This is a genomic window from Paenibacillus durus (genome assembly GCF_000756615.1).
GTDB lineage: Bacteria > Bacillota > Bacilli > Paenibacillales > Paenibacillaceae > Paenibacillus_AQ > Paenibacillus_AQ durus.
Genome location: NZ_CP009288.1, coordinates 5876193 through 5933863, shown reverse-complemented (window position 1 = coordinate 5933863; position 57671 = coordinate 5876193). Strand labels below are relative to the sequence as shown.

General features: G+C 45.8%; 51 protein-coding genes and 1 riboswitch (2 of these 52 cut by a window edge). Of the genes, 31 read left to right on the top strand and 20 right to left on the bottom strand.

All coding sequences use genetic code 11. The features are described from left to right. Both PDUR_RS26295 and PDUR_RS26290 read right to left on the bottom strand, forming a co-directional pair. Positions 1 to 700 carry the start of an amidase family protein gene (locus PDUR_RS26295; protein WP_052410418.1) on the bottom strand. 1580 nt of this gene lie to the left of the window's left edge, so the window shows 700 of its 2280 coding nt (coding positions 1-700); the start codon lies at positions 698 to 700; the stop codon falls past the left edge of the window. Positions 701 to 1071: 371 nt separating this feature from the next. Further along, a complete protein-coding gene (locus PDUR_RS26290) occupies positions 1072 to 1989 on the bottom strand; it encodes an AraC family transcriptional regulator (RefSeq protein WP_042208842.1) in 918 nt (305 codons plus the stop codon). Between PDUR_RS26290 and PDUR_RS29315 the strand changes: the two genes are divergently transcribed. From PDUR_RS29315 to PDUR_RS26280, 3 genes are all read left to right on the top strand, one after another. Further along, a complete protein-coding gene (locus tag PDUR_RS29315; RefSeq protein ID WP_169744877.1) occupies positions 1900 to 2130 on the top strand; it encodes a hypothetical protein in 231 nt (76 codons plus the stop codon). The genes PDUR_RS26290 and PDUR_RS29315 overlap by 90 nt on opposite strands. 57 nt (positions 2131 to 2187) lie before the next feature. Beyond that, complete coding sequence (locus PDUR_RS26285) at positions 2188 to 3066, top strand: MerR family transcriptional regulator (RefSeq protein ID WP_042208841.1); 879 nt, start codon at positions 2188 to 2190, stop codon at positions 3064 to 3066. A 300-nt stretch (positions 3067 to 3366) separates the two neighbouring features. Next, positions 3367 to 4920: a malate:quinone oxidoreductase gene (locus PDUR_RS26280; RefSeq protein WP_042208840.1), complete on the top strand. Its 1554-nt coding sequence runs from the start codon at positions 3367 to 3369 to the stop codon at positions 4918 to 4920. A 62-nt stretch (positions 4921 to 4982) separates the two neighbouring features. Here the strand turns inward: PDUR_RS26280 and PDUR_RS26275 are convergent, their stop codons facing one another. Both PDUR_RS26275 and PDUR_RS26270 read right to left on the bottom strand, forming a co-directional pair. Next, positions 4983 to 5747 (bottom strand): SDR family oxidoreductase, encoded by a 765-nt coding sequence (locus PDUR_RS26275; protein ID WP_042208839.1) that lies wholly within the window; start codon positions 5745 to 5747, stop codon positions 4983 to 4985. Between the two features lie 137 nt (positions 5748 to 5884). After that, complete coding sequence (locus PDUR_RS26270; RefSeq protein ID WP_042208838.1) at positions 5885 to 6712, bottom strand: MerR family transcriptional regulator; 828 nt, start codon at positions 6710 to 6712, stop codon at positions 5885 to 5887. Between the two features lie 131 nt (positions 6713 to 6843). On the opposite strand from PDUR_RS26270, the gene PDUR_RS26265 reads away from it, so the two are divergent. Then, positions 6844 to 7749, top strand: a complete 906-nt coding sequence (locus tag PDUR_RS26265) for an AraC family transcriptional regulator (protein WP_042208837.1) — start codon at positions 6844 to 6846, stop codon at positions 7747 to 7749. Between the two features lie 27 nt (positions 7750 to 7776). Further along, positions 7777 to 8748, top strand: coding sequence for a phosphotransferase enzyme family protein (locus PDUR_RS26260; RefSeq protein ID WP_042208836.1), 972 nt, complete (start codon positions 7777 to 7779; stop codon positions 8746 to 8748). A gap of 156 nt (positions 8749 to 8904) precedes the next feature. On the opposite strand, the gene PDUR_RS29310 is transcribed toward PDUR_RS26260, so the two are convergent. Beyond that, a complete protein-coding gene (locus PDUR_RS29310; RefSeq protein ID WP_052410417.1) occupies positions 8905 to 9966 on the bottom strand; it encodes a helix-turn-helix transcriptional regulator in 1062 nt (353 codons plus the stop codon). Between the two features lie 300 nt (positions 9967 to 10266). Here PDUR_RS29310 and PDUR_RS26250 point away from each other — a divergent pair, with 300 nt between their 5' ends. Beyond that, positions 10267 to 11256 carry a MerR family transcriptional regulator gene (locus PDUR_RS26250; protein WP_042208835.1) on the top strand — a complete coding sequence of 330 codons (990 nt, stop codon included), beginning with the start codon at positions 10267 to 10269 and terminating at the stop codon, positions 11254 to 11256. Between the two features lie 556 nt (positions 11257 to 11812). Here the strand turns inward: PDUR_RS26250 and PDUR_RS26245 are convergent. Then, positions 11813 to 15082 carry a DEAD/DEAH box helicase gene (locus tag PDUR_RS26245; RefSeq protein WP_042208834.1) on the bottom strand — a complete coding sequence of 1090 codons (3270 nt, stop codon included), beginning with the start codon at positions 15080 to 15082 and terminating at the stop codon, positions 11813 to 11815. Between the two features lie 150 nt (positions 15083 to 15232). Here PDUR_RS26245 and PDUR_RS26240 point away from each other — a divergent pair, with 150 nt between their 5' ends. After that, the gene (locus tag PDUR_RS26240) at positions 15233 to 15517 is read left to right on the top strand and encodes an alpha/beta-type small acid-soluble spore protein (RefSeq protein ID WP_042208833.1); all 285 of its coding nucleotides are present in this window, start codon (positions 15233 to 15235) and stop codon (positions 15515 to 15517) included. 36 nt (positions 15518 to 15553) lie between these two features. On the opposite strand, the gene infC is transcribed toward PDUR_RS26240, so the two are convergent. After that, positions 15554 to 16069, bottom strand: a complete 516-nt coding sequence (gene infC / locus PDUR_RS26235; protein ID WP_042208832.1) for a translation initiation factor IF-3 — start codon at positions 16067 to 16069, stop codon at positions 15554 to 15556. Between the two features lie 127 nt (positions 16070 to 16196). On the opposite strand from infC, the gene PDUR_RS26230 reads away from it, so the two are divergent. The 9 genes from PDUR_RS26230 (at position 16197) to PDUR_RS29565 (ending at position 25811) form a co-directional block, all read left to right on the top strand. Next, on the top strand, positions 16197 to 17435 hold the full coding sequence (locus tag PDUR_RS26230; protein ID WP_042208831.1) for an ATP-binding protein: 1239 nt from the start codon (positions 16197 to 16199) through the stop codon (positions 17433 to 17435). A 426-nt stretch (positions 17436 to 17861) separates the two neighbouring features. Continuing rightward, positions 17862 to 18830 (top strand): aminopeptidase, encoded by a 969-nt coding sequence (locus tag PDUR_RS26225; protein ID WP_042208830.1) that lies wholly within the window; start codon positions 17862 to 17864, stop codon positions 18828 to 18830. Further along, on the top strand, positions 18827 to 20353 hold the full coding sequence (locus PDUR_RS26220) for a class I adenylate-forming enzyme family protein (RefSeq protein WP_042208829.1): 1527 nt from the start codon (positions 18827 to 18829) through the stop codon (positions 20351 to 20353). The genes PDUR_RS26225 and PDUR_RS26220 overlap by 4 nt, the downstream gene beginning before the upstream one ends. A gap of 5 nt (positions 20354 to 20358) precedes the next feature. Next, positions 20359 to 21591, top strand: coding sequence for a pyridoxal phosphate-dependent aminotransferase (locus tag PDUR_RS26215; protein WP_156130644.1), 1233 nt, complete (start codon positions 20359 to 20361; stop codon positions 21589 to 21591). A 20-nt stretch (positions 21592 to 21611) separates the two neighbouring features. Further along, a complete protein-coding gene (locus PDUR_RS26210) occupies positions 21612 to 21863 on the top strand; it encodes an acyl carrier protein (RefSeq protein ID WP_042208827.1) in 252 nt (83 codons plus the stop codon). Between the two features lie 42 nt (positions 21864 to 21905). Further along, positions 21906 to 22955 carry a hypothetical protein gene (locus PDUR_RS26205; RefSeq protein WP_042208826.1) on the top strand — a complete coding sequence of 350 codons (1050 nt, stop codon included), beginning with the start codon at positions 21906 to 21908 and terminating at the stop codon, positions 22953 to 22955. A gap of 1 nt (position 22956) precedes the next feature. Next, complete coding sequence (locus PDUR_RS26200; RefSeq protein WP_081949706.1) at positions 22957 to 23925, top strand: polysaccharide deacetylase family protein; 969 nt, start codon at positions 22957 to 22959, stop codon at positions 23923 to 23925. 537 nt (positions 23926 to 24462) lie between these two features. Beyond that, positions 24463 to 25008, top strand: a complete 546-nt coding sequence (locus PDUR_RS29995; protein ID WP_233277443.1) for a hypothetical protein — start codon at positions 24463 to 24465, stop codon at positions 25006 to 25008. Between the two features lie 38 nt (positions 25009 to 25046). Further along, positions 25047 to 25811, top strand: a complete 765-nt coding sequence (locus PDUR_RS29565; protein ID WP_233277442.1) for a hypothetical protein — start codon at positions 25047 to 25049, stop codon at positions 25809 to 25811. A gap of 149 nt (positions 25812 to 25960) precedes the next feature. On the opposite strand, the gene PDUR_RS26190 is transcribed toward PDUR_RS29565, so the two are convergent. Next, the gene (locus PDUR_RS26190; protein ID WP_052410416.1) at positions 25961 to 27625 is read right to left on the bottom strand and encodes a histidine kinase N-terminal 7TM domain-containing diguanylate cyclase; all 1665 of its coding nucleotides are present in this window, start codon (positions 27623 to 27625) and stop codon (positions 25961 to 25963) included. Positions 27626 to 28425: 800 nt separating this feature from the next. Between PDUR_RS26190 and PDUR_RS26185 the strand changes: the two genes are divergently transcribed. Next, positions 28426 to 28752, top strand: a complete 327-nt coding sequence (locus PDUR_RS26185; RefSeq protein WP_042208825.1) for a helix-turn-helix domain-containing protein — start codon at positions 28426 to 28428, stop codon at positions 28750 to 28752. Further along, the gene (locus PDUR_RS26180) at positions 28742 to 30124 is read left to right on the top strand and encodes a Fic family protein (RefSeq protein WP_042208824.1); all 1383 of its coding nucleotides are present in this window, start codon (positions 28742 to 28744) and stop codon (positions 30122 to 30124) included. The genes PDUR_RS26185 and PDUR_RS26180 overlap by 11 nt, the downstream gene beginning before the upstream one ends. A gap of 512 nt (positions 30125 to 30636) precedes the next feature. Here the strand turns inward: PDUR_RS26180 and PDUR_RS26175 are convergent. From PDUR_RS26175 to PDUR_RS26160, 4 genes are all read right to left on the bottom strand, one after another. After that, entirely contained in the window at positions 30637 to 30981 is a 345-nt protein-coding gene (locus tag PDUR_RS26175) for a helix-turn-helix domain-containing protein (protein WP_042208823.1), read from the bottom strand. Positions 30982 to 31160: 179 nt separating this feature from the next. Beyond that, the gene (locus PDUR_RS26170; protein ID WP_042205200.1) at positions 31161 to 31961 is read right to left on the bottom strand and encodes an ExeA family protein; all 801 of its coding nucleotides are present in this window, start codon (positions 31959 to 31961) and stop codon (positions 31161 to 31163) included. Then, positions 31954 to 33306 (bottom strand): DDE-type integrase/transposase/recombinase, encoded by a 1353-nt coding sequence (locus tag PDUR_RS26165; protein WP_042205201.1) that lies wholly within the window; start codon positions 33304 to 33306, stop codon positions 31954 to 31956. The genes PDUR_RS26170 and PDUR_RS26165 overlap by 8 nt, the downstream gene beginning before the upstream one ends. A 40-nt stretch (positions 33307 to 33346) precedes the next feature. Beyond that, positions 33347 to 33883: a DUF6431 domain-containing protein gene (locus PDUR_RS26160; RefSeq protein ID WP_052410173.1), complete on the bottom strand. Its 537-nt coding sequence runs from the start codon at positions 33881 to 33883 to the stop codon at positions 33347 to 33349. 275 nt (positions 33884 to 34158) lie between these two features. Here PDUR_RS26160 and PDUR_RS26155 point away from each other — a divergent pair, with 275 nt between their 5' ends. Further along, positions 34159 to 34965 (top strand): DNA-binding protein, encoded by an 807-nt coding sequence (locus PDUR_RS26155; protein WP_156130642.1) that lies wholly within the window; start codon positions 34159 to 34161, stop codon positions 34963 to 34965. Positions 34966 to 35664: 699 nt separating this feature from the next. After that, entirely contained in the window at positions 35665 to 36561 is an 897-nt protein-coding gene (locus PDUR_RS26150) for a DUF2167 domain-containing protein (RefSeq protein WP_042208821.1), read from the top strand. 276 nt (positions 36562 to 36837) lie between these two features. On the opposite strand, the gene PDUR_RS26145 is transcribed toward PDUR_RS26150, so the two are convergent. Next, positions 36838 to 38412, bottom strand: a complete 1575-nt coding sequence (locus tag PDUR_RS26145) for an IS5 family transposase (protein ID WP_042208820.1) — start codon at positions 38410 to 38412, stop codon at positions 36838 to 36840. A gap of 241 nt (positions 38413 to 38653) precedes the next feature. Next, a riboswitch (cyclic di-GMP riboswitch) is annotated at positions 38654 to 38740 on the top strand. Positions 38741 to 38824: 84 nt separating this feature from the next. On the opposite strand from PDUR_RS26145, the gene PDUR_RS26140 reads away from it, so the two are divergent. Then, positions 38825 to 43702: a fibronectin type III domain-containing protein gene (locus PDUR_RS26140; protein ID WP_042208819.1), complete on the top strand. Its 4878-nt coding sequence runs from the start codon at positions 38825 to 38827 to the stop codon at positions 43700 to 43702. Between the two features lie 113 nt (positions 43703 to 43815). Here PDUR_RS26140 and PDUR_RS26135 read toward each other — a convergent pair whose 3' ends face one another. Next, positions 43816 to 44691, bottom strand: a complete 876-nt coding sequence (locus tag PDUR_RS26135; protein ID WP_042208817.1) for an SDR family oxidoreductase — start codon at positions 44689 to 44691, stop codon at positions 43816 to 43818. A gap of 64 nt (positions 44692 to 44755) precedes the next feature. Then, on the bottom strand, positions 44756 to 45583 hold the full coding sequence (locus tag PDUR_RS26130) for an SDR family oxidoreductase (protein ID WP_042208815.1): 828 nt from the start codon (positions 45581 to 45583) through the stop codon (positions 44756 to 44758). A 202-nt stretch (positions 45584 to 45785) separates the two neighbouring features. Here PDUR_RS26130 and PDUR_RS26125 point away from each other — a divergent pair, with 202 nt between their 5' ends. From PDUR_RS26125 to PDUR_RS26115, 3 genes are all read left to right on the top strand, one after another. Then, a complete protein-coding gene (locus PDUR_RS26125; RefSeq protein WP_042208814.1) occupies positions 45786 to 46634 on the top strand; it encodes a helix-turn-helix transcriptional regulator in 849 nt (282 codons plus the stop codon). An 82-nt stretch (positions 46635 to 46716) separates the two neighbouring features. Next, positions 46717 to 47055 carry a zinc ribbon domain-containing protein YjdM gene (locus PDUR_RS26120; RefSeq protein WP_042209740.1) on the top strand — a complete coding sequence of 113 codons (339 nt, stop codon included), beginning with the start codon at positions 46717 to 46719 and terminating at the stop codon, positions 47053 to 47055. Between the two features lie 30 nt (positions 47056 to 47085). Next, on the top strand, positions 47086 to 47526 hold the full coding sequence (locus PDUR_RS26115; protein ID WP_042208813.1) for a DUF6526 family protein: 441 nt from the start codon (positions 47086 to 47088) through the stop codon (positions 47524 to 47526). 81 nt (positions 47527 to 47607) lie between these two features. Here the strand turns inward: PDUR_RS26115 and PDUR_RS29560 are convergent, their stop codons facing one another. Then, positions 47608 to 47739 carry a type 1 glutamine amidotransferase domain-containing protein gene (locus PDUR_RS29560; protein WP_218918429.1) on the bottom strand — a complete coding sequence of 44 codons (132 nt, stop codon included), beginning with the start codon at positions 47737 to 47739 and terminating at the stop codon, positions 47608 to 47610. 61 nt (positions 47740 to 47800) lie between these two features. Between PDUR_RS29560 and PDUR_RS26110 the strand changes: the two genes are divergently transcribed. The 5 genes from PDUR_RS26110 to dpsA all read left to right on the top strand — a co-directional run bounded on the left by PDUR_RS26110 (position 47801) and on the right by dpsA (position 52173). Then, complete coding sequence (locus PDUR_RS26110) at positions 47801 to 48541, top strand: response regulator transcription factor (RefSeq protein ID WP_233277441.1); 741 nt, start codon at positions 47801 to 47803, stop codon at positions 48539 to 48541. 92 nt (positions 48542 to 48633) lie between these two features. Continuing rightward, a complete protein-coding gene (locus PDUR_RS26105; RefSeq protein WP_042208811.1) occupies positions 48634 to 49557 on the top strand; it encodes an ABC transporter ATP-binding protein in 924 nt (307 codons plus the stop codon). Beyond that, positions 49550 to 50347: an ABC transporter permease gene (locus tag PDUR_RS26100; protein ID WP_042208810.1), complete on the top strand. Its 798-nt coding sequence runs from the start codon at positions 49550 to 49552 to the stop codon at positions 50345 to 50347. The genes PDUR_RS26105 and PDUR_RS26100 overlap by 8 nt, the downstream gene beginning before the upstream one ends. 11 nt (positions 50348 to 50358) lie before the next feature. After that, positions 50359 to 51252: a sensor histidine kinase gene (locus PDUR_RS26095; protein ID WP_407944258.1), complete on the top strand. Its 894-nt coding sequence runs from the start codon at positions 50359 to 50361 to the stop codon at positions 51250 to 51252. A 39-nt stretch (positions 51253 to 51291) separates the two neighbouring features. Beyond that, the gene (gene dpsA, locus PDUR_RS26090) at positions 51292 to 52173 is read left to right on the top strand and encodes a dipicolinate synthase subunit DpsA (RefSeq protein ID WP_042208808.1); all 882 of its coding nucleotides are present in this window, start codon (positions 51292 to 51294) and stop codon (positions 52171 to 52173) included. Between the two features lie 82 nt (positions 52174 to 52255). On the opposite strand, the gene PDUR_RS28400 is transcribed toward dpsA, so the two are convergent. Beyond that, positions 52256 to 52945 carry an RNA polymerase sigma factor gene (locus PDUR_RS28400; protein ID WP_081949705.1) on the bottom strand — a complete coding sequence of 230 codons (690 nt, stop codon included), beginning with the start codon at positions 52943 to 52945 and terminating at the stop codon, positions 52256 to 52258. Positions 52946 to 53161: 216 nt separating this feature from the next. On the opposite strand from PDUR_RS28400, the gene PDUR_RS26075 reads away from it, so the two are divergent. Beyond that, on the top strand, positions 53162 to 54064 hold the full coding sequence (locus tag PDUR_RS26075; RefSeq protein ID WP_052410415.1) for an aldo/keto reductase: 903 nt from the start codon (positions 53162 to 53164) through the stop codon (positions 54062 to 54064). Between the two features lie 94 nt (positions 54065 to 54158). Here PDUR_RS26075 and PDUR_RS26070 read toward each other — a convergent pair whose 3' ends face one another. Next, positions 54159 to 55616 carry an alpha-L-fucosidase gene (locus tag PDUR_RS26070; protein ID WP_052410414.1) on the bottom strand — a complete coding sequence of 486 codons (1458 nt, stop codon included), beginning with the start codon at positions 55614 to 55616 and terminating at the stop codon, positions 54159 to 54161. Beyond that, positions 55609 to 56427: a MerR family transcriptional regulator gene (locus tag PDUR_RS26065; RefSeq protein ID WP_052410413.1), complete on the bottom strand. Its 819-nt coding sequence runs from the start codon at positions 56425 to 56427 to the stop codon at positions 55609 to 55611. The genes PDUR_RS26070 and PDUR_RS26065 overlap by 8 nt, the downstream gene beginning before the upstream one ends. Positions 56428 to 56554: 127 nt before the next feature. On the opposite strand from PDUR_RS26065, the gene PDUR_RS26060 reads away from it, so the two are divergent. Then, positions 56555 to 57262, top strand: a complete 708-nt coding sequence (locus PDUR_RS26060; protein WP_042208806.1) for a DUF421 domain-containing protein — start codon at positions 56555 to 56557, stop codon at positions 57260 to 57262. 273 nt (positions 57263 to 57535) lie between these two features. Here PDUR_RS26060 and PDUR_RS26055 read toward each other — a convergent pair whose 3' ends face one another. Next, on the bottom strand, positions 57536 to 57671 hold the 3' portion of the coding sequence (locus tag PDUR_RS26055; RefSeq protein WP_042208804.1) for an NAD(P)-dependent oxidoreductase. 485 nt of this gene lie beyond the right edge of the window; only the last 136 of its 621 coding nucleotides appear in the window; the start codon falls outside the window, past its right edge — the gene reads right to left on this strand; its stop codon occupies positions 57536 to 57538.

Below are 57671 nucleotides of genomic sequence, written 5' to 3'. Positions count from 1 at the left end.
TCGCCGCCAAGCTCGCGGCAACCGCGGCACCCGTGCCGCCGCTGGATCCGTTGATATTTTTCGCGAGGTCGTACGGATTATACGTCCGGCCGTGGACGGAGCTGGCGGTGTCCCAGAACATGGCGAACTCGGCCATATTCGTCTTCCCTAAGATGATTGCTCCTGCGTCTTTAAGCCGTTGGACAACAGTCGCATCCTCCAGCGGTTGGTAGGTGGCGAGAGCTTGATTGCCATGGCTGGTAGGCATATCGGCCGTATTAATGTTGTCCTTCACGAGAACAGGGATGCCGTGCAGCGGGCCGCGAACCTTGCCGCTCGTACGTTCGGCGTCAAGCTCGGCAGCTTGGGCGAGCGCATCTTCGTTGAGCGTCACGATGGTGCCCAAGCCTGGTTTGCCGTTGATCTCTTTGTCATATGCTTTGATCCGGTCCAGGTACTGCTGGACTGCTTCAACGCTGGTAATCTCCCCAGCCTCCAGTGCATCGGCCAGCCTGACGACACCGATATCGACGATATCGACATTGCTTGCCGCAAACGTAGTCATGGGCAGTAGGCCCGTAAAGAGGAGCGCGTTAATGATCGCCACAGGTACAAGCTGTCGGACGGCGGTTCGCACAATACGGGAAATGGACACGCCTTTGGACCGTTTTATGGCCCGATTCGACGATAGGTTCATATAGACTTTTAATTTTTTGAGCAAATGCAGAACCTCCTGTACGTTTATTTCAAAACATGATATAACACTATGAAAATATTAAACAGTTTGCATTTTGGCGTTTTTCACCTCGTAGGCAACAGAAGTTTTTCGATCCTTTATTCTTGGTATGGCTACTGAAACATAAGGTATTTTAAAAACAACATACAGTTAATTACATAAACACACTAAATTCTAGGGGGGAGTATTATATTTTGGGGGAGGAATCCGTCGCTTTTTATCAAATCAGCGGCGAATTCACAACTACAAGAAGTTAATTTCATTCTATGAGACAATAAAGAAGGCTTGAAGAGCAAAAAAGGACCGTAATCTCCATATCATGGGGAAACAGCCCTTTCTCTATTTACTATTTCAGCTTAAATCTTCTTTATAACGGGTACATAGATATCCATAACTGTATCTGGACGGAAATGGCAGCGTTCATCGTAGAATTCAAAATCCAATTTGGTCTCATCATACTCATACCCACTATCCTTGAACCATTCCTCAAAGATATACTTCCATGTTTTACTAATCGCGTTGGGGAAATCCTCCTGATTGGCTTTACCGTTTTTTCCTCCGATTGTCACATCCACAGGAGGAGTAGTGAATACGGCGTAGGTAGCTTCAGGCACTTCAAGAGTAATCATGTCTGGAGTCACTTTTTCAAAATCTTCAACAATGACTCCTAGCAAATAGATCAAGCTATCGCTTTCTCTAGACTCCGGTACACAGATCCCGACTTCACCATGTTTCGGTGGATTAAGCAGGTCATACATTTTACATTCCCATCCGTTAATATCGTAATTGTTCCAAAAAGCAGCAATATCTTTAGTAAAACTTCCATCTGCGATATTGGTTGTTATTCCATAACCGGCAACTTTAAATGACGGCTTTGAGATCATTGTAGGAACCATATAACAGCCTCCTAATTTCAAGGTATTTTTTTCTCCATTAAGATAGTTTTGGACACCTGCCATCCTTACTGCATATTGTGTCGGGTTATAGCCATACTCCTTACGAAAAGCTTTAGTGAATCCGCTCTGTGTTTCATAACCGTAATCAAGCGCAATATCGATGATTTTTCTGCCTTTATAGAGCTCTACTGATGCTAAGGACAACCGTCTCTTTCGAATATATTCCATGACAGGAACCCCCATACATACTTGAAAAACCCTGCAGAAATGATACAAAGAGTATCCGGCATGCCAAGAAACGATTTCTGGTGTCAGTTTTTCCTTAATGTTGGCCTCAATATATTCGATGCTGCGTTTGATATCAACGCTATAGTTCAAACCATCACCATTCCCTTTCCCCGTACGGTTGATTTCATTATAACAACAGCCGAAGTACCTGACTGTTCCAGCTTTGCTGCTTCTGGAATCTGTCAATGGAACGACGATGATATTGACGGAGAACAGAAAGATTCCCCTTGAAATTGTCGCAGCGTCAAGTGCTACTATAATATTGAGAGCTCGGAAAGGAGACTTTGGATGAACAGATCTGTTGCAATCAATCAGTTGTCGGAGCAGATGGGACTGACGAGTCGCACCTTGCGCCACTGGGAATCAGAAGGATTGTTTAAAAGTTCAAGAGATCCCTCTTCCGGATGGAGAATTTATGATGAAAATGCACTCTTATGTATCCGAATTACTGCAGTTCTTCGAAAAATGGATATCCCGATAAAAGATATAAAATCTGTTATTGCAAGCCAATCTCCTTCACGGCTTACCGCAATTATTGAACATAAAATCTCCACTTTAGAGTTGCAGAGAGCAGAAATCCTGCTCTTTGAACAGCAATTAGACCGGGTCTTGAAACTTTTTCATAAGAAAAATACAGATTCTCTCTCAAGTCTTGATGAGATTCTTACGGAGATGGAGGATTTATTAATGAGCAATGTGGAAGAAAACAACATAATCAAAATAGTCACCCTGCCTCCTATGAGGGTAGCCTATAATATTGCTGTAGGTGTCTCTCCGGAAGATGAGGCAATGGCGCCGGTGCTGGATTGGATTACGTCGTCCAATTTACTGGGTACGGCACGTTTTTTTGGTGGTAATGTGGAGCCGCTGCCAAGTCATCTCGGCACCCCATATGGATATGGTATGTGCGCTGCAATCCCGGATGGAGTGGATGTTTCATCACATTTGCAAGAAATGGTGCTGCCCGGCGGTCTGTACGCGATGTTGGAAAGCAGTGATGACATAGGCGGTTCATGGACAACGTTAATGCGTCACTTGTCAAAGCATAGTAAGTACAAATCCGACCCATCAAGACTATGCCTGGAAGAACATATTCGTAATGACAATCCGGACGGTTGCGGCAGCAAATATTATCTGAACTTGTTCGAACCGGTGGAAGTGAAATAATTCCGAGGCAGCATAGAAGCAGTCCATAGGGAAACGTTCGCTTAAAGAAAAAGGTCATCCGCATTGGATGGCCTTAAAGTTTGCCATTTCACAGCACCCATTGGCATCAATTAGTCAACACTAATCCAATAAAAAATTAGATAAATATTAAAATCTAATAACAATAGTGATACACTAAGGTTAGGTCAACATTGATCCAGAAAAAGGTGTGCGACCCGGTCGCGCGCTGGCTTGCTATGGCGCCTAAGCAGGAGCGCCTTACATCCTTCCTGCAAATTGTAGGGTAGAAGGACGGTAAAAATGAGCAACGGACAAACGAAAACCGACGTTATTTTAATTGGTGCCGGAATCATGAGTGCGACATTGGGTTCACTGCTGAAAGAATTAGCGCCGGACTGGAAAATCACCGTGTTTGAGCGGCGCGGGGGCGCAGGAGAGGAAAGCTCTAACGAATGGAATAATGCGGGGACGGGGCATTCTTCGCTATGCGAGCTGAACTACACTGCCGAACAACCGGACGGATCGGTCAATATTAGCAAAGCGATAACCGTGAATGAAGAGTATCAGGTTTCCAAGCAGTTTTGGTCTTATCTGGTGGACAGCCAGCGGATACGGAATCCGCGCGACTTTATCGTGCCTGTGCCTCATATGAGCTTTGTACAAGGGGAACAGGATGCAGCCTTTTTAAGAAAACGATTTAAAGCGCTATCAGACCATCCTCTGTTTCAAGGGATGGAATTTTCCGATGACCCGGCACAACTGATGAAATGGATTCCGCTTATGATGAAAGAACGGACACTCAATCAGCCGATAGCGGCAACGAGAATCGAATCGGGAACGGATGTCAATTTCGGCGCTTTGACGCGCATCTTGTTTGACCACTTAAAGAGTAACAACGTCGATCTGAAGTTCAACCATCAGGTGGATGACATTAAGCGTACGGGCGACGGCTCGTGGGAGTTGAAAGTCCGGAATCTGGATAGCGGTACCGTAGGGCGCCATTCGGCCAAATTCGTCTTTATCGGCGGCGGGGGAGGAAGCCTGCATTTGCTGCAGAAATCCGGTATTCCCGAAGGAAAAGGCATCGGCGGATTTCCGGTAAGCGGACTGTTTATGGTGTGCCGGAAACCGGATATTGTCGCGCAGCATCATGCCAAAGTATACGGTAAAGCCGCGGTTGGCGCTCCGCCCATGTCTGTTCCGCATCTGGACACAAGGTTCATTGACAAGGAAGAATCGTTGTTTTTTGGCCCGTTTGCCGGCTTCTCGCCCAAGTTCTTGAAATTCGGTTCGATGTTTGATTTGATCACTTCGGTCAAACCGGATAATCTCGTAACGATGCTGGCGGCAGGCGCCAAAAATTTTGGGCTGACCAAATACCTGATCGAGCAAGTGATGTTATCTAAAGAACAGCGCATGGAAGCTTTGCGGGAATTTGTTCCGAACGCCAAAAGCGAGGATTGGGATCTGGTGGTGGCGGGCCAGCGTGTGCAAATTATCAAAAATATGGCTTCCGGCAAAGGAACGCTTCAATTTGGCACGGAAGTGATTAGTGCCGCCGACGGCTCGATCGCTGCATTGCTCGGCGCTTCTCCCGGTGCTTCTACCGCCGTTTCCGTCATGCTTGAGGTCATCGAAAAATGCTTCCCGCAACTTATTAAAGCGTGGGAACCGAAGCTTAAAGAAATGATTCCCTCTTATGACCTGTCACTGCCTGAAAACCCGGAGCTTATACGCAAAATTCACACTTCAACCGCGCGGTCGCTCGGTCTAACGAATGGGATAGGGAAGCCTGAGAACAAGACGCCTAATAAAAGTTTGCCGGAAGTAGGGGAAGCGGCATTCCGCCCATGATAACCCGAAGCAGGTCAAGGCTAAGAGGAGCAGAACCATGGTTTTGCTCCTCTTAACTATGCTTACAGATGTGAACCGCCGGTAGCATCAACCATTTGTCCCGTTACCCAACGGCTGTCCGAAGAGGAGAGGAAAGCGACGATGTCCGCGATATCTGAGGGCTGTCCGATCCGGCCGAGGGCCGACATTTCGGATGCATACTTTTGCCCTTCCGGTGTGTGCAGCCAAGAGGCGTTGACGTCCGTATCGACGATGCCGGGAAGAACAGCATTCACCGTAATGCCGCGCGGTCCCAATAATTGCGCAAGATGCAGGGTAAATGTATTGAGTGCTCCTTTCGTCAAGTTATAGGCCATAATGTGAGGATATGCGATTCGTGTAACACCGGAAGAGATGTTGATAATACGTCCTCCGCTGCGCAGCAGCGGCAATGCCTGCTGGACGAGGAAGAACGGTGCTTTTACATTTACCGCAAATAATTCGTTGAATGCTTCTTCCGTTGTCTCTTCAAATGGTTGTGAAGTGCCGATTCCGGCGTTGTTAACCAGAATGTCGAACTGGTGATCTCCGGTATGGCGAAGGAGTGCTTCCTCCAAGGATTGAATCAACTGCTTCGCTCCAGCGACCGTTTCGAGTCCTGCACCTATTGCTATGGCCCGCCCTCCTTGTTCTTCAATGGTGCGAACGACATCTTCCGCTGCATCACGGCGGTTCCCATAGTGAACGGCAACCAGAGCCCCTTCCTCTGCCAGACGCAGGGCAATCCCTTTCCCGATCCCTCTGCTTCCTCCTGTGACCAAAGCCACTTTTCCTTCCAGCCGTTTCATTGGTTCCACTCTCCTTTTTATGTGCAGCATTACTTTACACCCTCCAGTTAAGGGGAGAGTCAAGGAGACTTTGATTCTTTTTCCGCATAAAAAAAACCATGCTTCATTCTGCAACTTGCAGAATAAAACATGGAGTGTTAGCCAGTATGCTCGATGGGGATAAGCAGCTCAGCCAACCGTAAGGTTCCGTACATATCTTGGTCTGAAGTTAAATAGATTTCACGGACCGGTGCTTTTGCGGAAGGGACCAGGCTTTGGGATCGAATCCATGACAGGAGTTCAGTGACAGCCGGACAATCATTGTGGTAAGGGTTGCACTGGTGAACAAGGGAAGCTGCGGCCTTCAATTCAGGGAGGATCCCGACTTTCACTCTTCCTCTGTCTGGAATAACCTTGGTTAGGGGCAGTGCGACCTCGATATCGGCTAGATCTGAATTTCTGCTGCCGAAATCATGCCATACAATCGTCAGTAAACGTCCTTCAGCCTCCCCGCAGGAACGGACGTACTGCAAAATTTCGTCCAACAGCAGACACAACTGTGTTCGCGGGATCTTGTCACGTATGGAAGCAGTGAGTTGGGGTTCTACGTATCGAATTGCAGCCGGTGTATGTTGATGATGCTCCTCCGATTTTTCTATACGGGTTAGCCTTTTGTCGATCTCGTTAAGCTGACTTTGCGCTTCATGGATGGCCTGCTCAAGTTCTTTCTTTTTAACCGCTAACTGATTCTTCACTGCCTCCGGTATAACGTTTTCTTCCAGCAGGGGCTTGATTTGCTCTAATGTGAAGCCTTGTTCTTTCAAGGCAACGATACGCTTAACCGTCAGAAGCTGTTCTTCGGTATAATATCGATAGCCATTATTTTCATCTACGACGGCGGGTTTTAACAGCCCCAGGTCATCGTAAAATCGTAAAGTTTTAACGGAGACCCGGGTCAACTTGGAGAAAGCGCTGATTTTTAACATACGAAAAACGGACTCCTTTCGTGAAACGGCTGCTCCTTAGACTATCATATTTTGTACATGATATTTCCGTGCATGGATTGCTAGGAACCGTGTATATTTCCTAATTATAATTTAACTTGAGGAGAAACGATATGGATTGGCTTGAGCGCATGAACAACGCAATGGACTTCATAGAAGCCCATCTACTGGAAAGTATCGATTACGATCAGGTTGCCACAACTGCTTGTTGTTCGACTTACCATTTTCAGCGGATGTTTTCTTTCATAACCGATGTGCCGTTGTCGGAGTACATTCGGCGCAGGCGACTGACTCTAGCTGCATTTGAACTTCAAAATAGAGAGGTAAGAGTCATTGATATTGCCTTAAAGTACGGTTATGAGTCCCCTGAAGCCTTTTCCAGAGCATTCAAAAAAATGCACGGTGTAATGCCTGTGTCAGCGCGCGACAAGGGCGTGTCACTTAAAGCCTATCCGCGAATGTCTTTTTATTTTTCAATTAAAGGAGATACGGAAATAAATTATAGGATTGAGAAAAAAGAGGCTTTTACCATGTTTGGCGTTTCTAAAGAAATAAGTGCTGCCGCTGAACAAGCTTTTGTAGAAATTCCTGAATTTTGGAATTCGTGCATTGCTGACGGTATCATCCATCGAATTCGTGCCATAGCCGGACTATCCAAAGAAGGACAAGTTCATGCGGTATTATATAACCATGCAGGCCATGTGTTTTCTTATATGATAGGGTATCACTTACCGCAAACTGGTTTACCGGTACCGGATGGATTCGAACAACTTTTGATTCCGGCACAAACCTATGCGATATTCTCGACAGGACTATACCCCGACGGACAAAGCCGTATTCATGAACTATGGAAGCGTATTTGGGGAGAGTGGATTCCAACCTCTGATTATGAGTGCGTAAATAGTCCTGAATTTGAAATGACCTACTACAGGGGAAACGGTATGTATGAAATGGAAGTTTGGATACCGGTGGAGAAGATACCCGCTTCTAGGACCAAGAAGCAGTTTCAAGAAGAATAGATCTCGGATGAATACGGGGGAGTGAAAGTGAATCATTTATTAACCGCAACAGAAGCACTAAAATCGTATGCAATTCATGTTGATACGATCCAGTTGATCGGACAAAGTGGAAATATCGTATACAAAGTAACCGACTCCGATAAACATACCTATTCCTTACATCTTAATAAGTCCAAGAATGACGCTCTGGACAGCAAATGGACAAGTTATGATGCCCTCAAGTCACAATTGCAGTGGGTGGATGCCCTGGCTGCGGAGACCGATTTAGTTGTGCCGTTTTCCCACAAAAATATGGACGGCGAACCTATTACAAAGATAAATGGTGTGCTTTGTACATTGACAAGTTGGCTGGAAGGAGAGAATAAATCTCATATCTCTACAAAGGAGGATGCCGAGAATATCGGTACAATGATAGCGAAAATACATAAACACTCTTCGGGATGGAGAACACCGGATGGTTTCTCCAGACCTGCCTACGATTCGTCTGCCATTGTATCGGTGCTTGGACAATTGGATCAAGCCTCCGGATTTTCTTTTAATGAAAAAACCCTCCGAGTGCTAAAAGAAGCCGGGAATAAGCTGATTCGTTTTCTTGATTCGCAAGACAAGAAAAACGGTATGTGGGGAATGATTCATGCCGACCTAATCTGCCCTAATATCTTATTTCATAATCAGGAGGTACGACCGATTGATTTTGGTGCCTGTGGATTTGGATTCTACCTTCGGGATATTGCCTTGCTGTTCGCGTTTACACCGCTAGAACTCAGAGAAGCAGTATTTGAATCTTATTCGAAATGTTTTCCTCTTCAAGGCAATTATGTGAAACTGACAGAGGCATTTTTTGTTGCGGCACAGATGGAATCCTTGAATTTCTTATTACGCATCCCTGAGGCCAGCGAGTGGGTGCCAACTACCTTTGACAAATTAACCAATAGGGAATTTACGAGTTTTCTGATGGATGAACATTTTCTGTTTAGCGGGGAACCTTTTTGGTGTTGAGCGGAACTATTACCGGGACATGCTAGTTTCCGATGTGCTTTTCTCTTAACTTTTCGGGACGGCCCCTAAAACTTGCCGCTTCAGCCATCGCGGAGAGCCATATCACAAGTAATGGCAAGCCCCCCCCCCGCCGTTTTGGCGGAAGGGGCCAGTTGTTCATGCCATCTTCTTCGGCAATGTTTGTTTATTCAGCATTATCTTTAAATTTTCTATTTCTCCTTTATAAAAATCAACTGTCTTCCCTTCTGTAATTTTCCAATCCTTTTCCAATAGTGCAATGATTTCTTGGAGCTTTTCAATAGCCTTATCATATTTTCCTTGGATTTCATATATATGGGAAATTGCTTCCAATGAATCTGTATATTTTGGATTTGGCTGTAGTTCGTAACCTTTGGAGTAATATTCTATTGCTTCGTCGTATCTGCAAAGTTTAGCCATGCAGTTTCCTCTAGAGGACCATGCAAGCCATTCATGAGGATACCGTTCAGTCATCTGCTCCCAAAGAGCTAACGCCTGAGGAAGATTACTGTCTTCCTTGCATATCAGACCACCATATAATTGATATAAATAACCTGGACGGATTTGGTTCAGTCTTTCCAGAATTTCTTTTGCTTCAGCACATCTGCCATCTGCAATTAAGTAGTTCATCAGCCATACATAACCTCGCCAGTAAGCTGGATGATTTGGAACAAAATGTTTATAATACTCTATGAGTTTATGGTGATTGGAGAAGTTCCAGTCAAAAATGACTCCGTTCTCTGCATCCCGCAGAGCGTTATGATTCCTTTTTTTATTTGGATCTAAGATAAGTGCGTCCTTGGCATAATGGGAGGCTAATTCACGGTGCTCATCTGAACGATGAATGTGCAGCTCCGCCAGCAAGGTGAGGCATTGGGATTGTCTCTTCTCGTCGTTCAGCCTCTCCTTCAGAAATTGTTCAGCATAGTTAAAATCATCCTTTGATATGAAATGTTCATTACTAATCATATTTTCAATACGTTCTAAATGTAGATCATCGGTTAATGCAAATAGCTCATCAATGGTAACACCTAAAATCACAGATAAATTAGGGAGAATTTGTATATCAGGCATGGTTACTTTGTTTTCCCACTTGGATATTGCCTGGGATGACATATTCAGCTTTGCTGCGAGCTCTTCCTGAGTCATTCCTTTTTGTACACGCAGTGCTTTGATTTTTTTTCCTATCTCAATAATCATTTGGATAACCTCCAATTTTTATCATTTCGACTAGTCAATTGGATTATAACTTTTTGTATAAAATACCCTCAATGACCGCTTGGTTAAGCGAATTAGCTTATCAGTTACATTAGTAGTCTTAATGTAGGCACTTGAAACAAATAGATCAACGAATATGTATTTTACAGAGAGATGTGAGGGAAGCGGCCATCTTGCATGAAAGCTTTCGATATACTTAATGTTGAATGACTTTGTAGGAAACCTATTGACTTTGACGTCGCGGCGTCCTGTACACTTCAAGTGAAGGAAAGGAGGATGAACATGGAACTTGTGACCATCAGTGAGGTATCGAGATTTTTTCAGGTGACGACTAGAACACTTCGATATTATGAGCAACTAGGGCTTATAGAGAGTACGAAAAAAGAAGGATACGCGTATAGAACATACGACCATCCCTCTCTACGACGTCTCCGGCAGATCATGATATTAAGAAAATTAGGTGTGCCTCTAAGACAAGTTGCTACCATTCTGGAGCATGAAGATGCTTCTACAGCTATAGACGTTTTTAAGGAAAGGGTAGAGCAAGTAACAAGTCGAATAGAGTCTTTGGCCACAATCAAAGAAATAATGATGAAGCTCATCGAAGAGCTGGAAAGAAATGATGAACTCAAAATAAAACACGATATCTTGTATGATGAGACTCTACTCCGTGAAATTGAATCCTTATCCTTAACATGTTTGGATTTGAAGGAGGAAAAGTCAATGAGGGATCTGAACAAAGCAGCAGAGAAATTACAAGTACTCGAAAATGTGAGGATTGTCCATGTTCCGCCCTGCACAGTCGCGGCAAGTCATTATATGGGGGAAAATCCTGAGGAGCATGCCGGAGAGCAATTGGCGGAATTCTTGCAGAAGAGTCAGCTTTATACTACGAAACCGGATGCCCGTGTCTATGGGTTTAATCATCCGAACCCTTCTAATGAGCGGCCATATTATGGGTATGAGCTATGGGTTACCATTCCTGAAGACATAGATGTTCCTGCACCTCTCGTTAAGAAGCAGTGTTCTGGTGGTTTGTATGCGGCACATACGATAACGCTAGGGAATTTTCACGAGTGGAAACTTTTGTCCGATTGGGTTTGTCATGATAATCCGAAGTATGAACCCAATACGTTGGTTGACAATGGGGAGTTCATGGGCGGATTATTAGAAGAACACCTGAATTATGTATATCATTTCCAAATGAGTTGGCCAGAGAGCGATGAGCATCAGTTAGACCTGCTGTTCCCTATTAAATTGAAGAAATCATAAAGGAAACAGGATGGATTATAACGCATCGGTTCAACAGGGAGCCGATGCGTTCTCGATGCGGGGATTCCAAAAAACTTGCCGAGCCCCATTTTGCTTCTTCATTGTTAGTACAGCGTAGGAATCGGAGGACAAGAAACCGCATTTATAAATCTTGGATCAATTCCATAGTAATACCAAAATTCCCCGCTCCAGCGATAACCTGAAACTTCTCCGTACTCCACGCGAGTGGGGTAATACCAGAAACTGTCCCCATTCCATAACCAGACATAAGTATAACTTTGCAAGCAGTCAATGATATAAGATCCAAATGCAGGAGGTTTTGGCGGGATGAAAGCAGGGGGAGGAGGCAGTGTCTGAGCGGGTGTTCCGGGCAGTGGTAAAAATGCCATTGGTTCACTCCTTCATAATAACTTTTTTTCATACTATGCATGTGCCTAGACTAAGGTTCGTGCTTTACGACTTCGATAAAATCAGGATAAAGGCAAAAGAAAAAGACGTGATTGCTCACGTCCTCGGTTTGTCATAGCATTATCGAATGGATAAATATACAGGTATTTTATATCATCAAAATCTCCCGCAGCTCTTCTTCGGTAAGAGCGGACGCTCCCTCTTGACCCGGGCCCATCACCTCGTCGATCAGGTGTTTCTTTTTGTGCTGGAGCTCGTACATTTTTTCCTCCATCGTGTCTTGGGTGATCAGACGGATGACCTGAACGGCGTTCTTCTGCCCCATGCGGTGGGCGCGGTCGGCGGCTTGCTGTTCGACTGCCGGGTTCCACCACAGGTCATATAGGACAACGGTATCCGCGCCCGTCAAATTTAGTCCCGTTCCCCCTGCCTTCAGGGAAATGAGGAAGACGTCCATTTCGCCATCATTGAACCGGGCGCATAGCTCGACGCGCTCACGGGCCGCCGTGGACCCGTCCAGATAAAAGAACGGAGTGCCCTGATCGCTCAACGATTTGCCAATTAGGCCAAGCATTTCCGTGAATTGAGAGAAGATAAGCATGCGTTTCCGGTTGGCCAGGCACTCTTCCACGATTTCCATCAGCTGCGTAAGCTTCGCAGAGCTTCCCTTATATCCTTCGATAAAAAGGGCGGGATGACAGCAAATTTGCCGAAGCCGGGTGAGGCCGGCCAAGATTTTGATCCGGCTCTTGTGGTACCCGTCCACGCTTAGATGCTTTAAGGTATCCTGCTGCAGCTTGGCCAAATAAGCAGCGTACAGTTTCTTCTGTTCGGGCAGCAGCTCGGTTGGCTTAATCGACTCGGTTTTGTCCGGCAGGTCTTGAAGCACTTCGCTCTTCCACCTGCGCAGCATGAAAGGCCGCGCCCGTTTGGCTACCTCTTTGCGCGTCAAGTTGCCGAACGTCTTCCGGTCCGGGAACAATGCCGGGAAGACGACGCTAAAGATCGACCACAGCTCTTCGATGCGGTTCTCGACAGGGGTTCCGGTCAAGGCGAACCGGAAATCCGCCTGGATTGATTTGACCGCCCGGGCCGTCTGCGTCGCATCGTTCTTGAAGGCTTGGGCCTCATCAAGAATGAGCGTATGAAACGGCTGCTTGGCATAGAGATCCACATCCCGCAGCAGGAGGGGGTATGAGGTAAGGACGACGTCGGCGTCCTCCAGTCTTTGCATTTTCTCCGCCCGCTCGGTCTGGCTGCCGTCCGCGATGAGCACGCGGATGCCCGGTGCAAACTTCCGCAGCTCATTGCGCCAATTGTAGACAAGCGACCCCGGCGAGATCACGAGGGCCGGGATGCGCTGCTGCCGAATCTCCGGCAGAACGGAGACGATAAAGGCGATGCTCTGCACGGTCTTGCCCAGTCCCATGTCATCCGCCAAAATGCCGCCGAACCCGTAATGGGCGAGTGTCTTCAGCCATTGGTAGCCTATTTTTTGATAATCCCGCAGCACCTTCCTAAGAGGAACCGGGACCGGGAAGTCGAGATTGTCCGGATTTCGCAGGTTATAGAGGAGCTGGCGGACCGGCTTGTCGAGCTTCAGACCGCCAAATTCATGGTCGATCAAGTGAAGGCCGTGGGCCAGAGGGACCCGGAACTTCGATTCGATGATATCCGTGTAGAGAAGCCCCGTGTCCTTGAGGAACTTCGACAGCTCCTGAAGCTCCGCGCTGTCCAACGGCAGCAAGGAACCGTTCGGCAGACGGTAATATCTCCGTTTTTCCTCCAAGGATTTCACCAGGCTGCGAATTTCGGTTTCCGGTATCCACCCCATATTCAGGCGAAATTCAAGCCAGTTCATTCGCTCGGCTGCGGATACCTGCACACTGACCTTCGGAAGCGTATTTAACTTGTGCACCCGCAGTTTCACCGCTGTCGTTGCGTACACCTTCATCAGCTTCTCCAGCTGCGGGACAACCGTATAGAGGAAGTCGAACTCCGCTTCTTCATCGTTCATGAAGTATCCGGCTTCCGTCTTCGTAAACGGACAATGTTCGATCATATCGATAATCGCCTGCTCCCCCTGGGCGTCCCGGATGAGAATACGAGGCGACCCCTGCTGCATGCGGTGGTCTTCCAAGGGATTAATAACGACCTCGCCGTATTGAAATTCAACGGCAGCCAGAAGCCGATCCTTCACCCGGTCCAGATATAGCTTGGCCTGAAGCGGGAATTGCGTGACACGCTCGGCAATGGCTGGGGCGATGCTTACGCTGCCCAGCTTCTTGAATCCGGGGACGGCTTTTTCCACAAAAGCCTGCATTTGACCGCCAGGAATGACAATGTCGTCAGTACCCGATTCGTCTAGAATGGCTTTTAGTTCGGTAAGCCGCTTGCCTTGTTTGGTAGGGAGCGGGAGCAGCTTCCCCTGAAGAAAGGCCGCTCCGTAAAGCTCCATAATGGTTATTTCCTCAAGACCGTGAATACGCAACGAACAGCCCCCTGAACCGGCTTCATCGATCTCGAAGCTAAGAGGCAGAGGCTCATCCGACAGGCAGATACCGTCATACTTGATGTCCCCGTCCATAAGGGTAACGTTCGGCGCCTGCGACAGAAGAGGAAGCAGCACAGCCCATGCCTGCGGCGGAATGAGCAGCATGCGGTCGCTGTTTCTGCCCGAGGCATAGACGGAGTGCAGGCGGTCCGTTTCGCGGTATGCGGCACGGTCCCGAATCATTTCCATTAAGGCCCGTAGGACGGCCTCGTCTTCTTTCCCAAAGGTGTGAAGCTCCGGACTGTAGCTGAACCTTGGCGAGAAAGAATAGCTTTCCCCCCGGCCAAGCTGATCCAGGAAGGAAGCGATATTTTGAACGATGTATAAGGCTTTGGGGCCTGCTTTAAGCTCGATGCCGAACAGGGCGGTATTGTTGCCAACGGCTAAGAGCTTGAGAATAAACTCCACTTTAAGAGGGATTCTCGTTTCCGTAAGTGTCTTGTTGTGAATGGGACGTACGGGCTTGTCGTCGAACAGTCTCAGAATGCGCTCGGTGATGGGGACAGGTTCAGCACGTCCGGGAGTTATTCCGGGGCCAGCATCGGCAGGAATCTGTGGAGCGGTCGAATCGCCGGCTAGTTGGATGTCATATAGACGGATCAGAACAGCGGCAATATGATGGCAAAAGGAATCGAATGAGCCAAGGGTGGGGCAGGTACACACCGCATTCGGCTTGCCGTTCCAGTCAAACGTAAGTTGAACCTCATGGCGGCTTGGGCCATTCACTTCGGCTGTATATTCATTCACTTCGGTGTCGAATCGCATAAAATGGATTTTATTCGTGCGGCATAATCGTTCGCCTTTTTGATATGCATAGGGCCCGCACCATTGCTTGATCGATTGTTTGGTTAACTGTACGCTCATCGGCCGGCACCTTCCTAAATTTGTAGAACAGATGTTTGTTAGTGACCATTGTAGCATTCCCTATTGATAAAGTATATTGAGGCGGAACAGGAATGAAGATTTGTGCCTCGGGGCATGTTAGGGGAAAAGACATCAAGGGAGTGGATCAGGATGGCCAGAAGAAAGAGGAAATATGCGGTGCCGGGGGTGGAGCAGGAAATGCAGACCTTCAAAGCAAATGTAATGCAGCGCGAAGGATATGCCGTTGATCCGAATCGGCCGGATGACGTGAAGTATGAAGTGGCTAAGGAGCTTGGTGTACCTCTGCAGCCAGGCGAAAATGGGGGTCTGACGACGGAATCAGTAGGCCATGTCGGCGGCAAAATTGGCGGCTCCATGGTCCGGGAAATGATCCGTCTCGCCCAAGAGCAATTAGCGGCCAGGGAGCAGCGATAACAGCTTTTGTAAATGCCATTTAGTCTTATCTTCCAATCAGCGCGGATTTAATTTCACCTGCGAACCTTTGCCGCTTGTCTGGATACCGGTCTCCTTCACTCCGGCCTCCTTTAGATCGGTCAGAAGCCGCTCCAGCACCGCCTTGGCGGCGAGCCCTTCTTTGGCGCCGGATGATTTCACGACTAGCTGTACCGGTTTGCCGGAGCGCAGATGCTTGTCCGCCTGGCGGAGCTTCGTGTCGTAATCATGCTCCTCAATATGAGCGGTGAAGCGAAGCTCCTTGATCTTCTCCTTGCCGCTTCCGCCTGCTCCCCGTCCTGCGCCCGCATTGTTCGAAGCCGCGCCCTTCCGGGCGGCAGCTTTTCCCGTTCCCTTCGCAACCAGGCTGCAGGGCGGGGGACTGCTCATCAGCGAGGTGCAGACCAAGTCCGCTTTTTCCGATCGGGCCATAGCCAGCGCCTCCTCTCTGGAGACAATGCCTAAATTCTCGCCTCTGAGGCCAGTCAGCACCACCTCGGATGCTTTAATTTGTTCATTGATGAATACTGCCACGTGGACGAAGCCTCCCATAAGAACATGATAAGAATTCAATCGTTATCAGGTTAAATTTACTTATAATATAAAATAAGCGTAATGATTTATAATGAATCTAAAACAGAGGCCGAAAGGAAGTCATGCCTTGTTTGAAACTTTACTATTGAATTTCCTGTTTTTGCTTTTTCCGGTTGTAATCGTTCTAATTTTTTTTGAAAATAGACCCCATTCCTATAACAGAAAAATTCTCATTTTACTATCGGCAGTGACGATGATTCTTTGTATTACCAAACCTATTAAGCTGGAAATGGGATTTATTTTTGATTTAAGATACATCCCGTTCATTATCGTGGCCCTATTTGGAGGATACAAGAATGTTCTCCCGTTATATCTAATATTAAATGTCTACCGGTTCTATTTAGGCGGAGATGGAATGATTTATTCGTTTCTTTTTTCAACTGCTGTATTTATTCTGGTGCCCTTATTCAGTAAAAGGTTTATAAAACTAGATTCTAAAAGCCGAATACTATGTGCAACCGTTATTTCTTTTCTTACCATGGGATTTTACCTAATCATTTTAAGCATCATTTTGGGGACATTGGATAGACAATTCTGGATTCTCACCTTTCATGCATTAACGACTCACGTTGGAGTGATGAGTATCATTATGCTTTTAATAGAGCAGATCATTGCCAATATTAAAAATCGTGACCGGATTTTACAATCGGAAAGATTAAACGTCGTGAGTGAGCTCGCGGCTAGTGTTTCACATGAAATAAGAAATCCTCTTACGGTTACCAGTGGTTTTCTGCAGCTTTTAAATAAATCAAATACCGTAACACCGGTTGAAAAAGGATATATAGAATTATCTTTGCAAGAACTAAATCGAGCTGAAAAAATAGTTAGTGACTATCTTTCATTTGCCAAGCCGCAATCGGAAAATATGGTTTATTCCAACATGAAGGCCGAGTCAGAGTATACGAAAAATCTCATTTTACCTTATGCCACCATACATCAAGTAGAGGTCCAATTTAGTTTCAATAACTCGTTAAATACAAGTTATGATAGGAACCAAATCCAGCAATGTTTAATTAATCTATACAAAAACGGTATTGAAGCAATGAAAGACAAGGGCGGCGGTACTCTACTCATTGATATATCGGAAAGAAAGCAAAATATCATGATCAGTATTCAGGATAGCGGAATTGGAATGACAAAGGAAGAAATATCCCGTATGGGCAAGCCCTATTACTCAACCAAAGAAGAAGGAACGGGCCTTGGTATGCTCATGGTCTACAGCACAATCAATAAAGTTAAAGGGACAATTGAAGTCGATAGTGAAAAAGGCAAGGGCACAACATTTCTTATAACGATCCCTACTTAATTTTGAATTACAACAAGCTGTGGATAGAGGTAAGGTTTCTAAGGCGTGTTATGCAAACATAAGCTAACCAGATCCCGTTTTACGAGGTTGGGTCAATTACTATGGACTCTACTAGAAGGCGGGAATGCACTCCATTTGATATTGGCTCTTATATAAGTTGAGCGGTTCTTTCCCGTACTGCCGCACTGTAAGTGACGAAACCGTTAGATGCTTTCTGGGAGATGCATTGAAAATAGTAGCCCCTTTATTAATAATTTTTATTTTTTGTCCGATATTGTAGTCATATAGATTTGATTTAAGTGTTCGGCAATAATCTTCCGTGCATACGCTGTCTTTGGATTTCCTTTAGTGATAAAAGACGTGCGGCTTTTGTAACGATACGATATGATCTGAATGTACGACAACTTATGTAATGGCGGAAGAAAGGTGACAGTTGTGAACGTTGTTAAGCATATCATCGAACATTGCGGAGCTTTACAGACAGATGAACAGGTATTAGTGCTGTATGACAATAGCACTCGTGCTGTAGCATCTGTTTTTCTTCAATATTTAGGGGGAATTAACGCTAACTATAACTCCTTCGAGTTGACAAGAACGGACACCCATGGCGTAGAACCTCCCGCTAAGGTCGCGGAAGAAATGAAACGTTCAGATTTGATTCTCTGTTTGACGTATTATTCGCTTGCGCATACCCAAGCCAGAATGGATGCGACAAACGGCAAATCGCGGTTTTTAAGCATGCCGGAATATTCGCTTCCCTTGCTTGAAGACCCTGCACTGATGACCGATTATACATCAAGGTTGCCCGTTGTGGAAGCTATGACCCAAGCGTTAACTATAGGGAAAGAGCTATACATTGAAACGGAAATGGGGACCCGGCTTACGCTGGATATTCAGGGCCGAAATGGCAACTGTTGTCCTGGCTTTGTGAATCAACGTTTGCGATTGGGATCGCCACCGGATATTGAATCAAATATCGCCCCTAATGAAACCTGTACCGAAGGGAAATTAGTAATCGATGGCTCCATCACGCACCCCCTTATTGGGAAGCTGAACGACCCCGTTGAACTAATCATATCAAAAGGCAAAATCACAAGCTTTCACTGCAAAAATAAGGAAGTTTCTAAAACTTTGGAGCTCATTTTTGCTAATGTTAAGAGTGACAAAGCTTATTATCTTGCGGAAGTCGGCGTCGGTCTTAATAAAGATGCGGTATTATGCGGAAACATGCTGGTGGATGAAGGTTCATATGGAAGCTTGCACTTCGGGTTCGGCTCGAATTATACGATTCAAGGAAACAACAAGGTTTCTTTCCATCTAGATTTCGTAATGACGAAGGCTAATATGTATATCGACCAAATAATGGTGATCAAAGAAGGAGAAGTTCTGATATGAAAGAAACTTTACGGAATTTCACAGATGATCTAAGACTATTAGTTGAAGAGAACGGGGATCAGGAAGCCATTATCGTCGATTCGGGCATCCGAGAACTAAAGATCACTTACCTAGAGCTGTCTGCATTAATTGACAGATGCTTGTTATTATTTGAACAATATGGCGTTAGCCCGGGGGATAATATTTTGTCCCTTCTACCGAACTCTGCGGAAGCCGTCATCTTCTTCTTGGCCACGATAAAAGGCGGATACGGTTATGCCCCGCTTTCATGCTTTGCAACGGACCGGGAAGTAGAGAGATGGTGTTCCTTGATAAAGCCTAAACTGTGCATAAAGTTGAGCAGTATTCAGTTCTCGGCCTTGAGTATTTCCGAGGATTCCCGTGTAATCAATCTCAAATGTGATGGAGATTTCAGTTGGCTGCCTCCGTTACGTTCGGGACAGCCCGTTGATGCCGGGAGCAACCCCAGGTTGTATCTTTCAACGAGCGGAACTACAGGTGAAGCCAAGGCTATGGTTCTGGATGGGAACACCTTATGGTCTAGTGGATATGCCTTTGCTCAATTCCATAACTTGTTTGAAAAGAAACTAAGGTTTTGGAATTACCTCCCAATGTCATACTTAGGAGGACTGTTTAATCTGGCAATGATCCCTCTCTGTAGCGGCGGAAGCATGGTGATTACAGAGACGTTTAATGGGCGTACATTATTGAGTTTTTGGCAGACGATCGATCGATTTAAAATTGATGCTATTTGGCTTGTACCAACAATTGCTAAAGGATTGTTAAAAATAGCGGGTACGATCAATATTTCAAAACACGTCGAAAAAAGTAAAAATATTAAGACGTGTTTTATCGGCACCGCCCCGATTGCACAAGCAGACAAACAACGGTTTGAAGAAACGTTCGGAATTCGCACTCTCGAAAATTATGCGCTGTCGGAAACCACATTCCTTACCTCTGAAACAGCAGAAAATATCAACAATCGCGTCGAAGCGAGTGTGGGCGAAATTTTGCCGTATGCAGTATTTAAATTTGCGCCGAGAGAAGACACTCCCCATGTGTTTAATCTCATGGTGAAAACTCCGTATCTGTTTTGCGGATATTTAACCAAGGATGGAGAAATCAATCTGGAGTTGAATGAAGACGGATTCTTTTCAACCGGTGATATCGGTTACCTCAATGATGACAACCAGGTAGTGCTTGCTGGTAGAAGACAGGACGTGATTAAGAAAGGCGGACTCTTTGTATCGCTTAAAGAAATTGAGGCGTTGGTCGAGAGCCTTCCGTATGTCCATGAAGCTGCGGCCGTGCGCGTGGAACATGAATTTTACGGAGAAAGCTATAACTTATATGTGATTCCTGTGAATAAAAATGAAGACATCACGTCGAAACTGAATGCGTGGCTGCATAAAAACCTAGTGAATTACAAGTGGCCGGAAGCCATTTGCATGAGAGACGAGTTCCCGAAAACCAAGTCTGGGAAAGTGATAAAAAATATGTTTGAAGGGAATGAAGGTGCTTGAATCTTATGCATAAGCCGCCAATGCAAATAAGCAAGAGGGTCAGCAATATTCCGCAAGCACTATCTATTTATATTAATGAATTGGTGTATTCCCAGAAACGAAAAGGCTTGGATATTATTACCCTTTCTCTAGGAGAAGCTTTTTTTGACATTCCCTTGTTTGATTTTAACCGATTGGATGTAGAAAAATGCTACCACTACTCCGAAAGTAATGGGGTTCCGGAGTTGCGCAAGAAGATCGCCGAATTCTATAAGAAACAGTATGATGCGGAGATCGATTACCGAAATGAAATTTTGATTACGGCAGGTTCAAAGCCTGCAATATATATGGCTATGCAGGCGGTGTTAAATAGCGGTGATGAGGTGTTAATCCATGAGCCGGCATGGTTGAGCTACCAGGAACATGCAAGGTTGCTGGATGTTGTCCCGAAGTTTATACCTTTCGACTGTGTCCCGGATGATTTTCATAAGTATTTTACCCATAACACTCGTATGGTGATTATTAACAATCCGAACAATCCGGCCGGGTGGATTTATAGCAGGGAGCAGCTTGTGACTATTTATGAGCAATGCCGGTCCAGAGGGATCTATGTCTTGGTAGATGAGGCATACAGTGATTTTTTGCTCGATGAAACATTCCATTCGATGATTAACGTTGCGACCGATAAAGACGGAATTATCGTCGTGAATTCGTTATCGAAAAATATGGGAATGTCGGGTTGGCGAGTTGGATATATCGTTTCAAGTCCGGAAGTGATTGGGAATGTTCAAAAGTTGAACCAGCATCTCATCACTTGTGCTCCAACGATTTTGCAACACTATCTTGCGCGGTATTTTGATGAAATCATTGAAATCACGCTCCCACAGGCAAAAGAAGTGATCCGCAAGCGCCAAAGGATTTCTAAGTATATGGACCAAATCGGGTTAAACCGGTTGCCGGGGTCATCCACTTTTTATTTTTTCATCCAGATTGATTCATTTAAAGGCAGTTCGATGGATTTTTGTTTACATCTTTTATTTAAATACGGAGTAGCTGCCGTTCCGGGATCAGCTTACGGATCCAGTACCGAGCGATTTATTAGGGTGTCTTTTGGCACAGAATCCGAAGAAAGAATCCATTATGCACTCGCCTTAATTAAGGATTTAATTACGGAGGGTAGTTGCGATACAGATTATATTAACGCTAATTTAAAAGGTAACGGATTTAAGCGCTTTGAAGAAACGTACGCTAGAGCCTAAATCGTGGGGGGAAACAGGTCATGGAGGATATTTGCAAGAGCATTAAAGAATCGATTTACCAGATGGCAAGCGAAAAAAATATTGTAATTACAGATACAAGCAATCTTTACAATGAAGGAATTATGGATTCCTTGAATATTATCGTTCTGCTTACTCGGCTTCAGAGTGAACTATCGGTCAATATCCCGGAAGAAGCTTTGGTTCCCGAAAACTTCGAATCAGTCAATTCCATTATTAACATGGCGCTGGCTGCGATCTCCAAGAAATCATAAAGGCAAAAATCCGGGACAAGAATGGATGGGGACGGGGAAGCAATGAATAAATTCGATGAGAAATATACAATTCGTTTTGCTGAAAAAGCCGATATAAGCTCTATCATGAATTTTATTGAACGGGAATGGAAGAGTGACCATATATTTGCTAGGAATAGAGATTACCTTTGCTATGAACATCAATTCGGCGACAAAGTAAATTATATACTGGCCATTGACAAGGCAACATCGAACTTAGAAGGAATTCTAGGTTTCATTGAAGCTTCCCGCAGCGAAGAACATAAGGACATCTGGGGGGTTATGTGGAAAGTAAGGGAAGGCAAAGGCAATCTCCCCTTTTTGGGAATTGAGTTAATGAAACGTTTAATGGCTGAAACAAAATGCAGGGCAGAAATCGGAGTCGGTGCCAATCCAAAAACCTCGGTTCCCATCTTAAAAGTAATGTTAGGCTTCCATATTGATAAAATGAAACACTCTTACCGTTTAAATGGAAATACAGATGAGTTTAAAATCGCTGTAATCAACAACAAAATCATTCTCCCCGTAATTCCTTCGGTAAAACAGTATCGGTTGCAGAAGTTCAGCAGTATCGATGAGTTGACCCAACATTATGATTTGGAGAGAAATAAAGATATGATTCCCTATAAAGACGCGTGGTATATCGAAAGACGGTACTTTCAACATCCGGTGTACAACTACTCTGTATGGGGAATCCAAGATAAGGGGCAAACCACAAGTGCTATCCTTATCGGGCGAGGGATTTCCATAAATAACAGCAAAGTTCTTCGTATTATTGATTATATTGGGGACCATTCCATGTTATCCGGTTTATATGATGAATTTGGCGCGTTACTTTCCAGCCAAGGTTATGAGTATATTGATTTTTATTATTACGGCATCAACGAAAAGCATCTTACTGATGCCGGATTTGTGCTTCGAGATGAAAACGATGAAAATATCATTCCAAACTATTTTGAGCCGTTTGTTCAGAAGAATATCGATATTTGGGTGAACAGCTCGGTCAGTGACGTAGTGATTTGTAAAGGTGATGGAGATCAAGACAGGCCTAGTCTGGTGGCGGGAGTGAGCTGACATGAAGTCCAAATTAACGGTGGTCATGTACCACTACGTAAGAGATTTAGCGAACAGCAGGTACCCCGGCATTAAAGGGCTCGATTTATCACTGTTCCTCAAGCAAATCGAATTCTTCAAAGAGAATTATACGATCGTATCCGTCGAACAGGTAACAGAGTGTATTGAGACGAAACGGAATTTGCCGGAAAAGAGCTTGTTGTTAACCTTCGACGACGGATATATTGATCATTACATAAACGTATTTCCGGTCTTAATGGAGAACAGCATTAGTGGATTATTTTCTGTATCGGGAAAAGTACTGGCCGAGAGCAAACCATTGAATGTAAATAAAATCCATTATGTATTAGCCGAAGCAGGAGAACACCGGAAGCAAGAGCTGCTGTCGAAGGTGTACAAATTGTTAGACTATTATAGGGGAACGGAGTTTGACTATCCTTCAAACGAAGAGTTGTATGCGAAACTAGCCGTTGCCAATAGATTTGACGATAAGGACATCATTTTTATTAAGAGGATTCTTCAAGCCGAATTACCTGAACGGGCCAGAGACTTGATCACTGACGACCTGTTTAGGGAATACATACCGATCCCGGAAAGCACATTTTCCAGAGAACTCTATATGAATTTTGACCAAATGAAACTGATGAAAAAAAGCGGAATGCATTTTGCCGTTCACGGGTATGAACACTATTGGCTGGAAAAGCTGAACGATCAGGAGATGCAAAAAGATATTACAATGTCCTTAGATGTACTGGAAGGAATCATTGACCGAGAACGCTGGACGATGGTTTACCCATACGGTTCTTATAGTCGTGAGGTATTATCCTATATAGCCGATAATGGATGTAACCTTGGCTTCACGACGGCCGTACGATTTGCTGATATTCAAGCAGATGCCCCCTTATTGTTGCCGAGGTTGGATACCAATGATTTCCCGCCGAAGAGTGACAATTATTTAAAAATCACATAACGGGACGACAAGTAGCACGATTAAATAGAATCATGATGAAGAACTGCAGGGAGTAGGAGGCGCCTTATTGGGCGCTTCTTGCGCATTCTTAGGGCGGGAATCGGTTCTTCTTATCTTTTTCCCAATTGACGCTCAATAACTCACCTCATAACAAGATTACCTAAGGAAATAGGTCTTACTAACACATTATAAATGTTAATTGGCTCTCAAATAACATTAACAGATATTCATTTGTATAAGGTAGTTTTCCGGTTTGAGCGGCTTCCGTTCGAGTATCTGTGAACATCCCGTTCTATATCTTTTCTGGACAGTGAAAAGTTCTTGTCGAAAAATCGGTGCATAGAAAAATAACCCAATCGGGCGAAATATGGTATCCTTTAGTTCTCACACAGAAAGGATAAAATCGCTGAATGGGTTACACAAGCAGTTTACCCCATTTCCGAGCGATTGACCATACCGATGCTAAAATACTTGAACGACCTTCTACTTCCCTTGCGTTCCTGCTTCTCTAGACATGCTACGTTCGAGTGGTTTGTCGTGATTATTGTTGGTTCTATGTTGCGTTCCGACCCTCTCGGCGTCACTTCGGTGATTCGGGATCTCTCCCTGAACAACCGCTGTTACGAAACACTCATCCACTTTTTCCGTTCCTCCGCCTGGTCGCTCGAATCGCTGCGCCTAGCGTGGCTTCAGACGGTTCGCCGAGCAGCACCTCTGCTTGTCGTGCAGGATCGTGTCCTGCTCGTTGGCGATGGAATGAAGCAAGCCAAGGAAGGTCGCCGTATGCCTGGAGTCAAGAAGCTCCATCAGGAATCCGAGAATGTCTCCAAGGGAGAATACATCTTCGGCCATCTGTTTGGCGCCATCAGGATTCTCGCGGGTACCCCGCAGAAGTGGTTCTGCTTGCCCTTGTTCATGAACCTGCAGGATGGGATCCAAACGATCCTGGGATGGAAACGGACCGATGAGGAGGAGCAACCCTCTCATGTGGTGCATATGATCGAACAAGAGTTTACTGCCGCACAGGCTTTCGGCAGCGCGCTGCTTCTGCTGGACCGTTCGTTCCGGCTCTGGAGCGTCTGAATGCGTGCCAGCGCTCGTCCAAAACCCGTCTGGACATCGTGACGAAAGCCAAGGCCAATGTCGTCGCCTATGAACGCCCGCCCGTCCGAAAACCCGGGTGCGGCCGACCTGCCAAAAAAGGGGCGTCGGTCAAGCTGAAGGACTTGTTCCTGACGCGCGCCGCCGACTTTCAAACCGCTACTGTCACGTTGTATGGTAAAGAGGAAACCGTTCAATTCCTATGTCTGAATCTGCTTTGGGGGCAGCGCTTGTATCAGGAACTGCGCTTCGTACTGGTGAAACGCGGGAGCCAGTTCGCGATTCTGGTGAGTACGGATCGGACCCTTTCGGCCACCGAGATCATCACCTTATATGGGTACCGCTTCAAGATTGAATGCACCTTTCGGGAAATGAAGCAAGTGATCGGCGCTTTTGGCTACCGCTTCTGGAGCAAATCGATGCCGAAACTGAACCGCTATTTGAAAAAGGATGCCCCCCATCCGCTTGAAGAGATCAAGGACGAGCGAGATCAGGAGCGCATTTGGCAGACACTCCGGGCCATTGAGGGCTTCGTCATGTGCCAGTGCATTGCGATGGGACTTCTTCAACTGATCGCTCTGCGATTTTCAGGCCGTGTTCCTGTTCTCTCTTTCCGCTATCTGCGAACGCCATCCCATGCCGTGGTATCTGAGGCGACCGTGGCGGTTTATTTGCGCAAATCTATTTTTCGATGGTTTGCTCAGCAGCCGCATTTACCCCTAACCCAAATTATTCGTTCTAAGCAGGCTACGTCTGAGATTGTAGCGGATTCCTTGGCTTCTTAAAGCTGTAGAACTTTTGACTGTCCAGTATCTTTTCACCACAATAAAATAAACAGGAACACAACCGCAATGGATATAAGATGTAAAACTTGTCCAAAGTTTTGAAAGAAACCGTTGTTCAGAATGAGAACTTTGGCTAAAGATGCCCTCATCTACCGTACAACACTAATAATCCGGTTACGCCCTTCATTTTTTGCCTGATATAAGGCCTTGTCTACAGATTCAAACAAATCATTTAGATAAGATTTGGGGCTTAGTATATTTTCAACCGAAAAATCTTTAATGGACAGAAGTCCCATACTTATCGTAATGGATACAGATTGGGTTATATTTTCGATGACCACTTTATTCGATTCGACTGTGGATTTGATCCGTTCGGCTAGGACCTTGGCCTGCGATTCATCCGTATTGGGTAAATAGATAATAAATTCTTCTCCGCCATAACGCGCTAAAATGTCAGTCCGCCGCAGTGAGTGCTTGATGACTTCCACCGTGTTGCAGATCACTTCATCGCCGGCTAAATGGCCGTAATTGTCATTGACCAATTTGAAAAAGTCGATATCCAATAAAAGAATGGCAAAGGAAATTTGATATCTCCTGTTCTTCATCACTTCGTTCTCTAACTGCTGAGTCAAGTAATGACGATTATAGCAGCCGGTTAAGCTGTCGGTAATCGCCATCTGATTAAGTTTTCGGTTCGTTTGGGATAGCTCAGTTTGTATTTTGATTAGTTCTTCGTTGCGTTCTTGCAGGATCTTATTCTGAAGGATTGTTTCATCAATGAGGCGCCGAAGCTCGGTTATATCCTGAAACGTGATGATCCGCCCAACCATTAGACCGCTGACCATGATGGGCGCAGCATGAATGCTGATATACCGATTGATTCTAGGATGTAGTAATTCGATTTCTGTCCTCTCCAGCGGACGTTCCCGGTAAGTATGCAGAAAACATTCGATATGGCCGTCAGCCGGTTCGTGCGGAAGGATGGCCACCATATTGAATCGATCACCTATACGCAGATTCATATGGGGAAGCAGCGACTGATTGATTTCTACCACGATTTCATTATCATCCAGCACCAGAATTCCATGCTCAATCGTATCAATAATATCTTGATGAGCGATGGTCACAATATCAAACACTTTATCCCGGTGAATGGCAATAACAAACATGATAGCAGATAGTAATATGCCAAGGGATGCCATGCCCGGGATGACCGGCAGATATGGGGAGAGGACAACATTTAGGAATATGTCCACCAAGGTGAATATGGCTATTACCAAGACCCCTCTGAGCATGTGCATCACTTGTTTTTTGATACGAGGCCTATTATCTGATACAAGAGCTAGATAGATGATATATAGCGAAACTATAAAATGGATCATCAAGATCGTAATATTAAACCAAAAAATAGGCCCATAGGTTCTTTGGATGTAACCGCCGTTAACAGGGTGGACAAACCAGCCGTTGGGATTGACGATTATGCCGAGCGCTGCTAATAATGCAGGTACAAAAAGAAATAAGGATATTTTTCTTCGCAGAAATTTCGATTGACCGGTGAGAAAAATCGTAAAAAGGAGCCATCCCGTGGTTAGTAGAGGCGAACTTACAAATGCAAGCTTCACATAAAATAATTGAAAGGTAGGATTCCCCGTTGTTTTGATGGCGAACTGGCAGAAAGGCCATAGCATCATGGCAAAATGGAATAATAGATAGAGTTTGTGCAGGTTCGTGATTGTGACTGAAGCAAATATGTATGCAAACAGAGCAAACAAAACGAAGAACAATATTAAGTCAACCCACACCTCAAAACCCAATATATTACACCTTCTTGCTAAGATTAGTCATATGGAATCCTTTTTGGCAACTGGATTTTATATCTTAACTTTAATATATAGTTAGCGTTAAAGGAATACAACATTTATGCCTGGTGTTTTTCTGGATTTGATTAATATTATCCATAGTCTGGGTGATGAACCGTTTGTGTCTTTCCCGCATTGTTCTTTCGGTGCTTCTATCTAATCCCCATTCGAGAAATTTAGATAGCCGTAATGCAGCATATAAATCCCAGTAAGGCAGATTTGTGAAATCAATGGTAGTCATCATAGATATATATTGATGCGTAAAGTGATTCATAGCGTCTAATGTTCGCGATTGCCGAGGCCTTCCACAGCACACAAAATTCACTTGAACACTCTTTTTCGAATGGAAAAGGTTGCGGGACTCTTCATTCAATTATTTTCATGAATATAACATGAAAGCACAGAACACTGGTCCAAAGCGATCGGTGTTTCTTATATTATCAAGAAAAGCCTTTCTTTTGACGGCTGTTACATTGAAATGTAACAATTCAAACGCCTAGTCGCTGTAAGTAAAATGGGGGGAATAAGAGTTGATTTACATGAAAAGGCCATCCTGTGCATAGTGGCCTTGATACAAAAACCTGCCGTTACAGATAGCGCGGGAACCGTGTCATAAATAGTGGTAAATCGGAGAGTTGAGTTTGATATCCAATCCACTGATCTAGAGCTTAAATATTTGATTCCTAGATAAAAATGTATATTGCAGATATATAGGGATAGGATATAATTAGAGTGAATGAAAGGGGATAGAACGTATGGATACGTTTAATTCTGTACGTGCTGCTAAATGTCGTGAAGATCTTAATCTAACCCTCAGCTATATAGCTGACCAACTTAGTATCTCTATTAAAGAATTAGCTGATATTGAATCAGGCAACGTTTTTCCAGATAGTGGTACTATTGAATCAATGGTTAAAATATATGGCTGCTCTAAACAATATTTGATCTCAGACACATTAGAGCCACAGGCGGTAGTTTTTGCAAGAAACGGAGATAGACTGTCGGAGTTTGATCAAGACCAAGTTCTAGAGTTCCTGGCTTTCCAAAGAGAAGTATCTAAACAAATTCATAATGAGCATTGATTTAATTAATCTCAGGGATATCAGTCAAAGATGTTCTGCCAGGGAACTAGCTGATATTGTCCTTGAGATTTATTTTACTTCAAACGAAATAAGTTTTCCTATCAATATATTTAAAATATTATCTGACTTTAGTATTCATTATCAGTTCCTTCCCTTTGATGATTTGGAGGGTGTTTATTCGCCTGAGAGTGAGGGACTGGTAGCAACAGTTGGTATTAACTCTAAAAGACCTTACGAGAGACAACGGTTCACCGCTGCCCACGAGTTATGCCATCACATTAAGGATTATTCTGTTAGAGTTAGTCCTACAAACAGTAAAGATCCCATTGAAAGATTTGCTGATGAATTTGCAGGGAACTTACTCGCTCCAGAGAGGTATATACTACAACTCGCCAAACAGTTTGAAAATAGCGAAGGATATCTTGAGGATGATGATGTTCTCAGGATAAGCTTAGTATTTGGTGTCAGTTTCATGAGTTTATACTGGAGATTTATTAATTTAAAAAAAATTAAAGTTTTACCAAGTAAAAAGTTTTTTACAAAATATCAGCCATTTAAAAAAATAGAGAGTTTAGGCTTAAATAGATTAGATAGAGTCTTTTTGAGGAATATTATTAATTCATACTCCTATGTGCCCCTTATGGATACAAGCCCTGATTGGTACAAGCTCAAAAATCATTTGATTTATAACGATGGTAGGATCGAAGGACTAGACCTTGACATAAACACTGTTTCGGAAATCTGTACTGATTTGAGAATCCATAAGAGAGAAAGTAAATATTTTAACGAGTTCAAAGATAACAAGAACATAATTGAAACAGTCGGACATTATTTTGTTTGTAATCAAATATTTAGAGCACAGACGTTTCCTAATAGGTATGAATTGAAAGAACTACATAAGCTTCTTTTTAAACTTTCACCTGACCCTGACTTGTCAGGAGAATTTAGAACAATAGATAATGAGATCACTGGAGCTCAAATTCAAACAGTGTATCACGGTAAGATTGAGGAAGAGTTATACTTTTTAGATAAAGAAATTGATGTATTAATGGAAAAAATCGATCAGTCAAGCTTTTCTGATGTTTTGGAAAAAGCAGTAGTTATTCATCATAGACTAACTCAAATTCATCCTTTTACAGATGGTAATGGAAGACTTTCGCGAGCTGTTATGAATTGGATATTGAAGAGAAAAAATCTCCCTCCAATTTATGTTGAAGTCTCAAAAAAACAGGAATATTTAGCATTGTTACTAGATGCCGATAAAGGAGATACTTCTGGTTTAGTGAATTTCTTTTTAGAGATTCTACTAAAGAATATGGTAATTAGTAATGCTAATTTAAGAATGATTCAACATGACGAGGCTGTTGGCTAATTAACCAACAGCCTTTTGCAATCTCTGCTTTACCACAGATTTGACCTGAACCGTACGGTAACGGGAGTAGAATTATGTAAGAAAGAAAAAGCATAGGTTTCTTAGTTAATTATGTTTTGAATGATCTTAACGAAATTCAAACTTTACTTATCATCCTATTGGAAGCTATGTCTAATTAAGCAAATATCCTCATATAAAAAAGCTTGAGAGAAGTGAGATCGAGAGTAAATTCGAAGAAGGCGGAACATCTTATAACATCGTATTCGCGCTGCGAGATATGCTCTGAGTCTGCGGAAGAGGAAGCCAGACAGACAATCCTCAAGCGGAAAATCTAATGAAATTTATTTGTTTGCCACAGCGTAAGAAAATTCCCTCCACCGATGTACGGTGAACCATATCATAAACACAGCGAAATCAATTATTTTATCTCGACCAAAGACTTGACCGTGCTTGGTCGAGATGTCTTTTTATCATTGTAACCTTTACTCCGACTACCAAGATCTTTTTCTAATTTAATCCTGATTCAATCTAATCTCCATAGCAGCAATCACTTCCTTATTAATTTTGGTGATTGCTGCTATTTCTTCTGCACTTCTACTGCTAATCAAAGCTATATGTTCATCTATCGCTTTGCGGTGGTCGGTGTTTTCTTCAAAACGGAAAATTTCGATAGCAGGAACCTGAAAGGCAGCGATTATTTTTTCCAGGGTCTCCAAAGAAATGTTACGGTCGCCACGTTCTACCCCACCTATGTAACTGTAGTGAAGCGATGCCGCTTCGGCCAGTTGTTCTTGCGTCCATCCTTTTGCTTTTCTAAGCTCACGTATCCGATTTCCAACACGCTCTGGTAAATTCATGGGATCACCTCCAATTAAGGTTAGAAGAGGTATGCTAACCATTACAGATCATCAGAAGCAAATTGATATATTGATATAGTGTTGTTACTGCTAACCCATAATGACCGGAGGTTGACGGTGTAAGCTGTCCTGCTATTGACGGCCATGCTGTCCGCAGTAGGATAGAAAAGCAGGGAGAATCATGACAATTCTCCCTGGATCACGCGCTTTACCATATGGTCGTCCACAATCCGGTGCTTGTTCTGTGCGCCGTAGATCAACGCGTGGGTACAGAGCTTGTTCACCAGCCGGGCGGCTCCGCTGGAAAAACGGTAGATTTCATCCATCGCCGCCTCCGTAAACAGTTCATGCTCGGCACCTGCTGCACTCAGATGCCTCTTCATATAGGCCCCCACTTCCGCCCGGTCCATATGCGGAAGATAACACTGCATATCAATTCGCTGGCGGATCGCCGCATAGGCTTGCAGCCCCAGCCGGTCCCACAGTTCGCTTTGCCCCACCAGAATCAGGGCCATCGGACTCTGTGAATCCATTTTCAGATTTAGTAGAAATCGCAGTTCCTCCAGCATCTCCCGGTCCAGCAGATGGGCTTCATCGACCACGACCACGGGCTGTAGCCGGTGAATCCCACGCATGAGTTCAATCTCCCGGTGTAACTGCCGTTTTGCATCCCCCCGGTAAAATTTCGACTCACAGCCGAGCTGCTCCAGCAGCCCTTTGTAGAAGTGGCGCGGGGTCAGTTTCGAATCGGACAGGTAGAGTAGCTTAAAGCGCGCCTCGTCCAGTTCCTTGGCTAACCGCCGGATCGTAGTCGTTTTCCCGGTCCCGCAGTCCCCTGTGAGCACGGCAAACCACTGGCGTTCCGCGACATAGGCCAGACGCCCGAGCATTTCTTCCTGCGACGCAGACGCATATAACTCGTCTACCGCAAGATCTCTGGAGAACGGAGCACGGTGCAACTCGTAGAAGGACTCAAACATGGCCATCCTCCGCCTGCACTCTGCGGTACGTCACCGCAGGTGCTTCCCGCTGTTTGCGCTGCTGGTGTCGCTGCTCTGCCGCCTCCAGCAGTCTCGACGTGTCGGTCATAGATGCGCCCAGGTGCTCCGGCAACGCCGGACGGGTTCCCGCCCGCTGACCGATTTCCATCTCGCGCACCCGCCACGGCGCTCGTCCCTCATACTCAATCGTCAGTTCCGTGGGGTCTGCCGGGTCATAAACCACCTCGACCGTACAGCCAATGACCGTCAGGCCCACTTCGTACTTTCGGTTCATGAAGCTAATGCAGCCCGACTTGTCGACCTTCCGCTTTTCACTATGCAAGAACGCGTCCGCCAAGGTATCCGGGTCCATGAACCGCAGTGCTTTCTTGTCACTCCGAAACGCCGTTTCCGGGCTTTGCTTGTCCGGCAGGGCGGAGTGGGGCTTGTGCTGGTAGCACTCCGAGAGCCATACCTCGAAGCGCTCATTCAACTGCTCGAGTGTCTTCGGCTTCTCCAAGGCGACTTCGCTCAGAAACGAATCGACGATTTGGTTAAACCGTTCGACCTTGCCTTTGGATTCAGGCGAGTAGGGCTTCGCATAGAGCAGCCGGGTTCCGAGCTTGGAACATATCCGGGTCATGGCTTGGGTACGGTACTGCTTGCCGTTGTCAAAATAGACCGCTTCTGGTACCCCATACTTCTGGATCGCTTGGCGAAACGCCGATTCGACCAGCCGCTGGTCCATGACCGGCACAAACTCCCCATGCAGAATAAACCTTGTAGCGTCGTCAATGAACACGACCAGATACACCTGTTTCATCGTCCCGCTTTCGCCAAGGGGCAAATACGGTCCGTATTTGAGGTCTGACTGCCACAGCTGGTTCCGGTGGCGCTGCTGGAAGCGTCTGGCGGCAACCCCGGATTCGGCGTACATCCGCAGATGGCGCGAGCTGTAGCCACAGGCAGTCAGTCTCTCCTGCAGGGTACTACGCTTAATTTGGCCCGGCGAAATCCGCCCTTCCCATTCTAAAATCTGAATGAGCTGTGCGACGCTGCGGCCGGGGACCTCCCGGCGCAAGAGAATCGCTTGCTCGAGCACGGCGGTAGGAAGAATCTCTTCGGAGGGCTGCCGCCCTTTGCCTTTGGGCTTCAGGCCGGTAAATCCTTCGCTCCGGTAACTCGCCAAATACCGGCGCAAGGTACGTTCGGAGAGTCCGGTTTGCTTACAAATCTGCGCTTTCATCTCCCGGGCTTTGGCCGGGTCCAGCCCTTCGGCAAGCAGGGGAGCGAGAAGCTGCATCCGCTCTGCGGCGAGGGCTTCGGCTTTCTTTTGGTCTTTCATGGGTCGGTAAACTCCTTCCTGAAATGAACTCAAGGAGAGTCTACCGTAGAGCCGGGGCGGACAGATAGGCAAAACGGGTATGTACCCACAAATGAGCGTTTGCGACGGGGCGGACAAGTCTGGCCAGCCAGCCGGGTCCTTGCTGACGAAAGGCGGGGGCGGAGGTCATACGCAGGTGATCCGAAGCTTCGGGGGACCCGGGAGCGAGGCCGGACATCCGAGCCTCCAGCGCCTGCAGAACGAGGATGAAGTAGATAGAGAGCACGCGAAACCAGACCTTCCAACGCCGTAACGTAGAGGTTTCCGCGCAGGCGGTCACGGACGCCTCCGGCTCCGTGACCGCCTGTTCGATACAACGGGAATCGTACCGTTTATAGGGAATGAGTAGATCCGGGAGCTCATGGTGAATCCTGCGGCATCCCGCACACCGGAGTCTGCGAATCACCAGTTGGCGCAGCTCACCACCCCCACCCCGGACCTTCCGCTCCCGGCTACCGATAATCTCCAGGTTCTCTGTGCAGCACGGGCAGGGCACCTCCTCCGCACCCCTGACGAAAAACACCAGGGATCTTTTCAACCAGCGCATACTCTGTTACAATGACCATGTCTAATGATGAAGGATATTTCCGGTGCGGCCTGTGCTAGCAGGCATACACGCGATGGAAGTATCCTTTTTCCTTTGCTAGAATACGGTCATTATATCTGGCAACTTCCGGACAGGCAATCCCGCCAGCTTCGCGGCGTTATGCTTTAGCAGAAACAATAGTGTACTTAAAAGTACTATTTAGATTGACCCATTATACAAACAGATATACAATCAATTAAAAAAGGTCGATAAAAAAGGAGCCTCCCTTGCGCCCTTCCATTCAATCACTGAAGCCGGATATTATGGTTGAAATGTTGGAAATGGCATTTAGCTTCGAGAATTGGGACAAGCTGCTGAATACATCGGATATTCTATACAGCTACGCACAATGCATCTATGAAGAGCGGCAGTATTATAAGGCAATAGGATTGCCTGCACCGCTTGCAGATATGGCGCGTCCACTGGTTTACTATTACGGGTTCAGTCACCTAATGCGGGGGAAGAAGCAAGGCCAATATGATCGGGCTAGAGAGTACATCGATAAATATGCGGAGCTTGGCTGGATGGAGGATTTAGGGGAGGAAGGAATGCAGATTGTTGAGGAGTTCAAATTCCTGGCGAAGGCAAATTTATTTGCACTGGATATTCTATCGGGGAAGACGGAACGGCTGGCGGAATATGTATGTTTTTTGCAGGACAATCCGGAGGAGCTACTACCGGGGCTGGGTGCGGTATTGCAGGCTGCACTGCAGCATGGTCTGAATGTAGATAATCTTTTAGATACTTTTGCGGAGCGGACTGCTGACTTTGGGGAGTACGAAGATGTAGGCAATGTCTCACATTATTATAACTATTGTTACAACTTGACATTATACCATAAGCGGTTTGGCCAAATGACGGACGCGCTGGAATACGTTATGCACTCGTTGGGCTTGGCACACCAGTCAGGCAATGACAGGAATTTCAAGGGATGCATGGCCCTGTTCGAATCGTTACGGGATGGGGCGACGGAGGAGCAAATTCAGCAGTATAAGGAACACCTGAAGGGATGCCTAAAGGAGGTCTACGAGTAGTTGGTCTAGAGCATGTCTTCAAATTATAAAAACGTCCCAAAACATAATTTAATTGAGGCGCACTTAAGGCCCGATCAGCTTGTTAGATGGCTAATGCGGGCCTTTTTGATGTTGGTTTGAAAGGGTAACTGACACTCCAAAACTCTGACAGTTTTGTGACCGGATAGGCTGGATTTTGTCGGTTATGAAGCTTTTAGATTCTATTTATCAATGTCAGGAGGCCAAGCAGTAGGGTGATACCGATCAAATCAGTTGCTGGAACCAGCCCTGTTTATTCACATAACCAGGTTGCAGGGCTAACCCGTGGAAACAGGCGCTGTATAAGGCATTTAAGCAGGCGAACCAAGCTGGAATCACTGTTAAAAGAGGTTCGGATGCGCCTATTAAGGCTGCACTCCCTCCTTAACTCCCATGATTTTTATACTATAACTAAGCAATTTATCATATTAACATACTTCTATAGTGGAGCTTAATGGGTAAAAAGGTCTAATTGATTTTTTGCATGAAGTGGGATTTTTATACCAATTGACAATCTTAGACAAAAAAACCTATGATTAATCCAGTATATGGATACGAGCAATATGAATGGAAGGAAACAAGTCCTAGGACATCATAGGATAATGTCATCAATCTGACTTAGGGAATCGGTTCCGCCATACCAAGAGTTGCATCGTTCTAAACCAACTGGAGGCATGGAGTATGAAAAAATTTAGGATTCTGAGTATCGTTTTTACCCTTTGGCTGTCCGTTCTCCACGGTACGGCTTCGGCGGCGAACGACTATACTTGGATGCAGGGTGGACAGCAGGTTAGGCTAGAGGAGATGGCTACCCTTGACTTGGACCCTTCTATGGTATTCCTGAATAAGGAAGATACCATGCAAATCGCGAAGGATAATAATGACACCCCAAGCGGGGATGAGCTGGGCAGCATTTACCCTGCGGACGAAAACCAGATGTGGGAGGTTGTCTTCCTCTACGAGGAAACCGGACATATCAAGGATGACGAAAAAGAAGAGATCAATGCTGACGACATACTAGAGAGCTACAAAAAAGGGACCGAGGAAGCCAACAAGGACCGCCCCGAAGGAACGCGCATTTACGTAACCGGTTGGGACGTAGAACCGTTCTATGATGAAGCTACTCATAACTTGACCTGGTCGATGCTGGCGGAGGACGATAATAAGGAACAAATCCTGAATTATAACGTCAGGCTCTTGACCCGCACAGGAACGATTTCGGCAATACTCATCTCCGATCCGAAGCATCTGAACGAGGATAAGAAGATCCTGACGGAGAAGGTTCTGCCGAAGCTTACTATTAATGCAGGGAAGAGGTATGAGGACTTTAATGCCGCTACCGATAAGGTGTCGGAGCTTGGGTTGACCGGCCTTATATTGGGCGGAGCTGGCTTGGTCGTGGCGAAGAAGGCTGGACTCATTGCTATACTACTGCTTGTAGCGAAGAAATTCGGAATCGTTATCCTTCTTGTATTGGGAGCGGCCGGGAAGTTTTTCAGCAAGCTGTTCCGCAGAAAGAAACCAGCAACGGAGGAGACCGAGCCAACCCCGGACAATCCGGAAGAGAACGTATCATAAGTTAGAACGTGAAACGGAGCCGTACCAATGTGGGGCTCCGTTATTTTTTTGTCTAAGAGAACCCCCAGTTCGACTGGGGGTTCAGGAAAGCATATAGCTATAATAGTCATCTCTTGAACTCGAGGATAAGATGAGAGCCGGTCTGCCAACCGCTCAAACGAATCACAAGGAGGACAAGAGACGGACAACAGTAGTCTAGCACGCACGAATGGAACTGCAAATATCATGTCGTATTTGCACCTAAGTAGGGTTTGCTGAACAACATATCGGTTTTGGTTAACACCCGGTAAGTGGCCTATAGAAAACCCAGCCGAAAAAATGGACAAAAAGAGCCCGTAACCGGCGCTCCAAATTCATGACCATGAATGAAAGGGCGATTACTGTCAGGCTTCTTGCCGCGCCTTTCGCTCGAATCAAGCCTAACCCGTAGCGGCGTTTGCCTTCTCCAAACTTGCCTTCGATCGCATTGCGTTCCGCTGCATCTTGCCGTTCTTGCTTACGGTGTGTCGCCTGGTTTTCTGCTGAAGGCCTGCCCAGTTTGGGGCCGCTGAGACGAATGCCCACCCCTTTACAGTAGGCAAGGTTCTCTCGATTCCGGTAGATCTTGTCTGCCAGGATCACCGCCGGATACGCGCCAAAACGCTCTTTGTACGATTTCACCGCATCTTGCAGGGTGCCCGATTCGTTAAAGTTGTCCCATTGCATCGTTTCGATCCAGGCGTATCCGTTGGACAGACTGGCTGCTATCTTGGCTCCAAACTCGACGGACGCTCCGGCTTTTCCCCGGACAATCGGTCGGACATGCGGCTGTTCGATGCTTACGATTCGATGCTCCACCCGGTGCACTCCGCCATTCATCATTTCTTGTTGCTGCCGGTGCAGTTCGCGAATGACTAGCAAACGGCGATAGGTCATTTTGCTCAAAGTACTCAGCGAGGTTTGCTGGCTCAGGTTTTCAATGATTCGCAGATCCCGACCCACATAGCCGAGCTGCTTCTTGACCGCTTTGCGGATCGTTTTACCTTTGGGCTGGCGTTGTTTAGATACAAGCAGGTACGCTTTACGGGCTTGTCTGCGGTACGTGCGCGGCTTCTCCGCCAGACCGATCAGCGGCTGATGCAATGCGTCAATGATACCTTCCAGGATTTCACGAGCATGATTCAATAGCCCCAGATCTGTCGGATACTTGATGTCGGCAGGCGCACAGGTTGCATCCAGCATCAACGTGCCGCGATGGGTTTGTGCGTCGGGATTGGGAAGAAGACGAAAGAGGGACTTGGCCTTGCCCTTTTGTTGAGACTTTTCCGGCGTGGTATCCACTTCCAGAATCGTTAGGGTGTCGTCCATTTTCATGACCATTTGTCCACCCCCCGGGTGATCATCGTCGTCATCACGTGTTTGTTCCTTGGCTTTAGCCGCTGCTTTTGCTGCTTCCTGCTCGGCCTTCAGCCCTTCTTTTATGATCCAGTCATTGATCTCGTGAAGGATGTCGGGACCCAACCGGTCGCGAAAGTGAGTCATCAAGGAATGATGGAAGGGCTCTTTGTCCACGTAACCGCCAAAACCCAGAAAATACTGCAAATAGGGGTTTTCCATGATCTGCAAAGTGGTTTCCCGGTCGGTTAAGCCTAGACGTTCCTTGATCAACAGGGAGCCCAAAGCCAAACGTACCGAATACGCCTTTTGCCCTTCGTCGGGTGCGCCGAACACCTTTACATATTTTTCTTCCGCTTGCTCCCAGGGAACGAGTTTGGCCAGCTTCACCCACCGATTGTTGGGGTTCAGTTTGCCGCCAAAGGGCAGGTAAAAATCTTTGAGAAGATCGTCGGTCGATTCTATCCGTTCAAACATGATAATTCACTCCATCTGCAAGGGTTTTTTGCATTTTTCGAGTATTTCCTTGCAGATGATTTCGACAAAAACGGCTTCTATTCCTTGTGGGAGTAAGAGTTTTTGTTTATTCAGCAAGCCCTAAGTACCGCAGGCAAGTCATCTATGGGAAAATAGCAGATTAGACCGATCATGGTTCTTACGACCTATTCACATTACAGGAATAGATACCTATTATAAAAATAGAACTTCAGTCACAACCCAGTGAAAAAGGCAAATCATGAGAAATCATGAGACGCAAAGCCAAGGGCCTGAACCACATCCATGTGGAAGGCAGCCGGTTGCCACAAGGAATCATAGCTTTTACTATGAGCCTTGTCTGAGGTTCATTTTTTTTGTCTATTATCCTTATATCAAAGAAAGGTAGGAACACATGAGAAAACGTAAATCCTCCAAAAGACTTTCTTTCCTGGTTTCGATGATGCTTATGGTCCAGGTCTTGTTTCCCGCTCTAAATGTGTTTGCGGCTGAGACAAACAATAACGTGCTGCCTCCAAGCAATCTTTCCTATCAGCTCCTGACACCAACCGATGTCAAGCTGACATGGAGCTCCGTGTTTGGGGCTACTGGTTATAAGGTGTATGAGATTACGGATGGCCAACTGATCGAGCGGGGGACAATGACAACGACCTCCTTTACCATTAACGGTCTTCCGGAAGGTTCATATACTTATGTGGTTTCAACCTTAAGTCCGGACGGAGAGTCAGGGCCCTGCGCGCCAATCACGGTGAATATCACCTATCCCGACATGACGGCGCCAACCTTGACTTACACGATTCAAAACGGCAACGATATTGTCCTGAGCTGGACCACTTCTGCGTATGCCCAAAGTTACAATCTTTATCAAGTTCAAGCTGATGGACAAAGAACCTTGATAAAATCCCAGGCAACACATACATATACAGTCGTCAATGCTCCAATGGGAACAGCTACGTACGCGGTTAGTGCGGCGAATTCCGCCTTTGGTGAATCTCCTCTATCCGCACCTGTCGACGTTAATGTCGTCCTTCCAGTCATGGCCGCTCCAGGCAACTTCACGTTTAGCCTGGCGAACGTCAACGACATCAACCTGAAATGGAATGCAGTCAGTTACGCCACGAACTATAAAATCTATCAAATCCAAGCTGACGGTCAAAAAGTATTAAAAAGCACGGTAACCGGTACAACCGTCTCCTTTACCAATCAAGAGGCTGGAGAATATGTATATGAGGTATATTCCTACAGCAGTCGTTTTGGCGAATCGGCGGAAGGAAGCCGTTTAACGGTAACTGTCGGGGATGTCACTATGACGGCACCCGGCAATCTAACTTATAAACTGCAAAACGTCAACGACGTGGTTTTAACATGGAGTACCGTTTCAAATGCTACAGGCTATAAAATCTATCAGCTCATCGACGGGCAGCTCGTACTGAAAAGCACGGTAACCGGAACAGCTGTCACCTATACGAACCAACCGGCCGGGGATTACCACTATGAGGTACATTCCTATAGTGACCGTTTCGGGGAATCGGCGGAAGGCAGCCAGGTTTCAGTTACTCTGAGCTCCGTAACCATGGAGCCGCCTGCCGCTGTTAACTATACGCTCAAAAACGTTAATGATGTGGTCCTGACCTGGGAGACTTCGGCAAACGCCAGCAGTTACAAAGTCTATCAAATTATTGACGGACAAAAAGTATTGAAAAGCACGGTAACCGGCACTACTGTCACTTACACTAATCAGCCGCAAGGGAATTATACGTATGAAGTTCATTCCTTCTCTACCCGTTTCGGGGAATCAGCGGAAGGAAGTCAGGTTTCAGTTACTCTGAGCTCCGTAACAATGGAGCCGCCGGCCGCTGTTAACTATACGCTCAAAAACGTTAATGATGTGGTCCTGACCTGGGAGACTTCGGCAAACGCCAGCAGTTACAAAGTCTATCAAATTATTAACGGACAAAAAGTATTGAAAAGCACGGTAACCGGCACTACTGTCACTTACACCAATCAGCCGCAAGGGAATTATACGTATGAAGTTCATTCCTTCTCTACCCGGTTCGGGGAATCGGCGGAAGGAACCCAGGTTTCCTTTACGCTCATTTTTCCGACCATGGAGCCGCCGGCCAATCTGATCCAAACGATTAAAAATGCGACCGATTTTTCTTTGACTTGGGCTGCATCCGACTATGCGACAAGCTATAAGGTTTACCAGATCGTGGATGGTCAAAAAGTGCTTAAAAGTACGGTAAGCGGCTTAACCGTTACGTATACCGGCATGCCGCCGGGTGATTACACGTATGAAGTTCATTCGGTTTCAACCCGTTTTGGCGAGTCGTCGGAAGGCAGCCGGATTACGGTAACGCTGAGTGGTCAAACGCTGCAAGCTCCGACAAACCCGACCTACACCATAACGAACGGTAATGATATCACTTTAAAATGGACGGCGGCGAATTACGCAACGAGCTATAGAATCTATCAAATCATTGATGGACAAAAGGTTCTGAAAAGTACGGCAACCGGCAGTTCCGTGATTTATAGAGACCAGCCGGAAGGCACCTTGGTTTATGAGATCAACTCTGTTTCCACGATCTTTGGCGAGTCACCGGAAGCAGCTGAAGTCACGATTTCGCTGATTTATCCTACATTGGCCGCCCCGGGTAATCTGGCATATAAAATCCAGAATGGAAACGACGTCGTGTTAACTTGGGGAGCTGTAACCTACGCGAACTCTTATAAAGTCTATGAGCTTGTCGACGGACAGAAAGTTCTAAAGAATACGGTAACAAGTCTGACTGCAACACAGACGAAGGTACAGGAAGGTGATCACACCTATATCGTAAAAGCCGTAAGCAGCCGTTTCGGAGAATCACCCGAAGGAGGTCAGGTGACCTTAACGATCCTTCCTTCAATTATGCAGGCACCGGGTAATTTTACGAAAAGTATTGTGAACGGAAATGACATTTCCTTGAAATGGAATACCGCTACCTACGCAACGGCTTATAATCTTTACAAGGTTGTTGACGGACAGGAAGTGTTGGTGAGATCGCAGACCGGAACAGCTGTCACACTCACGAACCAGCCGGAGGGCGAGTACAACTTTGTGGTACGCTCCTACAGTGACCGCTTCGGAGAATCGGCAGAAGGCAGCGAGCTTAGCTTCACGTTGGTCTGGCCGGTCATGCAAGCGCCGAGCGGCTTTAAGCAAAGTATTACGAACGGAAATGACATTACCTTGAGATGGGATGCCACTACCTATGCTTCGGGCTATAAGTTGTATCAAGTGATTGACGGACAAGAAGTTCTGAAAAAAACTCAAACCGGAACGGCCGTTACGTTTACGAACCAGCCAGAGGGCGATTACGCTTATGTTGTTCGCTCCTACAGCGATCGTTTCGGAGAATCGGCAGAAGGCGGCGAGCTCCAGTTCACGTTGACCTGGCCAGTGGTTCAGCCTCCAGTCCTGGCAGGGGCCGTATTTAATGCCAACAATATTACGCTTTCTTGGCAGTCGGTCACTTGGGCAAACGAATATCATGTTTACGATGTGACTGGCGGTGACCGGCAGTTAATCTATAAGGGAACGGCTTTAAGCTACAAAGTGTATAACCTTTCAGAGGAATCGCATTCGTATGAAGTGACTGCGTACAGCACTCGGTTTGGAGAGTCTGCTCCTTCGAATCGAGTATCCAAGACGATTGTTTTCCCGGTCATGCAGCCTCCGGTTGCCTCCATTAATTTGTTAAGCGACACGAGTGCCCGGATTTCCTGGAATTTCGTCACCTACGCGAACGGCTATAACATATATGAACTCATTGACGGCAAACCGGTTTTGCTGACGCAAAACCTAAACAACTTGTCTTTCACGGTTTCGGATTTGTCCTATAAGGATCATGAATACTATGTGACATCGTACAGCAACTCGTTTGGTGAATCGGAACCGTCAAACACCGTTATCGCCAAGCTTATTATCGATACGGAAGCACCGGTGACGAAAGCAGAAGCACCCGCCGGTTGGACGAACCTGAGCCAGATTATCTCCTTATCGGCAACAGATAACGAAACGGGAGTCGCGAACACGTTCTATTCTCTGAACGATGGCGAGTATACGGCGGGAGCTTCTGTAACGGTGGACAAAGAAGGTGTAAATAAAGTTTCCTTCTACTCAGTGGATAAAGTAGGCAATACGGAAGCACCGCAGACGATTTACGTTAAGATTGATCAAACCTTGCCAAACACCAAGGTAAGTGACATCCCGGAATGGATTAAGCAAACGGATGTACTGACATTGACTGCAACAGACAATCTCAGCGGGATAGCCAAAACGTTCTACTCGATCAACGGATCCGATTATAACGAAGGCAATTCGATTACGGTAGACAACGAAGGTATTAACAAAATCAGTTACTACTCGGTTGACCAAGCGGGTAATAAGGAAGCGGCACACACAGTCGAAGTGAAGCTCGACAAGACAGCACCCGTGACCACTGCTGACGCTCCTGCAGCCTGGACGAAAGGAGATGTGACCGTCCAATTAACCGCAGCGGATACTCTTAGCGGCGTAGCCAAAACGTTCTATTCGATCGACGGCTCGGCATATGTCAAGGGAAGCACGTTCACGGTCAGTGATGAAGGGATCCACAAGGTTGCTTTCTATTCGACCGATATGGCCGGCAACATCGAGGCTGCGAATAAGGTCGAGGTGAAAATCGATAGAACTGCGCCGGTCGTCACGATGGATCTTAGCAAAGAGGCTGAGGCCGGAGCGACGCTACAGTTGAACTACTCGGCAACCGATGCTCTTTCAGGTGTAGTATCCGAGAAGATGACGGTTTCCAGTCCGGATGGAGCGGCGGAACAGGTCGTAACGAATGGCAGCGAAATTGTATTCGACAAACCGGGAGTTTACACTGTTACGGTTACCGTTACAGATGGTGTAGGGCTGAGCACGACATTGCAAAAACAGTTTACGGTTTACCTTCCAGCTTCCATAACGGTGACTCCTAATATTATCAAGGGCAATAAAGGCGTGTTTACTGTTCGTGTAGACTTGCCGAATGGATACAACAGTCAGGGATTCGATCTGAATACCGCTACCGTAAATGGTGTGAAGGCCCTTAACAGTAATAATGGCTATTACCAGCAGGCAAAGCTCGGCCAATTCAAATTCGAACGTTCCGATTTTGATTGGACGGGTTCAGAGGTTACTTTGCACTTTAGAGGATATGTCAACGGTATACTGGTGATCGGTGAAAAGGTAGTTAAAATCCAGAAATAAAAGGTATTGGAAAAAATCCCTTCGATGGTTCGAAGGGATTTTTATTGAAATTCAGAATTCCTCGCTGAGGAACAAGAAATTTCGCCCAGTAAAGATTGTTACCCCTTCCGCTATCACCCATGAGTCTTCCGTAACCCAAGATTGCTGATCAATAGGTTATCCCGAAGCTTATCCGGGAAACGGCCCAGGGCTACGATCATGCGTGCGCCTTTGCCCACAGCGTAACGGGTACGGGGTTTGGGTGACGTTAGGGCGTGAATGATGGCGTTCACGACCACTTCGGTAGGGGATAAAGGCTGCTTGGCGATAACCGATTCGAACTGTGTCAGTGCCTCTCGGTACAAGGCAAGTCGGTCGGACGTAACCTCCTTTAGTGACCGGGCGGAAGAGTCGTGGGCTTTTTCGTGAATAGCGGTTTCGATAGCGCCCGGCTCAATCATGGCTACGTGAATGTTCCAAGGCTTTAATTCAACCCGGAGCGCGTCGGTAATAGCTTCCATCGCGTGCTTGGAGGCGGACAGTGCGCCGAAGAAGGGCAGTGAGGTTTTTCCCGTAACGGCTCCGATGTTGATGACTCTCCCGCCATTTTTCCGCAGCAGGGGAAGGAATGCCTGGGTTACCGCAATTTGTCCAAAAACGTTGAGTTCAAACTGCTGCTTGATTTGTTCCATAGTGAGCAGTTCCAAAGGGCCCTGCACCATGCAGCCTGCATTATTGATCAGTCCGGCCAGCCCATCGTTTCCGACAGTCTTCGCCACTTCCTCGAAAGCGAATTGTACGGATGCTTGATCTGTGATGTCGATTTGGACTGGGATCACCGCAGATGAAGTTGACGCCCGAAGCTGCTCGCCCCGCTTTGTATCGCGCACTCCCGCGAAGACGCGAACTCCCATTTGAGCCAACTGCTTGACGCATGCGGAGCCAATTCCTCCAGTCGCTCCTGTAATAAAAACCGACATTGTTCCCTTAACATTACCTTGTGCCAACATGACCACGCTCCAATAATGAATTTATAAGTTGCAAAATGTTACGTTGAACGATCGGGCGCGGTTATCATTGCGCGATCAAATTTTCGGTGTATGCCCATAGCTTGCGGCGGAAATCGCTGTTGTAGGCTTGAATGTCTGCCTGGGCCGGCTGCTTCTTGTCGAAGTATTGCCCGGTCACTTGATCAAGCTCGGCTGCACAAGCCAGATGGAAGAGTACATCCGCTCCCGATTTGGGGCTACCGAACCCGAAGGGAATGCTCTCGCGTACCATTTTTGTATTGAGCAGAGACCCCGGGTGCACGCAATTTACAGTAATGCGGTCCGCCTTGAGCTGCTGGGCCAGCTCGAAAGTATACATGATTAAGGCGAGCTTACTCTGCTTATAGGCTTCGAATGGATCGTAGCCGTGGTCCAGCATGACATTATTGAGATTAATCTGCTTCTGCCCGATGGAAGCAACGTTGACGATACGCGCAGGTGCGGCTGCCCGTACAGCGGGAAGCAGAAGCTGAGTTAATAGGACGGGCGCCAGGTAATTGACGGCAAAACGAAGCTCGTGGCCGTCTTTGCTAAGCGCTCTTTTTTTATTCGAGAGCTTTCCCGAACCGATTCCCGCATTATTGATCAGAATGTCCAATCGGCTTTCTTGATTGCGGATCTCTTCCGCCATGCGCCGAACCTCGGCGAGGGAGGAGAAATCAGCCAAATAGGTCCGCAGCTTGCTGCTGCCTGTCCGTTTGGTAATCTCTTTTGCGACGGCGGCGCATTTTTCGCGATCTCTGCCGTGCAGTAGAACGGTAGCGCCTGCTTGCGCGAGCTGGGTGGCGGTTAGTTTGCCGATTCCGTCTGTGGAGCCTGTCACCAAAACGATTTTATCCTCAATATTGATCATGGATGGATTTGCGCCTCCTGTGAGCATAATTGTGCCTTTTCGCCTTGTGGGGAAGGGGTTTCTTATAGCTGCCGTGTGTGCATAAGCTCATATTATGGGACTTAATGTATAATAGGAAGAAGACAGTTTCTCGTATCGCTCGTGATGGTAGCAGTTAATATAGTAGGATAAATGCTGCCCGTTTTGGATTAGGAGGATTTGTATGAAAGATTCGATCAGACGCAAGGAGCTTGCAGATTTTTTACAGACAAGGCGAAAGCGGCTGTCACCTCAGGAGGCCGGACTCCGAAGTGATTCGACGCGTCGGCGCACTCCCGGTCTGCGCAGGGAAGAGGTCGCGGCATTATCGGGGATTTCCTTGACATGGTATACAAGCTTGGAGCAGGGACGTGAAATTCGCGTATCCGAGCAGGTCTTGGAGAGCCTGTCCCGAACGCTCAAGCTGGATAAGGACGAGCGAAGCTATCTATTTGCCTTAGCCGGTCAATGGCTTCCTGGCGATCCGGAATCGCACGCAGGCAGCAGCGAGATGATCTCTCCGGCACTCAGGTTAATTCTTGACGAACTGCATCGATTTCCGGCCTATATTGTCGGGAGACGGTGGAATATTGTGGCGTGGAACCGGATAGCCGCCGAGGTGTTTGGATACAGGGACGACATGAATGATAGAGAGCGTAATGTCGTTTGGCGGATGTTCATGATGGAAGAGTACCGGCAGCTGTTCGTTGATTGGGAGAGTATTGCGAAGGGGCAATTGGCTCAATTCAGGAGCTTCTATGGAAAGTTCCCGGACGATCCTTGGTACAACGATTTGGTGGAGCAGCTATTGAAATCAAGTAAGGAATTTGAAATGTGGTGGCCGCAGCATGAAGTGATCCGTAGCCCCGAAGGGAGAAAAGAACTGTATCATCCAAGGCTGGGCGTGCTGAGTATGGATTACAGCAGTTTTTCGCTGGCCGAGGATCACAGCATGATCATGACGGTGTTCACCCCGCAAGCCAATACCGGCACGATGGAGAAGCTGGACCGGTTTTCTCAAGTCAGAGTTTGATGGGGAAGTGTAAGTTTATTGCTGCAAGTTCGTTATGATATGTTAGTATGTATATGTATATAACGAATGGAGGAATGAAATGTTGTCTAATTTGCCCAATTGTCCAAAATGTAATTCCGAATATACGTATGAAGATCGAAGTCTTTATGTTTGCCCGGAATGTGCTCATGAGTGGACTTTATTGGAGCCCGAGACTGCTCAAGATCAGAAGATTATCAAAGATGCGAACGGGAATATCTTAAGCGATGGTGACACAGTGACCATAATCAAAGACCTTAAAGTAAAAGGAAGTTCATCCGTCCTAAAAGTAGGTACAAAAGTGAAAAATATACGTTTAGTTGATGGGGATCATGATATTGATTGCAAAATTGACGGGTTTGGAGCTATGAGTTTGAAATCTGAATTTGTAAAAAAGGCATAACGCCGATAAACCATACAATGGGGGAGAAAAATGAGTCAGCAATCTCAAAACTATAGCAATCATAGCAGGATACATCCTCTTTTTCACATTTTGCTTACCCTTTTGACCGCAGGATTGTTTATCTCTGCTGTAGTTGAACTGGTGAGATCATTAATAGCGGGGAATCAGGTGTTTCCTGCAGTCCTTTTTCTAATCATTTCTATCATGTTTATCGTTATTTTTCTAATCGTTCGTTCTTATCCTTTAAAAGCACAGGACCGGGCGATACGAGCCGAAGAGAATCTCCGGCACTATGTCTTGACTCAACAGCTGCCGGACCCGAGGCTTAGTGTAAAACAAATCGTAGCTTTGCGCTTCGCCTCCGATGAGGAATTTCCTGCACTTTGCAAGAAGGCGGCGGCAGATCAGCTGTCACCTGATGCGATTAAAAAATCGATCCAGAAGTGGAGAAGCGACGACTATAGAATCTAGGGAGCTAAGGAATAGAGTGCATTACTACTCGCTTTCTCGGACTCCTTTCCCAGATCGCAGGGCATCCGACAAGGGTGCCCTTTAGTTTTGATCCGGCGTGGCAAAGACGATTTGCATCCCCGCCTCCTTGCATCGATGCCAAGGCACCACGACTTCAGTGGTATCAAAATCATGTGACGGCAAAGGAATGAGAATTCTCTTCTGCTGGCTCATCGCATTTCTCTCCTAGCCTCATATGATTAGTTATTTACTGTTTATACATTCTAGTTATACTATGAAAAAAGGTGATTTTGTAAAGGAAACCGAAAAACAGAAAGGAATCAGGTGGTTTTTAATGATGACTATTCTGATTATTGAAGATCAAGAAGATGTCAATCTAATGCTGGCAGAAGCATTGACCTATGCAGGATATAGAGTGAAATCATCTTTTACCGGCGTTGATGGAATAAAGGAAATCCAAAACAACTCCTATGATTTGATATTACTTGACATTATGCTTCCCTATAAAAGCGGGGATGAAATACTTAAAGAGATGCGGAAGTTTTCTGAAACCCCTGTTATTGTCATTTCCGCAAAGGATATGGTTGGCACGAAAATTGATCTTTTGAAGCTGGGCGCGGATGACTATATCACAAAGCCCTTTGATCTGGGCGAAGTTGTGGCACGAGTAGAATCCAATCTGCGGCGTTCTCATAAGCAAATACAAGGAAGCAAGGTTTTTCAGTATAAGGATTTGGCGCTCGACGACAATACAAAGCGCGTTACTGCGGGCGACATTGAAATGGAGCTGACGGCAAAGGAATATATGATATTGGAGCTGCTGCTCAAGCATGGCGGCAAGGTTTTTACCAAATCGAATCTTTATGAATCGGTCTGGAGAGACGAATACCTCGGTGATGATAATGCGGTCAAGACTCATATCAGCAATCTGCGTAATAAGCTAAAGAAAGCAAATCCGAATGAAGAATATATCGAAACGGTATGGGGCCTCGGTTATCGTCTATACAAAGAATGAAATGATCTGTTTCTTGACTATTCTTTTGCTGCACTTAACCTTTTCTAAACCAATGGAAATTAACCTGAAGTCAGAAAGGACAGGTGAGCAAAATGAAGCAATATGTTGTGAAAACAAACAGCCTTACGAAAAGCTACCACGGTGTTCTTGCGCTTCGTGATGTGTCGATTACAATGGAATCCGGTAAAATATACGGTTTAATCGGGCAGAACGGCGCAGGAAAAACAACACTAATGCGCCTTCTGGCCGGGCTTTCTTTTCCCACGGCGGGCAGCATTGAACTGTTTGGTCATAGTGGTGAGCGCGCATTGCAGAATGAGCGGAAGCGGCTGGGCTGCATGATCGAGAATCCTGGATTTGTCCCCAATATGACTGCGAAAGAAAATCTCAAGCTTCACAGAATGATGCGTGGTGTCCCCAACAAGGAGATTGAGGATGAACTGTTAGAACTAGTCGGACTGGCTGACACAGGAAATAAGCATGCAAAAAACTTTTCACTAGGCATGAAGCAGCGGTTAGGTATTGCGATCGCCATGCTTGGCAGCCCTGAGTTACTGATCTTGGACGAGCCAATCAATGGACTTGACCCATTAGGCGTCGTTGAAATTCGCAATCTACTGAAGAAGTTGTGCGAAGAACGGCAAATGGCTATTTTAATTTCGAGTCATAATTTGCCGGAGCTATATCAGACTGTAACGAATTATATTATTATCCATAAAGGCGAGATCAAGCAAACCCTCACCCTTGAGCAGCTTGAAGAAAACTGCAAGCATTACATCTATATTAGCTGCGACCAGCCGGAAAAGTTGACGAGCGTATTGGAGATGCAGCTGAATACCGCTAATTTCAAGGTCATGCCGGATAAGACGGTTAAACTATACGATTATTTAGATAAAAAGGATTTAGTGGCAAAGGTTATCTATGAGAACGGGATTATCGTTACGAAATTTTCTATCGAGGGAGATACGCTTGAAAACTACTTTATTTCTGTTATAGGTGGTGATCAAGATGCTTAATTTGGTTCAGGCGGATTTATTTAAATTGTACAAATCAAAGTCAATTAAGATTCTATTGGGAATCACAACTGCAAGTGCGGTAGCCATGGCCGTGATGGCCTATCTTATACCACAGGGTAAGATTGAAGCCAGCATGACAGGAATCGGGTTCATGTTCTCAGATATAAACATGATAAGCATTCTCGGCGGTGTTATTGCAGGCATGTGTATCTGTAGTGATTTCGATAATAAAACCATCCATGATGCGATTGCAAATGGCTACAGCAGGGGTACTGTCATTCTTAGTAAGGCAACCGTATTGGGTTTTGCCTTGGCATTCATCCTGCTCCCTTACGCCATCATAACGGGTATTGCTCTTAGCACAGGCTCCGAGTTCAGTATGGGCTCCGTAGCCGTGGGCTTCCTGCATGTCCTGACATCAGAGGATGGTACAGCTTTGTCTGCATCAGAAACATGGAAATTATTCGCTGTTATATTGACCTTGATGATCGTGTATGTGGCGCAATTGAGTATCTGTGTCCCCCTTGCCTTCCTGCTTAAAAAGCCCATCTTCGTGGTTGCTATTTATTATGGATTTTCATTTATTTGTGCGCAGTTAATGAGATTAAGCGATAGTTCTCCGGTGTTTGATCGTATTTTCTCCTCTACGCCTTATGGAGGGAACTACGCTTATGTGACACTGGATACGGGAACGGGGGACATGGTCAGGGCAATCGCTGTTAGTTTGATATTTATGATTGTAATGCTTGCTGTCACATACAGCGCATTCAGAACAACGGAAATTAAGTAGCTGAAAGGTTGGTGGACGCGTTGACAATTGTGGCGGGCACTTTGATCGTTCTTATTCTTTTGCTCGCCTTATATATCGTATTTCTTCAGCGGCAGTTGCGTAACATTAACCGGCAGTTGGACAAACGGCTGACTGAACATACACGTCAACCTATCCGTTTGGAACTCCTGAGCAGGGAGCTTAATACTTTGGCTATCAATATCAACAAAAGCCTAAAGGCGGAGGAAACCCTCCGTCTTAAAAGCATTCGTGAGGAGAAGAACTTTAAGGAACTAATCGCAAATATTTCCCATGACTTACGGACACCGCTTACGGCTATAAAAGGTTATCAACAGCTTATGGAAAATGGTGATTTATCGGGCGATCAGCAAAAGAAGCTTCACATTGCCCAAAAACATGCTGATGAATTGGGGCGGTTGATCGAACACTTTTTTGAGTATTCCTATCTCCTAAACACGGAACCAGAACCTCATATCGAACGAATTAACCTTACAAATCTTGTGGCAGAATGCCTGGCGGCATCAGTTCCCACATTGGAACAGAACAACCTGGCTGTACAATTTGAGGAAACACCGCCTATATTTGTCCTTGCCGATAAAGAAATGGTCACGAGGATTATCCAAAATCTAATTCGTAATTGTGTTCAGCACTCAAATGGAGATATAGAAGTACGTGTGCTGGCTGCAGACAAAGCCGTCCTATCGTTTAAAAATCCTGTGAACAATCCTTCCGTAATAGATGTGAAGCGGCTGTTTGATCGTTTCTATACTGGCGATAAAGCAAGAAGTAATAGTACAGGGTTGGGCTTGTCTATCGTTAGGCTATTGGCGGAACAGATGAGCGGCAGCACAAGTGCATCCATACAAGACGGGTTCCTCGAAATAAGAGTTGAACTTCCGCTATGAATGAATTGTCACGAAAAATTGGAAAGAAGGACAATAGCCATGCTTACGGGTACTCAAATTCTCATTGTTGGCGGAGATAACCGGCAGCTTGAAGTGATTAAGAAATTATCTGATTTAAATGCAACTGTAAAGATAATTGGTTTTGAAAATATGAATGAATCATTCCCTGGCGTCGAAAAAGTAAAGATGTCTACAGAATGGTTTAAACAATCACGGATAGTGATTCTGCCTGCAAGTGGAACGGATGTGAATGGGGGGATAGCATCCACCTTTTCAACGGATGAATTGAAATTAACGGCTGATGTGTTTGAATCTATCCCTAATGATGGAATGATTATTTCGGGGGCGGCCAATGCATATTTAAAGAACTCCTGCGAAATGTACAAGATCAAGTTGGTTGAATTGTTTGCTAGAGATGATGTTGCCATTTTCAATTCGATCCCTACAGCGGAAGGCGCCATTATGATGGCCATTCAAAATACGGATTTCACAATTCACGGCTCTATTAATGTTGTACTTGGGCTTGGACGGGTTGGGTTGACATTGGCTAGAACATTAAAAGGACTTGGAGCAAAGGTGAAGGTAGGGGTTCGTGAACCTGACCTTTTTGCGCGTGCATGGGAAATGGGGCTGACCCCATTTTACATAGAAGAACTGCACAACCACGTTCAGGATGCTGACATTTTGTTCAATACCATCCCGGCTTTGGTAGTGACAAAGAATATTATATCTAATATAGAACGTTCTACACTCATAATCGATTTAGCTTCAAAACCGGGAGGAACAGATTTCCTTTTCGCTGAGAAATACGGTATTAAGGCCATTCTCGCCCCAGGACTGCCAGGAATTGTAGCCCCAAGGACAGCAGGCTGTATTATGGCCGATGCCATAAGTCAATTGTTGATCAGTGACTATTCGTAATACAAAGTAATATTGGCGGATGAACACTTGGATTCGTCATTTAGGCGGACCCAAGTGTTCTTTTTTGAGACTGTGGGGTGAATCAATGGGCTGTAAGGACATCCTCCGCAATTTTCACCAGGTCCTGCTTGGACAGCTTACTATCCTTGTTATCATTAATTTCGTAGAGTAAATGATTGTTGTCATCTTTCCATCCAAGCCAGTTTTTGCGTGTATTTGTTGGCTGGTTTGTTTTACCCGACTTGATGTAAAATGCTTCGGTTCCTTTAATTGTCAGCTTTTCAGCCGAATCCTGATCATTCTGGATGACAGTCAGCTTGGAATCCGGGTTGACTCTTCCGACGGAAATATTAACATAGTCCTTCCCTTTCGCATACCGGGCTAAAGTGAAGTCCGCTTTCTTCCAGTTCAGCTTCTTCATAAACAGCTTTTCACTGAAAAGCTGGCTCTCAATAACCTGTGCAGCGCTGTCAGTGGTCATGTTTTGGGTGAATAGACCGACCTTAAATTTTTGTTGCAATTTCTTTCGGTGGATCAAGTTCAGGCAGTGATGATAAGCCATTTTGTAGAGCCAGGAGGAGAAACTGACAGTCGGCTTGTACATATTGATTTTCTCAAATGCCTTGACCAAAATGTCTTGAACGGCGTCTTCCGCCTCCTGTTCGTTGCCCAGCAGCCGCCAACAGTACACGAAAATCTGATGCTGGTACTTCTTTACAATATAAGTGTAATCCTGAATCTCGCCCGCCTGAACCCGTTTAATTCTGTGCATTATCTTAAGCACCCCCTCTACTGAAGATGAAGTTTACACATGTATAACAAACGAAGCGAGCCCAAAGGGACACTTTCTAATGGTTATATCGGTTTTCATTTTTCACTATAAGTTTTTAAAAATAAAACCTGAAAACATTTAAAGTAATCGCTTTCTCCGGGGTGTATAATCAGAACGAATTTAGTTTGTATATTCCCTACAAGGCGGGTGACATTGTTGAAGATTCAATTAAACGAGCAGCTTTCCATTTCCAAACTGGTCGTCGGATGCATGAGGATGAATGATTGGAAACTCAGCGTCAAGCAAGTAGTAGAGTTTATCGAATGGTGTATTGAGCGGGGTATTACAACCTTTGACCATGCGGATATTTATGGGGGCGATCATCGGAACGAAGCGCTTTTTGGAGAAGCTTTGCAATTGGAACCAACCTTGCGGGAGAAAATACAAATCGTCACGAAATGTGATATCTGTGTCCCGAATGCCAAAAACCCCAATGTTAAGACCCGATTCTTCAACACGGATAAACAATACGTCCTGGCCCAGGTTAACGAGTCCTTGGATAAGCTGAAATGCGGATACATTGACATCCTGTTGATTCATATGTTCGACCTGCTGGTCGATCCGTCTGAGCTTAATGAAACTCTCCAGCAGCTTAAGGATGAGGGGAAGGTCAAATATTTTGGTTTATCCAACCATAGTCCGCTTGAGTTTGACACTTTGCAAAAATATACGGATGTTCCGTTCGTCACTCACCAATTCATGCTGCATCCGCTGGGCATCCAGAATTATCATAACGGCACAATGACCCATTGCCTGAAAGAAGGCATCTCCCCGATGATTTGGTCGCCTCTGGCGGGCGGAAGGATTTTTAATCCCACTAATGCGGCTGAGGAAAATATGAAAAACGTACTGGAAAATATACGGCAGGAGCTTGGGCTGGAACATATCGATGAGGTCGTGTATAAGTGGATCTTCAGGCACGCATCAAATCCCGCCATCGTACTGGGTACCGGCAACAAGGAGCGGATTGAGCGGGCCATAAAATCGGTAGACGGCGTGCAGATGACTAGGGAACAGTGGTATAAAATCCTTATAGAAGCCGGTTATACGCTGTGGTAATAACTATGTCTGGAAAAAATTAAATTTAGCCGTTGTAGCGTGCTGCAAGAAGAATGCTCCAGCAGAAGACTGCTGGAGCAGAACTAGGTTAACCCTATCGCATACTCTGTATAAGGACAACAGGTGCAAATAGATGATCAAGCTGCCGTGTAAAGGTAAGGACCATGTCGTCGCCGTTTCGTTCTATCATTACCGGACTGCCATCAGCAAGAAGGCATGCCTCGCCATCTATGAATACTTCTTTTACTTTTATTTTCGATCCGCTGAGCTTGCCCAGGATCATCAGGTAAAGATGATTGTCCTTTGTAGTAAATCGGATAGCCTCTCCTGTTTCGGTGACGGCTGCCGATCTTATCCAAGGCCGTGTACCATAGACGGCATCCCCATTCTGCTTCAGCCAGTATCCGAATTTTGACAATCTACTTAGTTGCTCAACGGGTATTTGTGCATCTTCACCACGAGGACCTACATTCAGCAGTAAATTACCGTTTTTAGACACCGCATCCAAAAAATCTAATAATAATGTCTCAAAGGAAGCGTAGTTTTCATCGCGTTCATTGCGGTTATAGCCGAATGAATTTCCGATTCCCCGCGTCATCTCCCATTTTTTTGCTTGGATATCCGAGTATTTCGTATACTCCGGCGTAGCGAAATCGCTATGGGGAATGGGAGGTTGTACAAGGGCAGAGTGAATATCGGGATTTTTCTTTAACATTTGCTTGATCATGATGTCAAGCGCTGCCCGTACAGGTTTCAGGCTCATGAACTTGCTGCTCGAACTTGCATGTTTCCATCGGTCATTTACCACACCATCAGGAACAACATCATAATAGTAGGCAAACAAACGGAACAGCATGTCCTGATTGGTCGGCCAGCAGATATCGTTCCATAAAATATCCGGATGATACCGCTCTATCAGCTCACGGACTTGGGCATCAGCATATGCCGGATAATCACCGCCAGGTGTGGAGAACGAGTAATCCATAAACGTCCTTGAAATTCTTCGCCGAAACGTCCAGTCAATTCCGCCCGAATAGTATATGCCAAAGCGCATGCCTTCCTTTCGTACAGCTTCAGCTAATTCACCTATAATATCACGCTTGCTAAACCAGTCCTGCTCATGCGGATTTTTAACCTCAGTAGGCCATAGGCAATATCCGTCATGGTGTTTGGACACGATTACTACGTATTTTGCGCCGGCGTCGCTGAAAATTTTTGCCCAAGCGGAAGGGTCCCATTTTTTCAGTCCGTCTATGAACATCTGTTGAAATCCCTGGTAGGGCATGCTGCCATACTTCTCTTTATGGTATTGAGCGGATGGGGTATTAGGGTCCTTGATCGCATTCCAATAGCCTTCGGCATAGGGGTAGTTTAGCATTGCCCGGTCATAATCGACCTTCAACGTCTCCGCTAAACTGCCCAAGGGTGCAAAACCAGGGATCGAATATAGTCCCCAATGGATAAACACTCCGAACTTGGCATCTTCGAACCATTCTGGAACCGGGTGAGTATTCAGGGACTCCTTGGTTGGTTGATAGGTTGTATTATTCATTTATTTTCGAGCCTCCTCTGTTTTCATCGATGTCTGAGGGTCTGGATGCTAAATAGTGCTTCACCGCCAGGTCGATAAAGGCTTGTGACGCATCCATGAGATCGCGGTCTCCTTCAGGCCATGCTGCCCGGTCTCCTTGAACCTGTGCAAAAGTATCGATTTGATCGGCATCGCCTCCGGTTACCTCCAGAACCATTTTCCAGCAGTCTGCGGCCAAGTCTTGCGCAGCCGGATCATCCGGCGACGCCCCGGACTTGGCAAGAGTCGCGGCTTTCAAGGCTAGAACTCTCCATGTATGATACAAATCGAAGGCGTCTTGTTCTTTTGTAAATCGTTTGCCGAGGACTTCCTTCTGGTCGTCATTAAATGTGTATTGGCCCCAATCGATCAGACTGCTGTTCTGTAAAGATCGGATAAACCCGGTCAGCAGCTGCCACGACGGGTAGTTTCCCGCAGCGATGGCCGTCCGGCATGCCTCGATTGCAGCGATGCTTGCATGCGCGTCTTCTATTTTTTTATAGAGTACAACCTCATGCTCATTCAATATTTGCTTGATTTGAGATAACGTAGGGCGCTTAACCACCTTGTCACGTATTTCTTTTAAGGAAAGTCCCAAAGATTTGTAAAAGATGATCTGTTCTAAACAGAGCATGTCTTCCTCGGTATAATAACGCCGTCCGCCATCGGTACGGCCGGGTGTCGGCAAAAGCCCGATATTGTCGTAGTGCTGAAGGGTTCGTACAGTTACACCGGTTACCGCGGCCAGTTCGCCGACCGAATAGGTTTTATTTGTGCTGTCTATGCGTCCCACCTCCTATTCCCCATTGTATTTCATTACGTAACGTAACGAGCAAGGGCTTTAACAATCCTCGTTCAGTGCAGCATGTTTTCTTTCAACCCGGTATGGAAATAATGAGAGCTTAAGGAGGGAGCATGAGATGCAAGCCTACATAGATATTCTATTTCGCACCATTTTTGCTATTTTGCTGCTTTTATTGGCAGCCAAAGTACTCGGTAAACAGACGATTTCAAATATGACGTTTCATGATTTTGTGACTGGGATTACACTTGGGTCCATTACGGCTAACTTGGCGTTCAATGATAAGCTGCAATGGTCACATGTGGCATTGTCGCTTATTGTCATTACCATTACATCCATTCTTTTATCCGTCATTGCCTTGAAGAGCCGCAAAATGAGAAGCTGGATATCCGGTTCTCCAACCACGCTGATTGAAGGCGGGAAAATTCTTGAAGAGAACATGAGACGTGTAAGATATACGATGGATTCATTGGATCAAGCATTGAGGGGAAAAGGAATTTTTAACATAGAGGAAGTAAATTATGCGGTTCTTGAGGATAACGGAACGGTGTCGGTATTAAAGAAAGACGAGTATCAATATGTAACCAAAAAGGATATGAAGCTTCGCCCGAACGCTCAAGCTTTTCCGGTTGAACTGATCATGGATGGAGTGCTTATAGAAAAAAACCTGGAGAATAACGGACTGACCAAGAAGTGGTTGGAAAACGAACTCCGGCGCAGGGGAAAACGGATATCCGACGTGTTCTATGCCGTAAAAGGAACGCAGCAGCAGCTCGTTTTTGATTTTTATAAAGACGGCATCCAAAAACCCATTGATAAAGAATGAATGGGTTAAGTTAGGCAGTGCGCGGGACCCCGCCGCCAATAAACTAGCACAATGACCGCCCCTTTTCATGGGGGCGGTCATTGTTATGCAGAAGACCGATGAATAAAGTTATAGACTGGCGGCGGGTGTTAAGCTAACGGGGAGTATAGTTAAAAAAGAGATGTTAAATTTTCCAGAAAGGGCGCTTTAGTTGAAGAGCAGGGATTGTTGCCGCAACTCATTTTCTTTTTCAACAAACGGGTTAGTCAAATAAGAAATAGTATAAGAATATTATTAGTAGGCGATACCTACACGTGATTTTATATAATCACTAGATTTTATCTGGCTAAATGTAAATTCTGCTGTATCCGGCACGGATATTTCAACTCCACCCTCAGGCAAAAAATTACGGTCTACACGATATTTACCT

Bases quoted from the DNA above. Each gene is read 5' to 3' on its own strand.
- PDUR_RS29315 (WP_169744877.1), top strand. From the start codon at position 1,900: ATGCCAAGAAACGATTTCTGGTGTCAGTTTTTCCTTAATGTTGGCCTC.
- PDUR_RS26285 (WP_042208841.1), top strand. From the start codon at position 2,188: ATGAACAGATCTGTTGCAATCAATCAGTTGTCGGAGCAGATGGGACTG.
- PDUR_RS26280 (WP_042208840.1), top strand. From the start codon at position 3,367: ATGAGCAACGGACAAACGAAAACCGACGTTATTTTAATTGGTGCCGGA.
- PDUR_RS26275 (WP_042208839.1), bottom strand. From the start codon at position 5,747: ATGAAACGGCTGGAAGGAAAAGTGGCTTTGGTCACAGGAGGAAGCAGA.
- PDUR_RS26270 (WP_042208838.1), bottom strand. From the start codon at position 6,712: ATGTTAAAAATCAGCGCTTTCTCCAAGTTGACCCGGGTCTCCGTTAAA.
- PDUR_RS26265 (WP_042208837.1), top strand. From the start codon at position 6,844: ATGGATTGGCTTGAGCGCATGAACAACGCAATGGACTTCATAGAAGCC.
- PDUR_RS29310 (WP_052410417.1), bottom strand. From the start codon at position 9,966: ATGATTATTGAGATAGGAAAAAAAATCAAAGCACTGCGTGTACAAAAA.
- PDUR_RS26250 (WP_042208835.1), top strand. From the start codon at position 10,267: ATGGAACTTGTGACCATCAGTGAGGTATCGAGATTTTTTCAGGTGACG.
- PDUR_RS26245 (WP_042208834.1), bottom strand. From the start codon at position 15,082: ATGAGCGTACAGTTAACCAAACAATCGATCAAGCAATGGTGCGGGCCC.
- PDUR_RS26240 (WP_042208833.1), top strand. From the start codon at position 15,233: ATGGCCAGAAGAAAGAGGAAATATGCGGTGCCGGGGGTGGAGCAGGAA.
- PDUR_RS26220 (WP_042208829.1), top strand. From the start codon at position 18,827: ATGAAAGAAACTTTACGGAATTTCACAGATGATCTAAGACTATTAGTT.
- PDUR_RS26215 (WP_156130644.1), top strand. From the start codon at position 20,359: ATGCATAAGCCGCCAATGCAAATAAGCAAGAGGGTCAGCAATATTCCG.
- PDUR_RS26210 (WP_042208827.1), top strand. From the start codon at position 21,612: ATGGAGGATATTTGCAAGAGCATTAAAGAATCGATTTACCAGATGGCA.
- PDUR_RS26205 (WP_042208826.1), top strand. From the start codon at position 21,906: ATGAATAAATTCGATGAGAAATATACAATTCGTTTTGCTGAAAAAGCC.
- PDUR_RS26200 (WP_081949706.1), top strand. From the start codon at position 22,957: ATGAAGTCCAAATTAACGGTGGTCATGTACCACTACGTAAGAGATTTA.
- PDUR_RS26185 (WP_042208825.1), top strand. From the start codon at position 28,426: ATGGATACGTTTAATTCTGTACGTGCTGCTAAATGTCGTGAAGATCTT.
- PDUR_RS26180 (WP_042208824.1), top strand. From the start codon at position 28,742: ATGAGCATTGATTTAATTAATCTCAGGGATATCAGTCAAAGATGTTCT.
- PDUR_RS26175 (WP_042208823.1), bottom strand. From the start codon at position 30,981: ATGAATTTACCAGAGCGTGTTGGAAATCGGATACGTGAGCTTAGAAAA.
- PDUR_RS26170 (WP_042205200.1), bottom strand. From the start codon at position 31,961: ATGTTTGAGTCCTTCTACGAGTTGCACCGTGCTCCGTTCTCCAGAGAT.
- PDUR_RS26165 (WP_042205201.1), bottom strand. From the start codon at position 33,306: ATGAAAGACCAAAAGAAAGCCGAAGCCCTCGCCGCAGAGCGGATGCAG.
- PDUR_RS26150 (WP_042208821.1), top strand. From the start codon at position 35,665: ATGAAAAAATTTAGGATTCTGAGTATCGTTTTTACCCTTTGGCTGTCC.
- PDUR_RS26145 (WP_042208820.1), bottom strand. From the start codon at position 38,412: ATGTTTGAACGGATAGAATCGACCGACGATCTTCTCAAAGATTTTTAC.
- PDUR_RS26140 (WP_042208819.1), top strand. From the start codon at position 38,825: ATGAGAAAACGTAAATCCTCCAAAAGACTTTCTTTCCTGGTTTCGATG.
- PDUR_RS26135 (WP_042208817.1), bottom strand. From the start codon at position 44,691: ATGTTGGCACAAGGTAATGTTAAGGGAACAATGTCGGTTTTTATTACA.
- PDUR_RS26130 (WP_042208815.1), bottom strand. From the start codon at position 45,583: ATGATCAATATTGAGGATAAAATCGTTTTGGTGACAGGCTCCACAGAC.
- PDUR_RS26125 (WP_042208814.1), top strand. From the start codon at position 45,786: ATGAAAGATTCGATCAGACGCAAGGAGCTTGCAGATTTTTTACAGACA.
- PDUR_RS26115 (WP_042208813.1), top strand. From the start codon at position 47,086: ATGAGTCAGCAATCTCAAAACTATAGCAATCATAGCAGGATACATCCT.
- PDUR_RS29560 (WP_218918429.1), bottom strand. From the start codon at position 47,739: ATGAGCCAGCAGAAGAGAATTCTCATTCCTTTGCCGTCACATGATTTT.
- PDUR_RS26110 (WP_233277441.1), top strand. From the start codon at position 47,801: ATGAAAAAAGGTGATTTTGTAAAGGAAACCGAAAAACAGAAAGGAATC.
- PDUR_RS26105 (WP_042208811.1), top strand. From the start codon at position 48,634: ATGAAGCAATATGTTGTGAAAACAAACAGCCTTACGAAAAGCTACCAC.
- PDUR_RS26100 (WP_042208810.1), top strand. From the start codon at position 49,550: ATGCTTAATTTGGTTCAGGCGGATTTATTTAAATTGTACAAATCAAAG.
- dpsA (WP_042208808.1), top strand. From the start codon at position 51,292: ATGCTTACGGGTACTCAAATTCTCATTGTTGGCGGAGATAACCGGCAG.
- PDUR_RS28400 (WP_081949705.1), bottom strand. From the start codon at position 52,945: ATGCACAGAATTAAACGGGTTCAGGCGGGCGAGATTCAGGATTACACT.
- PDUR_RS26070 (WP_052410414.1), bottom strand. From the start codon at position 55,616: ATGAATAATACAACCTATCAACCAACCAAGGAGTCCCTGAATACTCAC.
- PDUR_RS26060 (WP_042208806.1), top strand. From the start codon at position 56,555: ATGCAAGCCTACATAGATATTCTATTTCGCACCATTTTTGCTATTTTG.